The sequence below is a fragment of the Pseudomonas sp. MH9.2 genome, from assembly GCF_034353875.1.
In the GTDB taxonomy this organism is placed as follows: Bacteria; Pseudomonadota; Gammaproteobacteria; order Pseudomonadales; family Pseudomonadaceae; genus Aquipseudomonas.
Window position 1 is genome coordinate 5,038,572 of sequence record NZ_CP133784.1, and the last position, 57,671, is coordinate 5,096,242.

Annotated in this window: 43 protein-coding genes, 2 tRNA genes, 3 rRNA genes and 1 pseudogene (1 of these 49 only partly in view); 13 read left to right on the plus strand and 36 right to left on the minus strand. The window is 56.9% G+C overall.

All coding sequences use genetic code 11. The features are described from left to right. Positions 1–138 precede the first annotated feature (138 nt). From tnpC to RHM55_RS23275, 5 genes are all read right to left on the minus strand, one after another. Entirely contained in the window at positions 139–1,680 is a 1,542-nt protein-coding gene (tnpC, locus tag RHM55_RS23255; RefSeq protein ID WP_322178513.1) for an IS66 family transposase, read from the minus strand. Between the two features lie 64 nt (positions 1,681–1,744). Further along, the gene (gene tnpB / locus RHM55_RS23260) at positions 1,745–2,080 is read right to left on the minus strand and encodes an IS66 family insertion sequence element accessory protein TnpB (RefSeq protein ID WP_322178514.1); all 336 of its coding nucleotides are present in this window, start codon (positions 2,078–2,080) and stop codon (positions 1,745–1,747) included. A gap of 2 nt (positions 2,081–2,082) precedes the next feature. After that, positions 2,083–2,379 carry an IS66 family insertion sequence element accessory protein TnpA gene (gene tnpA, locus RHM55_RS23265; RefSeq protein ID WP_322178515.1) on the minus strand — a complete coding sequence of 99 codons (297 nt, stop codon included), beginning with the start codon at positions 2,377–2,379 and terminating at the stop codon, positions 2,083–2,085. Between the two features lie 425 nt (positions 2,380–2,804). After that, complete coding sequence (locus tag RHM55_RS23270) at positions 2,805–3,059, minus strand: hypothetical protein (RefSeq protein WP_322178516.1); 255 nt, start codon at positions 3,057–3,059, stop codon at positions 2,805–2,807. Between the two features lie 105 nt (positions 3,060–3,164). Further along, positions 3,165–4,010: a hypothetical protein gene (locus tag RHM55_RS23275; protein ID WP_322178517.1), complete on the minus strand. Its 846-nt coding sequence runs from the start codon at positions 4,008–4,010 to the stop codon at positions 3,165–3,167. 350 nt (positions 4,011–4,360) lie between these two features. On the opposite strand from RHM55_RS23275, the gene RHM55_RS23280 reads away from it, so the two are divergent. Further along, positions 4,361–4,771 carry a hypothetical protein gene (locus RHM55_RS23280; RefSeq protein WP_322178518.1) on the plus strand — a complete coding sequence of 137 codons (411 nt, stop codon included), beginning with the start codon at positions 4,361–4,363 and terminating at the stop codon, positions 4,769–4,771. Positions 4,772–5,411: 640 nt separating this feature from the next. On the opposite strand, the gene RHM55_RS23285 is transcribed toward RHM55_RS23280, so the two are convergent. The 4 genes from RHM55_RS23285 to RHM55_RS23300 all read right to left on the minus strand — a co-directional run bounded on the left by RHM55_RS23285 (position 5,412) and on the right by RHM55_RS23300 (position 12,292). After that, the gene (locus tag RHM55_RS23285; protein ID WP_322178519.1) at positions 5,412–6,101 is read right to left on the minus strand and encodes a hypothetical protein; all 690 of its coding nucleotides are present in this window, start codon (positions 6,099–6,101) and stop codon (positions 5,412–5,414) included. A 17-nt stretch (positions 6,102–6,118) separates the two neighbouring features. Next, positions 6,119–9,502: a hypothetical protein gene (locus RHM55_RS23290; protein WP_322178520.1), complete on the minus strand. Its 3,384-nt coding sequence runs from the start codon at positions 9,500–9,502 to the stop codon at positions 6,119–6,121. Continuing rightward, positions 9,499–10,944, minus strand: coding sequence for a site-specific integrase (locus RHM55_RS23295; RefSeq protein WP_322178521.1), 1,446 nt, complete (start codon positions 10,942–10,944; stop codon positions 9,499–9,501). Before RHM55_RS23295 ends, RHM55_RS23290 begins: the two co-directional genes overlap by 4 nt. Before the next feature lie 658 nt (positions 10,945–11,602). Then, the gene (locus RHM55_RS23300) at positions 11,603–12,292 is read right to left on the minus strand and encodes a helix-turn-helix domain-containing protein (protein ID WP_322178522.1); all 690 of its coding nucleotides are present in this window, start codon (positions 12,290–12,292) and stop codon (positions 11,603–11,605) included. Positions 12,293–12,465: 173 nt separating this feature from the next. Between RHM55_RS23300 and RHM55_RS23305 the strand changes: the two are divergent. After that, positions 12,466–12,965: pseudogene (locus RHM55_RS23305) on the plus strand (IS3 family transposase); the annotation flags it as partial. A gap of 26 nt (positions 12,966–12,991) precedes the next feature. Here RHM55_RS23305 and RHM55_RS23310 read toward each other — a convergent pair. Next, entirely contained in the window at positions 12,992–17,335 is a 4,344-nt protein-coding gene (locus RHM55_RS23310) for a hypothetical protein (protein ID WP_322178523.1), read from the minus strand. An 856-nt stretch (positions 17,336–18,191) separates the two neighbouring features. Between RHM55_RS23310 and RHM55_RS23315 the strand changes: the two genes are divergently transcribed. The 6 genes from RHM55_RS23315 to rrf all read left to right on the plus strand — a co-directional run bounded on the left by RHM55_RS23315 (position 18,192) and on the right by rrf (position 24,397). Next, on the plus strand, positions 18,192–18,521 hold the full coding sequence (locus tag RHM55_RS23315; RefSeq protein ID WP_322178524.1) for a hypothetical protein: 330 nt from the start codon (positions 18,192–18,194) through the stop codon (positions 18,519–18,521). A gap of 682 nt (positions 18,522–19,203) precedes the next feature. Continuing rightward, positions 19,204–20,742 (plus strand): 16S ribosomal RNA (locus tag RHM55_RS23320). 83 nt (positions 20,743–20,825) lie between these two features. After that, positions 20,826–20,902, plus strand: a tRNA-Ile gene (locus tag RHM55_RS23325). 30 nt (positions 20,903–20,932) lie between these two features. Further along, positions 20,933–21,008: transfer RNA gene (locus RHM55_RS23330), tRNA-Ala, on the plus strand. Positions 21,009–21,244: 236 nt separating this feature from the next. Beyond that, a 23S ribosomal RNA gene (locus tag RHM55_RS23335) occupies positions 21,245–24,135 on the plus strand. 146 nt (positions 24,136–24,281) lie between these two features. Next, positions 24,282–24,397 (plus strand): 5S ribosomal RNA (gene rrf / locus RHM55_RS23340). The 16S, 23S and 5S rRNA genes sit together here with 2 tRNA genes alongside, the layout of an rRNA operon. 125 nt (positions 24,398–24,522) lie before the next feature. On the opposite strand, the gene RHM55_RS23345 is transcribed toward rrf, so the two are convergent. Both RHM55_RS23345 and RHM55_RS23350 read right to left on the minus strand, forming a co-directional pair. After that, on the minus strand, positions 24,523–25,155 hold the full coding sequence (locus RHM55_RS23345) for a hypothetical protein (RefSeq protein ID WP_322178525.1): 633 nt from the start codon (positions 25,153–25,155) through the stop codon (positions 24,523–24,525). After that, complete coding sequence (locus RHM55_RS23350) at positions 25,152–26,345, minus strand: methyl-accepting chemotaxis protein (protein WP_322178526.1); 1,194 nt, start codon at positions 26,343–26,345, stop codon at positions 25,152–25,154. Before RHM55_RS23350 ends, RHM55_RS23345 begins: the two co-directional genes overlap by 4 nt. 577 nt (positions 26,346–26,922) lie before the next feature. On the opposite strand from RHM55_RS23350, the gene RHM55_RS23355 reads away from it, so the two are divergent. From RHM55_RS23355 to RHM55_RS23370, 4 genes are all read left to right on the plus strand, one after another. Next, positions 26,923–27,918 carry an ABC transporter substrate-binding protein gene (locus RHM55_RS23355; protein ID WP_322178527.1) on the plus strand — a complete coding sequence of 332 codons (996 nt, stop codon included), beginning with the start codon at positions 26,923–26,925 and terminating at the stop codon, positions 27,916–27,918. Next, the gene (locus RHM55_RS23360) at positions 27,915–29,663 is read left to right on the plus strand and encodes a diguanylate cyclase domain-containing protein (RefSeq protein ID WP_322178528.1); all 1,749 of its coding nucleotides are present in this window, start codon (positions 27,915–27,917) and stop codon (positions 29,661–29,663) included. The genes RHM55_RS23355 and RHM55_RS23360 overlap by 4 nt, the downstream gene beginning before the upstream one ends. Positions 29,664–30,355: 692 nt before the next feature. Further along, the gene (locus RHM55_RS23365; RefSeq protein ID WP_322178529.1) at positions 30,356–31,960 is read left to right on the plus strand and encodes a response regulator; all 1,605 of its coding nucleotides are present in this window, start codon (positions 30,356–30,358) and stop codon (positions 31,958–31,960) included. Further along, a complete protein-coding gene (locus RHM55_RS23370; protein ID WP_322178530.1) occupies positions 31,957–32,649 on the plus strand; it encodes a HAMP domain-containing sensor histidine kinase in 693 nt (230 codons plus the stop codon). The genes RHM55_RS23365 and RHM55_RS23370 overlap by 4 nt, the downstream gene beginning before the upstream one ends. 37 nt (positions 32,650–32,686) lie before the next feature. Here the strand turns inward: RHM55_RS23370 and RHM55_RS23375 are convergent, their stop codons facing one another. Then, positions 32,687–33,802, minus strand: a complete 1,116-nt coding sequence (locus RHM55_RS23375) for a hypothetical protein (protein WP_322178531.1) — start codon at positions 33,800–33,802, stop codon at positions 32,687–32,689. Positions 33,803–34,281: 479 nt separating this feature from the next. On the opposite strand from RHM55_RS23375, the gene ppnN reads away from it, so the two are divergent. After that, positions 34,282–35,655 carry a nucleotide 5'-monophosphate nucleosidase PpnN gene (ppnN, locus tag RHM55_RS23380; RefSeq protein WP_322178532.1) on the plus strand — a complete coding sequence of 458 codons (1,374 nt, stop codon included), beginning with the start codon at positions 34,282–34,284 and terminating at the stop codon, positions 35,653–35,655. 138 nt (positions 35,656–35,793) lie between these two features. Here ppnN and RHM55_RS23385 read toward each other — a convergent pair whose 3' ends face one another. The 23 genes from RHM55_RS23385 to RHM55_RS23495 form a co-directional block, all read right to left on the minus strand. Next, a complete protein-coding gene (locus tag RHM55_RS23385) occupies positions 35,794–36,333 on the minus strand; it encodes a DUF3087 domain-containing protein (protein ID WP_322178533.1) in 540 nt (179 codons plus the stop codon). Positions 36,334–36,479: 146 nt separating this feature from the next. Beyond that, the gene (locus RHM55_RS23390; RefSeq protein ID WP_322178534.1) at positions 36,480–38,684 is read right to left on the minus strand and encodes a M66 family metalloprotease; all 2,205 of its coding nucleotides are present in this window, start codon (positions 38,682–38,684) and stop codon (positions 36,480–36,482) included. Between the two features lie 196 nt (positions 38,685–38,880). Then, on the minus strand, positions 38,881–39,960 hold the full coding sequence (locus RHM55_RS23395; protein ID WP_322178535.1) for an FUSC family protein: 1,080 nt from the start codon (positions 39,958–39,960) through the stop codon (positions 38,881–38,883). A 74-nt stretch (positions 39,961–40,034) separates the two neighbouring features. Beyond that, positions 40,035–41,102 carry a hydrogenase expression/formation protein HypE gene (gene hypE / locus RHM55_RS23400; protein WP_322178536.1) on the minus strand — a complete coding sequence of 356 codons (1,068 nt, stop codon included), beginning with the start codon at positions 41,100–41,102 and terminating at the stop codon, positions 40,035–40,037. Then, complete coding sequence (gene hypD / locus RHM55_RS23405) at positions 41,099–42,238, minus strand: hydrogenase formation protein HypD (RefSeq protein ID WP_322178537.1); 1,140 nt, start codon at positions 42,236–42,238, stop codon at positions 41,099–41,101. The genes hypE and hypD overlap by 4 nt, the downstream gene beginning before the upstream one ends. Continuing rightward, positions 42,235–42,468: a HypC/HybG/HupF family hydrogenase formation chaperone gene (locus RHM55_RS23410; protein ID WP_322178538.1), complete on the minus strand. Its 234-nt coding sequence runs from the start codon at positions 42,466–42,468 to the stop codon at positions 42,235–42,237. The genes hypD and RHM55_RS23410 overlap by 4 nt, the downstream gene beginning before the upstream one ends. Beyond that, a complete protein-coding gene (locus RHM55_RS23415; RefSeq protein WP_322178539.1) occupies positions 42,459–43,622 on the minus strand; it encodes a carbamoyltransferase HypF in 1,164 nt (387 codons plus the stop codon). Before RHM55_RS23415 ends, RHM55_RS23410 begins: the two co-directional genes overlap by 10 nt. A gap of 1 nt (position 43,623) precedes the next feature. After that, a complete protein-coding gene (hypB, locus tag RHM55_RS23420; RefSeq protein WP_322178540.1) occupies positions 43,624–44,622 on the minus strand; it encodes a hydrogenase nickel incorporation protein HypB in 999 nt (332 codons plus the stop codon). Between the two features lie 35 nt (positions 44,623–44,657). Further along, on the minus strand, positions 44,658–45,005 hold the full coding sequence (locus RHM55_RS23425) for a hydrogenase maturation nickel metallochaperone HypA (RefSeq protein WP_219063229.1): 348 nt from the start codon (positions 45,003–45,005) through the stop codon (positions 44,658–44,660). Further along, complete coding sequence (locus RHM55_RS23430; protein ID WP_322178541.1) at positions 44,998–46,083, minus strand: nickel-dependent hydrogenase large subunit; 1,086 nt, start codon at positions 46,081–46,083, stop codon at positions 44,998–45,000. Before RHM55_RS23430 ends, RHM55_RS23425 begins: the two co-directional genes overlap by 8 nt. Further along, positions 46,080–46,586, minus strand: a complete 507-nt coding sequence (gene hybE / locus RHM55_RS23435) for a [NiFe]-hydrogenase assembly chaperone HybE (protein WP_322178542.1) — start codon at positions 46,584–46,586, stop codon at positions 46,080–46,082. The genes RHM55_RS23430 and hybE overlap by 4 nt, the downstream gene beginning before the upstream one ends. Then, positions 46,573–46,803: a rubredoxin gene (locus RHM55_RS23440; protein WP_322178543.1), complete on the minus strand. Its 231-nt coding sequence runs from the start codon at positions 46,801–46,803 to the stop codon at positions 46,573–46,575. The genes hybE and RHM55_RS23440 overlap by 14 nt, the downstream gene beginning before the upstream one ends. 1 nt (position 46,804) lies before the next feature. Further along, entirely contained in the window at positions 46,805–47,647 is an 843-nt protein-coding gene (locus tag RHM55_RS23445) for a hydrogenase expression/formation protein (protein WP_322178544.1), read from the minus strand. A 14-nt stretch (positions 47,648–47,661) separates the two neighbouring features. Then, positions 47,662–48,144, minus strand: a complete 483-nt coding sequence (locus RHM55_RS23450; protein WP_322178545.1) for a hydrogenase — start codon at positions 48,142–48,144, stop codon at positions 47,662–47,664. Next, positions 48,141–48,500, minus strand: a complete 360-nt coding sequence (gene hypC, locus RHM55_RS23455) for a HypC/HybG/HupF family hydrogenase formation chaperone (protein ID WP_322178546.1) — start codon at positions 48,498–48,500, stop codon at positions 48,141–48,143. Before hypC ends, RHM55_RS23450 begins: the two co-directional genes overlap by 4 nt. Before the next feature lies 1 nt (position 48,501). Beyond that, on the minus strand, positions 48,502–49,137 hold the full coding sequence (locus RHM55_RS23460) for a HyaD/HybD family hydrogenase maturation endopeptidase (RefSeq protein ID WP_322178547.1): 636 nt from the start codon (positions 49,135–49,137) through the stop codon (positions 48,502–48,504). Between the two features lie 20 nt (positions 49,138–49,157). Beyond that, positions 49,158–49,841, minus strand: a complete 684-nt coding sequence (gene cybH, locus RHM55_RS23465; RefSeq protein ID WP_322178548.1) for a Ni/Fe-hydrogenase, b-type cytochrome subunit — start codon at positions 49,839–49,841, stop codon at positions 49,158–49,160. Between the two features lie 56 nt (positions 49,842–49,897). Then, positions 49,898–51,754 (minus strand): nickel-dependent hydrogenase large subunit, encoded by a 1,857-nt coding sequence (locus RHM55_RS23470; protein ID WP_219063220.1) that lies wholly within the window; start codon positions 51,752–51,754, stop codon positions 49,898–49,900. Between the two features lie 6 nt (positions 51,755–51,760). Next, a complete protein-coding gene (locus RHM55_RS23475) occupies positions 51,761–52,840 on the minus strand; it encodes a hydrogenase small subunit (protein WP_219063252.1) in 1,080 nt (359 codons plus the stop codon). A gap of 340 nt (positions 52,841–53,180) precedes the next feature. Continuing rightward, a complete protein-coding gene (locus RHM55_RS23480) occupies positions 53,181–54,251 on the minus strand; it encodes a HoxN/HupN/NixA family nickel/cobalt transporter (protein WP_322178549.1) in 1,071 nt (356 codons plus the stop codon). A gap of 179 nt (positions 54,252–54,430) precedes the next feature. Continuing rightward, positions 54,431–55,756: an ATP-binding protein gene (locus RHM55_RS23485; protein ID WP_322178550.1), complete on the minus strand. Its 1,326-nt coding sequence runs from the start codon at positions 55,754–55,756 to the stop codon at positions 54,431–54,433. A gap of 14 nt (positions 55,757–55,770) precedes the next feature. Next, complete coding sequence (locus RHM55_RS23490) at positions 55,771–57,228, minus strand: nickel-dependent hydrogenase large subunit (protein WP_322178551.1); 1,458 nt, start codon at positions 57,226–57,228, stop codon at positions 55,771–55,773. 9 nt (positions 57,229–57,237) lie between these two features. Beyond that, positions 57,238–57,671, minus strand: partial view of a HupU protein gene (locus RHM55_RS23495; protein WP_322178552.1) — the final stretch only. The gene runs 574 nt beyond the window's last position; the window shows 434 of its 1,008 coding nt (coding positions 575–1,008); its start codon lies off the right edge, out of view; the stop codon is at positions 57,238–57,240.

The window sequence follows — 57,671 nt, forward strand, 5'->3', positions numbered from 1 at the left end:
GTCAGACGCGGTCACCCGCATCCAACCCCCTAAGAACCGTGCATGCGAGTTTCCCTGCACACGGCTCAAGCCTCTGCGAAGGCGCTGTTAATAGAGGGCCTTACGCGGCCTCAAGGTAAGCCTCCAGCCCAGCCACCTTTACGCGGTGGCTGTTCTCAAAGGCAGCAGCTCATCCAGCCGGCTATTCGGCCAGGTCGGCAACTTCTCCAACGTATCTTTCAACCACGCACTCGGCTCGATACCGTTCAATTTGGCTGTCGCCAGCAAACTCTGGATCGCCGCCGCCCGCCGACCCGCGCGCTCTGACCCGGTAAACAACCAATTCTTCTTACCGACAGCGATCGGCCGAATGACGTTCTCGACGGGATTATTATCAATGGGCAAGTCACCGCTCAGCGCGTAGCGCGACAGCGCTGGCCAGCGCTTGAGGCTGTAATCCATGGCTTTGGCCAGGCTGCCACCATTGGCCACGCCTTGACGAGTCGATTGCAACCAGTCGTGCAGCGATTGCAACTTGGGGTCTGCTTCTTGAGCGCGCAGTTGTTGCCGCTGTTCTGTGTCGAGTTTGCTGCCGCGCCCTTCGATCTCGTAAAGCTCGGCGATCCTTCGCAGTGCCTCAGCGGCCACTGGGCTCTGATTGGCCGCATGCAGTTCGAAGAACTTGCGCCGTGCGTGGGCCATGCAGCCGACTTCGGTAACCCCCAAGCCAAACAACGCCTTGTAACCGGCATAGTCGTCGACCACCAGATGACCTTTCCAGCCATCCAGAAACGCGCGCGCATGCGCACCGCTGCGCCCGGTTTGATAGTCGAACACGGCGAGGCCCGGCCCTTCATCCAGGTCGTTGCTGCGGTAGGCCCACAGATAGGCCCGTTTGGTTTTCCCCTTGCCCGGATCAAGCTGCTGCACCGGTGTTTCGTCGGCATGCAGAATCAAACGCTGGCGCAACAGTTCGGCCAGTCGATCCGCCAGCGGTTGCAGGGCAAAACCATAGCGGCCAATCCACTCCGATAAGGTCGAACGCGCCAGAATGACGCCGTCACGACTGGCAATCTGTTCAAGCCGATACAGCGGCAAATGATCGAGATACTTGCTGATCAAGATCCAGGCAATCAAACCGGGGGCTGCCATACCACCGTCGATGACAGCCGGTGCAACGTCGGCGGAGACAATCCTTTCGCAAGGACGGCAGGCGTACTTGCTGCGAATATGGCGGTGGACGAAGAACTTCGCGGGTTCGACATCGAGCTGCTCGGTGATGTCCTCACCGATTTTCACCAAGGCACCACCACACTGGCCGCACACGCAGACTTCGGGTTCGTGATGATGTTCGATGCGCGGCAGATGTTCCGGCAGCGCCTGACGCCCGGCTCGCGGACGCTGAACCCGCAGTTCAGGCACTTGCACCTCGACTTCAGCCTCGATGGCGGCGCAGTCGGCGTCCATGGTTTCGTGAAACAGATCGCGCTGCTCGGGCGACAGGGCTTCGTTCTTGACGCCGAAACGGATGCGCTTGTATTGAGCGAGTTCGAAGGTCAGCGCCTGGATTTTCAGAGCGTCAAGCTCAACTTTGGCGCGCAACCTCTTCGCTTCTGCCTGGAGCGGCAAAAGCTCGGCGACGAGCTGTTCCCGCAGTGCGGGATCGAGGTTCAGGGCGGTGAGTTTGTCAGAAAAAGGCATGGGCGGATTTTACTGGAAACACCCCCGTCATGCCTGAGATCGAGCGGTTCTAACGCGTTTTTTTTTACACCTGCCACTGGTGGATCGGACGCGCTTCCAGGCGCTGCCAGTCCACTCCTGTGATCAGCCATTGCCACTGGGCCTGGGTCAGCGTGAAGGTTTTGTCACCCTTGCTCGGCCAAACGAAAGACCCTTGATGCAAGCGCCGCTGGCTCAGCCAGACGCCAGTGCCATCCCATTGTAAAAGCTTGAGCCGAGTGCCTCGGCGGTTGCGAAACGCATAGGCCGTGCCGTCACATGGCGAGCGCCCCAGCGTTTGTTGAAGGCGTGATGAAAGGCCATCTATACCCAGACGCATGTCCATGGGATCGAGCACCAGCCAGACTTGATCAGGCAACACCATCACACCATCTCTCGCAGCAATCGCGCCAGCCAAGCGGGTTCGACCGAAGGCGACAAAACCAACTGCCAACCGTTGGCATGGCGCAGCAGTACTTCAGTCGTGCCAATGGGTTTACTGACTTTGACGGGAACTAAGGTCAGGGTATCGCTGGCTCGCTCGTGGATTCTTACGCGATAGCCAAACGCTTTGGTTTTAAGGCTATGTAGCTGGCAGTAAGCGACTTGAGTGAGGCCGCTGACCTGCCACTGTTCAATGTGTTTTGCCCAGAAAACACGGCGTGACTGAAGTGATTTCATCAGAGTGTCCCTTGAAAACCACAACATCTCAGAACGCAGGATCAGATTACAGGTGGCTGGGCTGGAGGCTTACGCCTCAAGTATCAATGCAGGAGGAAATATCACAGGCGCTGAAACTGTGTTCTCGCTCCAAGGCAGCCGTTGTCGAGATGTTCAGTGATTTACGCATGGGGCGTGCAATTGAGCTGGAGGGCATCGGCGGACTGGTTGAGGACATATCCAATTCGTTACTGCGTAATTCCCATGCGCTGATCAGTGTGGCGCGCTTGAAGCAGTCCGACGTATAACCGATACCAACGCGAAGGTTTCGAGGTCGTCACCACGGTCGATGGGGGCGTATACGTCGTTGCTCACTGGCTTTTTGAAAATGTTGCTTTAGACAGGTTCGACAGGGTTCATTGATGTCGTCCAGGGGCGTTTGTGTATCAAAAAATCGAAGGTAAAGGGAAGTAGAAATGGCTATCCCGAGAAGCATTCTGGATGCCCAAAATATTGATTTTGGCGTCAACGTCACTGGGTACCTGTGCTGCACCGAATTCCAACCGCCGTGTTTGATAGGCATTGTTTTTACAGACGCACGGGGCCGCTTTGCGGATGGAAGAAGGATCCGTACGTCCAAGATCGAAAAAGTCTTTCAGCTCCAGGGCTATCTGCTCTGCGAGACGTTTAGCGGCAGGCATGGGACTCCCCTCGATGCGTCAAGCAAGTTCCGTTCCTCCCAATCGCGCCTGGAATAAAAAAGGCTCCTTCCGGAGCCTTCTCTTTCAAAAAATAGCTATAGCGAGTCAGTAAAAAATACCGAACAGATCACCATGGTCTACGAATTGACGCGAGTCGCATAGAACCTGCTCCAAAAGGAGGGGTCGCGCGCTGCTTTCTTGGCGTACCAAGGATCGGAGCAGTATGCATCTCTTAAACGTAGTGATCCCCGCGCTCGCCTTTCCGCCTCCTGCAAGGTAATGACTCCAGCTTCCAAAAACTGGTTCCAATAGCTGTCTTCCTTCAGAATCGCAGAAGGTTTTTGCGTGGAAGTCATAGTAGGCATGGGTTATCTCCGGCACAACGCTTACAAGGGATGCTATTACAGTCTCTATCATGTGCTGGATGTTGTCCAGCGTCTGCCCTCTCACCCATCTGAGTGGAGGTACTCCTAAGCGTTCACAACCAGTGATCTGGTCAGGATGGGGAGCGAGATGATCTGTACTCCCGTACTTGATTGCAGAGCATAACATGTTGTCAAGGCGTCGACGAAGCGCCAAGTCAGACAGCCCGTCGGGATCTCCGACGAACGTGAGACCATTATTGTTGGCAAAGGTCGCAACAGCTGCATAGATTGAAGATCCACCGAGACCGGGATTGCTCTCTGAGACGTCTAGCCAGGTTTCGATGGAATTTACGTAAACATTAAAGAAAATATCTCTTTGAGCTGTTTTGAAAGCGAAATCGTAGCGAAACGTCTCAGGTCGATCTTCCACTGCATGGATGCTGTCCAGGGTTGAACCCGGCATGAAGCGCTCCACGACTTGCATGAGGTTTTTTTCTCCGGATCGCGGGTTGAAAAAAAGATCCTCCTCTCTTGACAGCACCAAAAGCCACTCGACTGCAAAAGCCCCATTTTCTCTAGTAGCCATTCTCAACCTGCTCATGCGATCGGAGCAAAAGCCCAGTAATTTCATGCCGTGATACGGCGGAGGCTATGCTTCGCGCTCTAGGCTGATTTTTCTTCAGGTACGTTCATTCCATACGGCTCACGCTGGCTATCGCCTGTACAACTCCGTAGCCTCGGAAGCCTATATTATTCGATAGGTTCGGGCGATGCCGTACGAAATTGGAGCCGATAATTTTAAGACGAAGGGGATGATTACGGAACGGTGCCGTTGAGCCTGGCAGGAGCAAATTGCGTAGAGTCTTGAGCGATGCTCTTGGGGAATTTGCTGAGTTACATTCCCGAGCTTCGATAAATTCAAAAAACCGGTGATCAATGCGCAGTAGAAATGACGGAATTTCAATCGGGCTGGTAATTATTTTTGCTGCTGCGGCCTTTATTACTTATGAAGTCTGGCAGTTTTCAGAGGCATTGCATGTGTCCTTTGACGCCGGGTCAGCAATTTTCGGTTGGACGGTTGCTGCTGCCGTATTTTTATTAGTGATCCATTTCAGCGCTGGTTTTGGAGTTATACCTCTGGAGCTTACTTGGCCAATTGCGCTTGGAATGATCTTTCGAGGTTTCTGGCCAGCGATCAAGGAGTGGGGTGAGAAGATTCCTGTTCTCCATGGCAGTGAATTTGCTGGACTCGCATGGTGGGCAGAGTGGTACACGTTGTGGCCGATATTGATTGCTCTTGTTGTGGGCGGGTACGGGTTCAGCTCATCTTTCGATCGACGTTACTGATTCAGCATCATTCTTGGAGCAATGACGTTCATGCCATTAGTGAATGTCATCGTCTCCCCAAACGGCACGCTTACAAGCCGAGTTCGCCTCCCAGTTTGCTTTCCCATAGATACTCAGGAAGCCAGTCTGGAGGGCAGCGTCGCAGGGCCGCCAAGGTCAAAAGGTGCCAGACCTGTTGTTCGATGTATTGCGCGCCCTCACCAGAAAAACCGGGCATGAGTCGTAGCGGTCTCAATACCTGCCTGAGTACCTTCACCACTCCGCGAGGATAGCGACCTCGTCCGCTGCTATCGCTCAGCGGTACAAATAAAAATCCGTCGAATCGAGCAAGGCTCCCGCTCACGATGCTTTTCGCCCAGGCCCTAATCTCCTTTTTGCTCATTCGCGAGGCGAGCGTCCACCATATCAGCTCTACATCTTCGACCTCAAAATCGCCTGGCTGCGAGCATTGAGAGTCTTCATCCCCGGGTTCCTGTCCATGCGATCGGGGCCAGGGGCGAGAGGGTTGGCGGGGTGGATGCTCGTTCATATAGCCTTTTGGAGGTGAGTAGGTGAGGCATTCGTGAGAAGGGTGGCATGTTGAGCTCGACGTCATGAAAGACCTAGCAATCCGCGTTGTTGGAGGTCAATTGCTTATTGGTCAATCGACCGGCGCCACAGACTTTGATAAGTATTCCAGAAATTTTCGACCCTCATCAATCTTCTGTAGCGTTTCAATTTCTGTGACAAGTCCGTAGGAGCTATATAAACCCGTGATCGTGTATTTTTCAGTGGGTGTGGTGACAACCTTAGTTATGTCTTTAAAGTCTCCACGCAACTTGGTGTAGACCTGAAGGGTGATAGCCAGATATTCCCGGAGCTTGGCAATATTTTCATGCGCCCCAGCATCGGCCAGCGCATTGGAACCTGTCCCTGTCTTGGTGCCACTAAGCCTGTCTTTTAGGAGATTGAGCTGAGCATTGAGGCTGGCTATTTTGAGCATGGCGCTCTCGGAAACGGCCTCAGGCTGTTCAAGAGTCCCTCGGCTGTGCTCAAACATTGCGCTGACAAGACGCCTATAGCCCTCATTACGAAGCAGTGTGACATAGCTGAAAGGGCGCACGACCTTGTTGTAAAACGGTGTGGAGGGGTCTCCTGCTTTCGCAGCACGAATCTCGGAAATGATGGCCGCCAGTGCCTTACAGTAATCTGTAAGATTACTGTAATTCTTAGCATCGACTACACGTAACGTGTGCTCGATGATCTTTTCGATATGCGCAGATCGTTCGGCAACGTATCGATCAAACGTCGAAGGTTTCCTGGGGCGGGGCACATTGGATTTATTTTTCATTTATCTGCCAACCAGCCTCAGGCGACCATCTGGATCAGTTTGGGAGCATCGTTAGCGACTGTCGCCAGCCGCTTGATCGCTTCGTGTTCTCCAGTGCTTGCTGCATAGAGCTCGAATACATCGATAGCTCCAGATTTCACCATGCTGGAAATCTGCAGGGCGACTTTCGATGCCAAGGGTAATGAGTTGTCTTCACCAATGCCCAGCAGGGCTGAAAGATTTCCTTCTCTCATGAGTAACGCGTGGCGCAGGTGGGAAAGGCGAATGTTTAAATCTTCGCTACTGGTGTCGGGAAAGTTCTGGACATCAATCAGCCGCTTAAGCAATCGCTCTTCACCGGGCAAATCCAGCTTGTTGTAGTGCACGACAATTTCCTCCTTGTTTTTCACCATCAGCTCTTGATCCAGCCCGCTTTCGTACATCTGGACGAGCTGATGCTCAATTGCTTCCAGGAGACATGCTTCTCTGGCGAAACGATCATTTTCCTGCTCCAGTTGTTCAAGCTCGGTTCGTGTCCGGGCTTCAGGTTTGCGGGTCAAGTATCTTTCAATGACTTTCAAGCTGCCCACCATTAGCTCTTTGTACTTGTCTTTTCTGGCTGAAACGGCGGGGAGGTGAGCGACACCCCTTATGGCGTACGGACAAGCTGAGCAACAGTTGACCTCACCGAAAAGATCGATCACTTCCTTTGGACACGTGTTGTTGAACGGGCAAATGTGCGTGTGATTGAAAGCGAGCTCGCTAACTTCCTGAGCGATGATGCGATCCAGCCCTGTGTCCATCTCCCGCTTGGCGTTCGACAGACTCATCAAACGGTGCTTGGTGATTGCCGCTACCGGGTTTTGCGCAATGTCGTCGTGCAGCGTTCGATTGATCTTCGCAATCGCTTGCGCCAGTTCAGGAAAATCGCCTGCAGTGAGCTTGTCTTGGTTGCTCATAAGGGCACTGCAGAGCATCTGCTGGTGTGTCATACCTAAGTCATTTTCGTCGAACACCGAATAGTAAGAGACCAATGGCTCAGACTGCCCGGTCAACCACTGGCCGACGATGCTAGGCGGAAGAAATTTGATGGCTTCCGAGACAAACCCTGCGCGCAGACCATGAGGGGTATAATCACTCGTCAGCGTACTTGCAGTGACTGAAGTGAGTCCGGCAATCGAGTTGTCAGTGATGTAAACGGGTTCGTCCGGCTCGCCTGGCAGCGATTTTGTCCAGACAAGATCGGGCACATTTTGGTCACCCAGTTCAGACTTGATGAAGTACTGTAGGCACAGCAAGAGCAGACGATATGCGTCGTAGTTGGCCCAACTGCTTGGAGTGAGTGGGAGTCTGAAGAGTGGCCTATATTGGCCAAATTTTGATCCTTTATTTAAATTGTACCAAATCTTTTGTTTATAATCGGATGAAGTGCAGCGGCGATACCACGCATACTGCCTGTCTAAAAGAGCTATTACCCTACTTGATACGATAGCAGTCCATTCGCCATGAGCCTTATCGCTACTAATCAATAGAGGCGCAAGTGGTCTGCGTACCGGGCGCTCCACGTAGTTACCGTAGCGATCTACGTCCAGCCAAAGAAGGTGCTGCTGTCGAATGCCGGTTTCGCACATAAGCTGAGTCACGCGAACGTCATTCATGATGATACGCGGCTCTACCTTGCCGTTAATCTCAATGTCCGAGATTCGGTAGAATCGCGGGATATATTTGAATGGCCGTGGTTTTCCCTCGTAGTAGAAAATGGGAGAATAATTCAACGCCGAAAAATCCAGGCAAGCGCAGTTCATACCTTCAATGCCCCACAGGCCAGCCCAGTCAGAGCTGTGACTGAGCTCACTTATATTGGGACACTTCAAGACTCCCGCAACAACTCCATTCGTGGTGCCGTCTGCCATATCGTTCAAGTGCATCGTCAGGTACTCCAGAGAATCCAGCATACTCACGAAGGTAGAAAAGTAGGGTCGTGGTATCGGTTTTTTAATGGTGCCCCAGCGTTTCTGTAGTTTCGGATAAGAATCCGGAGAAAAGCTGTTGCGTACCCGATCGCAGTTGGGGATTAGCTCTGACTGAGAGATGATATAGTCGAAAAACCCCTCAATAGGATAGATTCGTTGGTAATGCGTATCAGATGTCCATTGATTTAAGTCCACCAAAGTCTCAATCAGATGAAGTAACGTTTCGGGAGGCTCTTTTTCAAATACAGCTAGATCCTTTAATAAATCATGATCTGCGGTGATATACAGTGCGCAAGTGAAATCATTGAACGTGGTGGGGTATTGTTCAAGATGTCCATCTCGATTCATGAAGAACTTATAAAGATATGGGCCGCAGTAGGCGATCAGAAAATAAAGAGATGATTTGTGGTTTTTGACGTTTTCAAGGCGCCTTGATCTCAGAAATGCTTGATAGGTAGAGGAAATCATTTTACAAAAGTTAATGACCTTGTCCGGCAAAAGCGTTAATCCGCCTGGTAGTGCATCATCGCCATCGATCTTGAATGCTTTGTTCATGTCACGTGCATCATTAAATATGTTCGCAAAGCTTGCGATGCTGTGAATGTCTCCCTCTAAGTATTCAAGAGTTTTGTAAGTCATCTTGTCGCGAGCCGTTGAGGATGTTTTACTCTTGAAAACTGGGTCGTTGAGTTTGCGGGCTTGCAAGAGCTGCGCACGGCTATCTTCAAGGATATTATGGACAGTATCCCGCATTAATGGATCGTTTGAAGTTTCTGCCACAAACAGTGAGAAGTCATCAGTATAGTATCGTGCTAGTTCAGACTTATAGCCAAAGCTTCTAAGCTTCAGGTCGCGCACCGTTTCTGCATTAAAGTTTTGAGTGTTATATAGATTTGATGCTAGGAGTATCCTGAGCCAGTAGGTGGCCCTTAGGTCACGATTTTTCTCAGTCATAGCGCCGGTATATCCAAGCGACGATACCGGGTTAATAGCACGGACTTGTACAAGGAGAGGGCATGTTTCGACCTGTTCCCGAATCATTTCATCTACAATCAAATCACAGTTGATCGGACTCGACCAACCAAGTGGCAGAATTATCTGTTTTTCTATCCAGAGACGCAGGAAAGCGATTTTCATTATGGAGCAGAGCTGGGGGATTCTTGCCTTCGGGAAGCTTGGAATAATCTCTTTTACAATAGCTTCCCTCTGATCATTTGCTGAAAAGCAACACGTCAGTAGCTTTTCTACTTGGAGTCTGTGCACTCCAAGGAAGGGCCGAGAGCCCAGGTCGTTGAGTGCAAGAAGGGCTTCCCGGTGCCGACCACCGCTAACGCTGTTATGAAGCCTCCAGAACCGGTGCCTGACATCGATCATAGCCAAGTCAAACGCAGGGCCGACTTTCTTCTTTGGAATGAGCCACATGGGGTCGGTGTGAGATGGATTGATCATGCGGCCTCCAAGGCGAGTTGCTGAAGTTGTTTGATTTCTTGTTGATGAAACGCGATGCGCGCTTCAAGAACGGATTTCGGCCCGCCTGTAAGGCGTGCAAGGTTTGCGGCTGCTAATGTTGCTTGGAGCAAGTGAGCGTCTTGGCGGGCGTAACGTTTAGTGGTTTTACTGAGCTTGTGTCCCATCAGTTTCTGGACGGTGTTCAGGTCGAGTCCGTATCGTCGGTTACTATGGGGATTAGGATTGGGGCAATGGTTAGTCAGGTAATAACCGTACATATGCCGCAGACTATGGAACCCATAGGCTTTTCCTGTCACCCGCAATGCAGCTTTGCGAAAACGCTCATAGAGAGCCTGGTAGCTATTATGCATGGGGTCGCCATTTTTCAAATTTCTGACGAGAAAGTCATGCGTAACGGGGGCAAGATAGTGCTGTTTGCGCAGCCCAGTTTTGTATTCCTCCAGTGCGATCCAAAACATGGACGCGAAGGGCTCTATCAAGAAAGTCTCAGGGTGGGCGCGGCCTTTATGCGGGAGTGAGTTGATTTCGCTCTCGGACAAGTATTTGATCAGCACGTTGCGTCGAGTGGTCGGATCAACGATCAGAACCCGGTTAAATTCTGACTCCACCTCAGGTTTGATATCCTTCCAAAGCATGGTGAGCGCTTCTGAAACACGCGCTCCGCAAGCAGCCAACAAGCTCCACAGCATTCTGTCCCGGCGGCACGTCGTGCTCTGGATAAGCTCCATGCACTTGTCGATTGGGAACGCAAACTCATCGCCCCCGTACATGTCCGTATTGGCGAGCGACGAAGGCTTGGATATCGAAGAGAGCCCCTTGCGTTTCACCCGGCGCGCACCACCCGCCAGACACCCTGCCAGCCAACTGTTCGCTTTGATCGCAGCGCGGACATTTTTTGGTGATTCGATACTGACGGTCTGGGCTAAGGAAAACCCTGATAACGACTTGGACGCGATGTACCCTTGAATTTCCAGCTCAATCAAACCCAGGCGCAAGCGTTCGCTGGCATCAATAAAATGATTGAGTGCTGCAAGTGCAACACCGACTGAACTTCCCGAAAGGTGTCGATCTCCCAGTACGTAGGCTGCTTTTTGAATCATTGGAATATCACTGTCGGTTCCGAACACCAGAAAGCTTTCGTAGCTATCAATGGTCTGCGCAAGAAGGATAGGAGTGAGCCCTTTCTCCTGATAGGTAATTTGTTGGAGAAGCTCTAGAAATACCTTGTTGTATTCAGAATAGATTTTCGTGGTTCGTTTAGATCTTTTTTTACTCAGCTGATGAGACCAGCTGTCAAAGAAATCGTCCTGTAACTGATCACTCGAAATAAGCCTGTAACTCTGCCGACCATTCCTCTCGGTGGGAATGAGTGTAATTGGCGGGGGCAGGCTCAGCGCCTTTTCAGGTGGATGAAGTTTCATATCTGGCTCCAGTACTGCAGGGATAGCCAAATAGTTACATGAGAGATTACAAACATGCAACTGCCCGCTGCTGCATGCTTTACTATGTATACTTGGTATACAAGTGTGTCAGGTATATATTCTTATCATTGATATATAACACTATATATCAATGATAATATTCTTTCCAAGTGGTACCTTTTGGAAAAGGGGCGTGTTTTGGGGCAAAGGATGCCCATCTTGGAGGCTTGTCCCTCTGCGTTAGCGATGGGCTGAGCCGAGAGCCGCATTGGGAAGTGCTGTTCTGTTAGCCGGAGATCGATGTAAGGTCGGCGTGTCAAGGGGGTGTAAAATAAATAAATATTTGTGTTTGGAGGGACTGGGAATACACCTTTCGAAGGTGGTTGGCTGCATGCTTAGGAAGAGGTAGCCCGAGGAAATGTGGTTTTAAGGTGTAGTGGCCAACTCGTTCTGTAATGACACTGGGGAATCAGGGGGACTTGAATCATCCATGCCTCTGATGATTGATGCTGAAACCCTACTGTCTCTGCTGTCTGACGTCGACACTGCCAAGATCGACGTCGTCACGTCGTTGCGCTTATCGCGCCAACGAACAGCCCCGCGACGCGCAAACTGAGCAGTTCTTGAAGGACTATCAAGCGGCATATCGCTTTTAACATCAGGCTGACGCGATACGTTCCAGCAGTTCTCTCAGTAACGCTGACTCTCCGAGGCTCAGTACATGCACCTCGCCGAGGCTTGCTTTAAGCCCGGATGCGAATGCAGGTGCTTTTCGAGCTTGACCCAATTCAGATATCTCAGGAAGCTCAGGTTGCAGGAGGGGGCTCACTGCCTTTAGAGCGAGCCAGCTGGTGTCAGTCGAGCGACTAGTTTTATGAAGGCAGGTGAAAATCATGCCGACACAGAAGGGATGAATAAACTCGATGGCTTGTTTTTCACCCACGCGCAAGCGGCCAGACTTGGCAACCTGCTGTACCCGTTCTCTCAGATAATCAATCTGGAGTTTCCAAAGGCCGGATACTTCACCGTTGCGGGGCATGCTGGTACGCAGATAGAGCTCTGGATGTCTTATTCCAAAAGCTATTAGAGCTTCAATCGCATCATAGAGGCCGTGGACGGGGTTAGCGGTTTTACCTTGTGCCGTTCGAAACGCGGCCCAGAGGTGAGTCGCCACTGAGTCCAGTAGCTCATCCATGTTCCCCACATGGTGATAGATCTGAGGGGCTTGAACACCGGCGCTTTTTGCAACGGCACGTACAGTGGCTGCACCAATACCTTCTTCCGAAATGATTTTCGCCGTGGTAGCGATGATGTGAGCGCCGAGGGCTGAATGTGGAGGGGTAGTCATGATCGTAGGAATTCAGGGCTTTCTGGCATGCTGGGGCTACGTGTTCGGGCTGCTTGAGAGGGCGAGGATGATACGTGCCGAGCGCTGGGTCGGCAATTGGCGCTTCTGCGTCGATGTCCGCGACGTAAGCAGAGGTTGGCTGAGTGGGATCTATTCAGTCTTTTATCGCTGTACCCAATCAGGTGTGGTGCGGCGACATCACTTACATGTGGGCTCAGGGGAAGTGACACTATCTGGCGGTCGTGCTGGATCTTTGCGCGCGCCGGGTGGTTGGCTGGGCGCTATCGGAAAAGCCGGACGCCGATCTGGTTATCAAGGCGCTGGATATGGCTTACGAGCAACGAGGAATGCCTCAGGGCCTGCTGTTTCACTCGGATCAAGGGTCGCCCAGTATGCGAGTCACTTATTTCGCCAGCGGCTGTGGCGTTATCGCATGCGCCAGAGCATGAGTCGCCGGGAAAATTGCTGGGACGCGCCGATGGAGCGCGTATTCCGCAGTTTGAAAACCGAATGGATACCGACTCTGGGTTACAGAACTGCCCAAGAAGCCCAGCGCGATATCAGCCACTTCTTGATACATCGGTACAACTGGGTTCGACCCCATCAATTCAACGGTGGGCTGGCGCCAGCTCGGGCCGAAGAAAAACTTAACGTCGTGTCCGGGATTAGTTGACCACTACAGTCAGCCACCGCATGTTCTCATTCATCATTGCTCTGGCTAGCCTCCGCCTGATTGGCTTGGATGGCTTTGGTCGCGGCCACTCCTCCTCGCTTGGTAAGGTCTATACCGATGACCTTGATGTCTTCAACGTTAGGAAACCTCGAAGCGATGGTCAACCAGTGTTCTTGCAATGCGGTTACTAGATCATTAAACCCGACCCGACCTTTGCTGGGCGACTCCCACGTGGCCTGACCTCCATGGTTCACCAGCAAAAAGATGCCACAGCTTGAGCTTACGTCGCGTAAGTAATCCCCGCAGAGCTGGTTCTCAAGCCGTTCGAAATGCCCGGAGCCGCTCCAGTTCTGCGAAAGCTTTAGTTCGACAGGTACGGGCGCGTAGGACAGGCTGTTCTGGAATCGATAATCAGGGCGCTTGTCATCGGCGAGCTGCTCTTCCTGTGGAACAACGTAGTGTCCTGCAGCGTGATCTCTCAACCACTTACCGATGAACTTCCGAATGGAGGTTTCCTGATTGGTCTGGAGCAGAATCTCTGCATAGCTCGAATCGCCATCTTCTAAATCGTGCTTTAAGTCCAGAAGACGATCAATCGCCAGGTTCCAGAGTTCACGATGGGTGGACGGCGTGCTTTCCAGCGACTCATGAAACTCGACGACCTTCGATGGTTTCCAAGGCGGCGTCTGCGAGTCGGCTGTAGCTTTCTGCTGAGCGTAGAATGCGTTCCAGGGACGTAATCGCTCGGCAGGGTGGGCCTGTGCGATTTCCTGCAATGCTAGGAATGATTCTTTCCCAGGCGTCTCCCGGATAAAAGCTAAAAGCCCATCACGAGCATTTTGGGCATCGTCCCTAAGTCCGGGGGAATAGACCCCTTTTCCTGCGCGGTCAATGTCTTCTGCAATTCGTATGTAGGTGTGCATCAGCAGATACAGCGCTTTTGCATGCTCAACCGTTTTGTAATTCTGCCGACAGCGTCTGGCAGTGCGGCTTCCAACAATGGCAATCAGGCAAAGCATGGCAAATTTGGCTTTTTCCTCATCTGAGGATAACGAGTCGATGCGAGCTGCTAGTGCCGGGATAGCAAGCACCGGCTCCACTCCAACCCACACGGCGTACCAGGTCGGCGCAATCTCCGGATTTACCTCTTCTAAGGCACGCTTGCTGGCGAGCTCAGCCAGAACCTCATCATAGACAGACGAGTTCTGCACGATGCTCAGCACGAGCTGGAGCGACTCAAGGTCGCTGATGTGCTGTGCCAGCCGGGCCATGAGCGGAGCAGCTAGCTCCCCGTACATCCAGTCCCCGCCCCAGCGCAGTCTTTGTAGCACACGATTGCCGCCTGATTCCAAACGTGGCGAATCCAGCTCGTATTCGATTTCACGCGTTACGATTTCTTGGATAAGACGCGGGTACAGCCCGAAAAGTTTGGGAAGCCACTCCGGAAAGCCGTTCAGCTCAAGCAGCCCATAGCGAGCTGCGTACTCAGCGTTATCAGCGGACATCTGCGAGAAGCGGGATGGCTCCTCTTTTGCCTCAATAGCGAGCCCCGTCAACCCAAAAATCACATGATATGGGGTCGAATTGGCAGCAGCCCCCTCCGATGGCAGCGTTGGGCAATAGCCCCGCCAGAAATTAATAGCGCCGGCACGAAACGCTTGAGCAACAGGCATGCCGAACTCACTTATGAGCGACTGCCAATTACCGCTGCTCCAAGTATTTGAAGAGGATGAGCCCTCACGCATCTGTTCCATTAGATAAGCTTGGCTTTGAGTCATCACGCCTGGCTCGGGGTTGTTTATAAGTGCCACTTCATAGGCGAGCCCCTCCTGCCAAGAGCGACGACGCTCTGTCTCTTCAGCTTTTCGTTGGGCTGCTTCCCCTTTCCACTGAGCCTGCTTGATCTCCCACTCCTCGACTTCTCGCTTCGGTGGATTTAAAAGAATTTCGAGGTTCGCGCGAAGCTCGGCGTGGGACTCGGTGGCTTGCCTGAGCTGAATCTCCCAAGAAGGAGATTTGTCATGATTCGTGTAGATGTTGAAAGCCATGCTGAGCGCCATCAGGCGATCATGCGGATCCATGAGACTCACGATTTGGTCGCAGGCGAGGCTAAAATTTTCTTTATTCAACGACCAGAATGGTTGGAAACCCAGCAACTGCCAGACTTGAGTTACGGGTTCCCCGCGATGCACCCGGCCGTTACGGGCCAATGCGACGTCATACCAGAACAGTTGGTAATCGAGTTCCGGCCAAGTAGGCACGATCTCCCGGAGTTTTTCTCCGAGTTCACGAGTATCTCGCTCATCATAAATGCGCGCCTGGGCCAGCTTGCTCAGAATCGCGAGGGCCGACTCCTCGAGCGCAAACGGGTGTCGTGCCTGGAGCAAACGAAGCACTGCTATGCCAGCTATCTCAGCAAGCCAGCTATACCTCTTGGAGATAGCGCTGAAACCATGCTCTTCAGTTGGAGGCTTGTCTAAAAGCACACCGAGCCCGCAAATGAGGGCTGGTAGGTTTTCTAGCGGACAATCCATTGCCAGGGAGGAAAGCTTCATCGCCAAGGTGTCCCTACCGCTATAGCGCTCCTTCTTCGCAGTTCTCTCGATCGCCTGTAGTAGCCAAGGTAGCCATTGGCTATCGAGCGCAAGTCCGTCAAGCAGCTCAGCTAACCATTCCCGGTTAACCTTGGAGTCTCCTGCCAGCAAAGCTAGGCGCACATCGGCTAAGTCTTGGGCCGTCCCCAGGTCGATAACTGCTCGGATTGCTGCCAAACGAGTATGTTTATGCTGAGCAGTGAGGGCAAATTGCTTAGTCTCTGCAAGTGCACCCACCACCTCGCCCTGCCATACCATTCTTAAAAGGAACCAGGCGATGTCATCGTTGGTACGGTAAAGCGTCAGAAGTTCTTTGATATCTTCAGTGAGATCGTGGTGCGCGAATCGTTGTACGGCTGAATAGTCAGTCATCGTCCAGCTGTGAGCCGGCTGTGCCAAGTGCTCGCACGCTTTGCGTAGCACGCTTCGGCGTGTACTCAGGGGGAGCTGCCCAGGATCGCCGCCTTCAAAAAATACCTCCGGAGCAACCTCCTCCAGCCGTGTACAAATGCGATCATCCAACAGCGCCAGCCAGGGTAGAACTGGACGCATCGAAGGATTGATAACCTCCAGCCCATATTGTGTACGGAAGAACAAGTTCTCAATTTTAACCCGCGAACCCGCACCACGGATCAGTTCGTGGAGCCATTCTGCTGTTAGGTATTCTCGGACAGTGCGATGGTGGAAACGAACCGTTCCATAGATGCCCGGCTCGAAAATTGGTCGATTCAGCAAGGCTGCTGATTCTGTGTCATTCCAATCCGTCAGCACGTCGCGAATGGGAATCCCACTTTTATTGGTCTCACCATCAGGGACGCGGATCGCAGACGTTTGCCCTAATGTTGTTGCTGCTGCAATTAAGCGCACGCCTTCTCTGAGCCTATCTGGAGCAATGGGCCTAGATTCGGCGCGATCTTGGTCACGCTCTTCAAGGCGGCGATTAATGCTGCTTTTCATCAGCTCTAAGCGCGAGCCTATTCGATGGTGCTCGAGCCAAAAGTCGACGAGTTCCAGGAAGTCCAGAGGGCGCGTGGTTAGCGACCATGCTTCCTTGCGCTCAACTGCGGCGCGAAACGCTTTGATGTCTTGGACGCCAGTGGCATTTAAGAAGCGATCAATCTGCTCGTCATGGATGTCGTCCAATGTCACCAAGAGGAACGACGTATCTGGCTCCGTTTTGTATGGAACCGTTTGCACAACGTCTTCAAAACCATCAGTTGCTGTGGAAGGTGCTTGCCGAGCTACGGGCCCAAACGCAAAAGCCTTCTCACAGATCGCAAGATCCGTCTTTGCGCGCCATGCTGTGCTTCGTCCAGTGATGAGTATGTGCGCCTGGGCCACAATGTTTTGGGTCAAGCGGCCAAGTTTTCGGATTGCGCGCTCGAAATCTTTCGGATCATTTAACCGAGCCTCGTCGACTGAATCCATGAGCAGCCAGCCCTCGGTGCCTGAAGCGAGCCAGCTCTCGAACTCATCAAGCGTCCCCACCTCTAAGGCGTCCTCCAAGTCTGAAGTGACGTTTTCAATACGAAGAAAGAATGAAGTTTTGCCTTGGCTCCGGAGCTGGCAAGCGACGTTTCGGATCTCAGCAGTTTTACCTGAACCCGCCTCGGACAGCAGTATTACCCGATGATGAGTGAGCAAGTCAGGCCAGCGGAGCTCTCCGTGCCGGCTATGCCTACCGCTCAGGTCTACATCGTCAGACGCGTCAGCATCGAGAGGGATTTTGGAGAAGGTGCGATCAAGGTCAATGAAGGCGTCCGAGTGCTTGGTCATAGCGAGTCTCAAAGCAGGTCAGGAGCAGTCCCGACGCGGGCTGCAGAAGCTCTGCCATCCTACTCGAAATGCCACCCCCACCGGTGCCCCCTGGCCTCTGCACCGTAGACATCTCCAGCTCATTCGCCAAAGCAGCCGTTGCGGCTTGAATTTCATCCAGAGCGAAGTCAGGGTCACCGCCGGTGTTGCATAGCTCGGTCATCGCTGCGGATAGCTCGACATAGACGCCATCTGGGGGAAGGGCGAGTAGCTCAGATGGCTCACCAGCTTGTAATGATAAGTGTTCACACGGGCTGGCCAGCTTACCGAAACTCGGGGCAGTGTCGGACTGCCGACATTCCGGGTCTAATCATCACATTCAGGTAGGTAATCACATGATTTTACAGATGTCGCTGAGCGTGCATTCAGCTGCGCACTTGGGGGCGTTTGGGGTGCTTGCATGGAGGGCCCGGTTTTGCTAATGTCTGGCGGATTAGACGCGTACGGAATAGTGGTCTAGAACTCCTATTAATAGGGGGTACCTTAGATAAGAGTTCGAATCCCATCGCCTCCGCCATATTTGTACCTAAAGGCCCCGTATTCCGGGGCCTTTTTGCATTCTGCGTTTTGTGTTTTTCCCGCGCGCTGCGTGAGTGCTAGCTCATCCGTGGTCTCTGATCCGTAGTGCAGTCTCCGATGAGATCGCTCGGAGCGCGCTCAACGTGCGTGAGATTTCCGAGCAGGCGTCTGCGGTCAGTGAGGTGCCCCGTCCTCTTTGTCGATGTATTAACTCGTGAATTAGCTTGCCCTCAAGCAGGCTGCAGACTGCCTGCCCAAACCTGCCCAGGTCCGGTAAGACATTACAAGGATTCGCGTTATGGAGTTGTCACTGGAAACGGTCGCCCTTTTCTCCCTCAAGCTGGCTTACGAGAAGGAAGGGGATAGTCCGATTTTGCGTCAAGACACGATAATGAGTGGGTATCAGAGGGACGAGTTCGGCTTGCTTGTGTGCAAAGGTGATATCGAAGCTATCCGGCTTAAAATCGATGAGTGTCTGGGGTTGGCATTGAAAGCTTTAGGCGGCACCGCCACGCCGCTAGGGCGCGAGCTTCAAAAGCTGACAGCTTGCTTTAGTTGCGCCGAGACGATGGGCGCGCTTGATGCCCCGTTGGCTGCGCTCAAGGACTACTTGAAAGACGTTCAGTAACGGGGCGTCCTCTAGTCATTCGTGTGGTGCGAGGAGCGGGGAGGACGCTCAGGCCTGTCATCTGTAGCGAGAGTCACTGGTACTCTTTATATGTACACGTTCTGGAGGCCGCCCCCGGTAATCGTTGAAAGGCCTTGTCATGCAGTTCTGCCGCATCGTCCGCCAGTTCAATCACCGCAGGATGTTGTCTGCGGCATGCAGACTGCCTTGATGCAGGTATGCGCTTCGTAATGATGCTTGTCAGGGAGGTACTGCTGGGTGTGCTTGATAGCGTGGGGAAGGGCTTCTGATAGCGTCATCCTAATATGTTGTATCTGTGTAGAAAAAAATGGGAAAGGTGGTTGACCGCTGATTTTAATCCTGTAGAATTCGCCTCCCGCTAACGAGAGACGTGAAGTTGATCGAAGCGCAAGTGGTTGAAGTTGCAAAGGAAACTTTGAAACTTGTTAAAATAACCGCTTGACAGCAACAAGGGCTGCTGTAGAATGCGCGCCTCGGCTGAGACGAAAGATCTCAACCACCCGCTCTTTAACAACTGAATCAAGCAATTCGTGTGGGTGCTTGTGTTGTAAGACTGAAGTCAACTGATTATCAGCATCACAAGTTACTCCGCGAGAAATCAAAGATGTAACCAACGATTGCTGAGCTAAGTTTAGGGTTTTGTCAAAACCCAAAGATGTTTGAACTGAAGAGTTTGATCATGGCTCAGATTGAACGCTGGCGGCAGGCCTAACACATGCAAGTCGAGCGGCAGCACGGGTACTTGTACCTGGTGGCGAGCGGCGGACGGGTGAGTAATACCTAGGAATCTGCCTGGTAGTGGGGGATAACGTTCGGAAACGGACGCTAATACCGCATACGTCCTACGGGAGAAAGCAGGGGACCTTCGGGCCTTGCGCTATCAGATGAGCCTAGGTCGGATTAGCTAGTTGGTGAGGTAATGGCTCACCAAGGCTACGATCCGTAACTGGTCTGAGAGGATGATCAGTCACACTGGAACTGAGACACGGTCCAGACTCCTACGGGAGGCAGCAGTGGGGAATATTGGACAATGGGCGAAAGCCTGATCCAGCCATGCCGCGTGTGTGAAGAAGGTCTTCGGATTGTAAAGCACTTTAAGTTGGGAGGAAGGGCATTAACCTAATACGTTAGTGTTTTGACGTTACCGACAGAATAAGCACCGGCTAACTCTGTGCCAGCAGCCGCGGTAATACAGAGGGTGCAAGCGTTAATCGGAATTACTGGGCGTAAAGCGCGCGTAGGTGGTTCGTTAAGTTGGATGTGAAATCCCCGGGCTCAACCTGGGAACTGCATTCAAAACTGTCGAGCTAGAGTATGGTAGAGGGTGGTGGAATTTCCTGTGTAGCGGTGAAATGCGTAGATATAGGAAGGAACACCAGTGGCGAAGGCGACCACCTGGACTGATACTGACACTGAGGTGCGAAAGCGTGGGGAGCAAACAGGATTAGATACCCTGGTAGTCCACGCCGTAAACGATGTCAACTAGCCGTTGGGAGCCTTGAGCTCTTAGTGGCGCAGCTAACGCATTAAGTTGACCGCCTGGGGAGTACGGCCGCAAGGTTAAAACTCAAATGAATTGACGGGGGCCCGCACAAGCGGTGGAGCATGTGGTTTAATTCGAAGCAACGCGAAGAACCTTACCAGGCCTTGACATCCAATGAATCTGCTAGAGATAGCGGAGTGCCTTCGGGAGCATTGAGACAGGTGCTGCATGGCTGTCGTCAGCTCGTGTCGTGAGATGTTGGGTTAAGTCCCGTAACGAGCGCAACCCTTGTCCTTAGTTACCAGCGCGTAATGGCGGGCACTCTAAGGAGACTGCCGGTGACAAACCGGAGGAAGGTGGGGATGACGTCAAGTCATCATGGCCCTTACGGCCTGGGCTACACACGTGCTACAATGGTCGGTACAGAGGGTCGCCAAGCCGCGAGGTGGAGCTAATCCCAGAAAACCGATCGTAGTCCGGATCGCAGTCTGCAACTCGACTGCGTGAAGTCGGAATCGCTAGTAATCGCGAATCAGAATGTCGCGGTGAATACGTTCCCGGGCCTTGTACACACCGCCCGTCACACCATGGGAGTGGGTTGCACCAGAAGTAGCTAGTCTAACCTTCGGGAGGACGGTTACCACGGTGTGATTCATGACTGGGGTGAAGTCGTAACAAGGTAGCCGTAGGGGAACCTGCGGCTGGATCACCTCCTTAATCGAAGACATCAGCTTCTTCATAAGTTCCCACACGAATTGCTTGATTCATTGAAAAAGACGATTTAGAAGCAGCCCGAAATTGGGTCTGTAGCTCAGTTGGTTAGAGCGCACCCCTGATAAGGGTGAGGTCGGCAGTTCGAATCTGCCCAGACCCACCAATTTTGTGTGGGAAACGCCTGTAGAGATACGGGGCCATAGCTCAGCTGGGAGAGCGCCTGCCTTGCACGCAGGAGGTCAACGGTTCGATCCCGTTTGGCTCCACCACTTACTGCTTCTGTATTGTAGAGTTTAGAAATGAGCATTCCATCGGTTCGATGGTGAATGTTGATTTCTAGTCTTTGATTAGATCGTTCTTTAAAAATTTGGGTATGTGATAGAAAGTTAGACCGGACAGCACTTTCACTGGTGGTGTCACGGGCTAAGGTAAAATTTGTGAGTTAAATTGCGAATTTTCGGCGAATGTCGTCTTCATAGTATAACCAGATTGCTTGGGGTTATATGGTCAAGTGAAGAAGCGCATACGGTGGATGCCTTGGCAGTCAGAGGCGATGAAAGACGTGGTAGCCTGCGAAAAGCTTCGGGGAGTCGGCAAACAGACTTTGATCCGGAGATGTCTGAATGGGGGAACCCAGCGGTCATAAGACCGTTACCTTACACTGAATACATAGGTGTATGGAGCGAACCAGGGGAACTGAAACATCTAAGTACCCTGAGGAAAAGAAATCAACCGAGATTCCCTTAGTAGTGGCGAGCGAACGGGGACCAGCCCTTAAGCTGTATTGAGATTAGCGGAACGTTCTGGAAAGGACGGCCATAGTGGGTGATAGCCCTGTACGCGAAAATCTCTTTGCAGTGAAATCGAGTAGGACGGAGCACGAGAAACTTTGTCTGAATATGGGGGGACCATCCTCCAAGGCTAAATACTACTGACTGACCGATAGTGAACTAGTACCGTGAGGGAAAGGCGAAAAGAACCCCGGAGAGGGGAGTGAAATAGATCCTGAAACCGTATGCGTACAAGCAGTGGGAGCCCACTTTGTTGGGTGACTGCGTACCTTTTGTATAATGGGTCAGCGACTTATTTTCAGTGGCGAGCTTAACCGAATAGGGGAGGCGTAGCGAAAGCGAGTCTTAATAGGGCGTCTAGTCGCTGGGAATAGACCCGAAACCGGGCGATCTATCCATGGGCAGGTTGAAGGTTGGGTAACACTAACTGGAGGACCGAACCGACTACCGTTGAAAAGTTAGCGGATGACCTGTGGATCGGAGTGAAAGGCTAATCAAGCTCGGAGATAGCTGGTTCTCCTCGAAAGCTATTTAGGTAGCGCCTCATGTATCACTGTAGGGGGTAGAGCACTGTTTCGGCTAGGGGATCATCCCGATTTACCAACCCGATGCAAACTCCGAATACCTACAAGTGCCGAGCATGGGAGACACACGGCGGGTGCTAACGTCCGTCGTGAAAAGGGAAACAACCCAGACCGTCAGCTAAGGTCCCAAAGTTATGGTTAAGTGGGAAACGATGTGGGAAGGCTTAGACAGCTAGGAGGTTGGCTTAGAAGCAGCCACCCTTTAAAGAAAGCGTAATAGCTCACTAGTCGAGTCGGCCTGCGCGGAAGATGTAACGGGGCTCAAACCATACACCGAAGCTACGGGTATCACTTAGGTGATGCGGTAGAGGAGCGTTCTGTAAGCCTGTGAAGGTGAGTTGAGAAGCTTGCTGGAGGTATCAGAAGTGCGAATGCTGACATGAGTAACGATAATGGGTGTGAAAAACACCCACGCCGAAAGACCAAGGTTTCCTGCGCAACGTTAATCGACGCAGGGTTAGTCGGTCCCTAAGGCGAGGCTGAAAAGCGTAGTCGATGGAAAACAGGTTAATATTCCTGTACTTCTGGTTATTGCGATGGAGGGACGGAGAAGGCTAGGCCAGCTTGGCGTTGGTTGTCCAAGTTTAAGGTGGTAGGCTGAGATCTTAGGTAAATCCGGGATCTTAAGGCCGAGAGCTGATGACGAGTGTGCTTAGGCACACGAAGTGGTTGATGCCATGCTTCCAAGAAAAGCTTCTAAGCTTCAGGTAACCAGGAACCGTACCCCAAACCGACACAGGTGGTTGGGTAGAGAATACCAAGGCGCTTGAGAGAACTCGGGTGAAGGAACTAGGCAAAATGGCACCGTAACTTCGGGAGAAGGTGCGCCGGTGAGGGTGAAGCATTTACTGCGTAAGCCCATGCCGGTCGAAGATACCAGGCCGCTGCGACTGTTTATTAAAAACACAGCACTCTGCAAACACGAAAGTGGACGTATAGGGTGTGACGCCTGCCCGGTGCCGGAAGGTTAATTGATGGGGTTAGCTAACGCGAAGCTCTTGATCGAAGCCCCGGTAAACGGCGGCCGTAACTATAACGGTCCTAAGGTAGCGAAATTCCTTGTCGGGTAAGTTCCGACCTGCACGAATGGCGTAACGATGGCGGCGCTGTCTCCACCCGAGACTCAGTGAAATTGAAATCGCTGTGAAGATGCAGTGTATCCGCGGCTAGACGGAAAGACCCCGTGAACCTTTACTATAGCTTTGCACTGGACTTTGAATTTGCTTGTGTAGGATAGGTGGGAGGCTTTGAAGCGTGGACGCCAGTCTGCGTGGAGCCAACCTTGAAATACCACCCTGGCAACTTTGAGGTTCTAACTCAGGTCCGTTATCCGGATCGAGGACAGTGTATGGTGGGTAGTTTGACTGGGGCGGTCTCCTCCTAAAGAGTAACGGAGGAGTACGAAGGTGCGCTCAGACCGGTCGGAAATCGGTCGTAGAGTATAAAGGCAAAAGCGCGCTTGACTGCGAGACAGACACGTCGAGCAGGTACGAAAGTAGGTCTTAGTGATCCGGTGGTTCTGTATGGAAGGGCCATCGCTCAACGGATAAAAGGTACTCCGGGGATAACAGGCTGATACCGCCCAAGAGTTCATATCGACGGCGGTGTTTGGCACCTCGATGTCGGCTCATCACATCCTGGGGCTGAAGCCGGTCCCAAGGGTATGGCTGTTCGCCATTTAAAGTGGTACGCGAGCTGGGTTTAGAACGTCGTGAGACAGTTCGGTCCCTATCTGCCGTGGACGTTTGAGATTTGAGAGGGGCTGCTCCTAGTACGAGAGGACCGGAGTGGACGAACCTCTGGTGTTCCGGTTGTCACGCCAGTGGCATTGCCGGGTAGCTACGTTCGGAATAGATAACCGCTGAAAGCATCTAAGCGGGAAACTAGCCTCAAGATGAGATCTCACTGGGACCTTGAGTCCCCTGAAGGGCCGTCGAAGACTACGACGTTGATAGGTTGGGTGTGTAAGCGCTGTGAGGCGTTGAGCTAACCAATACTAATTGCCCGTGAGGCTTGACCATATAACACCCAAGCAATTTGCGTCGAAAGAGCAGATTGCGGTGTGTGAAGACGACACAAACCGAAAATTGGCAACAACCCACAGATCTATCACATCCCCATTAGTTGGCCCGTTGCGCGCAAGCACGACGATCCGGCAGCCGAATTTCTTGACGACCATAGAGCATTGGAACCACCTGATCCCATCCCGAACTCAGCAGTGAAACGATGCATCGCCGATGGTAGTGTGGGGTTTCCCCATGTGAGAGTAGGTCATCGTCAAGATTGAATTCCGAAACCCCTGTTTGCTTACGCAAACAGGGGTTTTGTTTGTGTGCGAGGAAAATAGGGCTCAAGAGTTGCGTGCGACGACTATAGCGCTCTGTTGCCAAGTTGAGCGGAGAGCCGCCTTAGTCCAGATCTCGGCGGATGGCGTCCAGGCGTTCGTCGAGTAATGGGGTGAGCAGGGCGTAGCACTCCGCAGGGGCGATGGACACGATTCGAGTATCAATAAGGCAGTGCTGCAACTGATCGAGAGCGCTATGCAGCGAGCGGGGGGCATGCCTGAGTAAGCGTTCGTGCAGGTATTGCAACTGGATAAGCATTTCCAAAGGGCAGGTTCGATGGGCGGCTGCGCGTACTGACAGACCCCGCAGCCGGCCAAGATCTTCCAGTTCCCAGCAGCGTTCGGCGATACTTGGGGGCTGCAGATTGAGCGCGCAACGGTGTAGCTCAAGGTGCTGGATAGTGGCCAGCAGGTCTTGCAGCAAACGGCAATGGCCATCGAAATCTGCGGGGGCACGGCGTAACGCTTGCCAGTTCTGCCGCTGTTCAGCATAGGGCCATTCCTTCCAGCGGTGGTCGAGCGAGGCGCCCAGCGTTTGGCAACGCTGCCGTGCTTCGCTGGTAGTTTGTCCGCCGAGACCGCGATGCTGCTGCAGGCCTTGCAGCAGGTCAATGCCCTGCAATAATGCCCGCCGCAGTGCTGGGTCGCCCTGCGGCGGCTGGATAGAATCGAATGCCACGGCGGCTTGTGGGTTCATGTTCGGTTTCCGGCGGTGAGCTGGTTGAGATAGCGGGTCAGGTCGTGCAGCGCATGAGTCTGTGTGCTCTGCACCTGCACGGCCCCATTGACCTGTTGCAGCTGTTCGCTGAGAGCATGATTGGCTTGTTGGTGTTCGCTGAGCGCCTGTTGCATGGCGCCGAGTTGTTGCAGATTGGTCTGGCTTCGTTGAGCGAGGTCTTCGAGGTTGGTGGCGAGGTGCTCACTCTGCCGGTTGCCGGCTTCCAACAAATGGCGGTGTTCTTTGACCTCGCCATCTACCTGGCGCACAGCCATGGCGATCGCTGTCGCGACCTTGGTGATTTCGTGGGTCGCTTGGTCGGTAGCCTGGGCCAGACTGCGGACTTCATCGGCTACTACGGCGAAACCACGGCCATGCTCGCCTGCGCGGGCGGCCTCTATGGATGCATTGAGTGCCAGCAACTGGGTCTGTTTGGCCAGCGCCTGGATGCTATTCACCGTTTTTTCGACTGCGGCCGTTCGCTGCAGCAAAGCTTCCACAGCCTGCGCGGTATTGCCCAGGCTGTGCTGGATGGCGAGCATGCTTCCGCCTACGGCGCGAGCCTCCAGACAGCCGGCGTCACTTCGGGCGTGGGCGTCGGCGAAGGCCGCCAATGCATCCTGGGCCAAGGCGTCGATGCTGTGCAGGGTCTGGTCGATCTGCTCGCTGGCAGCGGCGATCATGGCGATCCGTTGGCTCTGCTCCTCACCTTGGTCGCTGGTCTGCTGGGCCATCTGTTCCAAGGCGCGGCTGGCGAACTGTACTTCGCTACGCATGCGTTCGCTGTTGCGTAGCGAAGTGCTTGTGGTCACCAGCAGCGTCGCGAGGTCGGCATTCCGGGAGCTGCGCAGTAGTCGTGCCAGTTCGGTGTTCCAGAATGTCTGTAGATGGCGTTGATCGCGCTCGCGCAATTGCCAGGCACAGCCTAGGTAGAGAACTCCAGGGATGAGGGTCAGTGCGCTGGCAGGCTGTTCGGCTAGTGCGAGACCACAGGCGCCGAGGGCCAATCCGAGCGGTAACCAGAGGTTGATCCCGCTGCGTTCCAGTAGGGCTATGCCCGGTTTGAACAATGCTTTGCCGAATGACGTGCCAGTAGGACGGCACTTGCCTGCGCCCCTGTGCAGCGTTGCGGTGGCATGGCCCATTGGGAGGACTCCTTGAGCAGGCATGAGGATTTCCTTTTGAACCAGTGTGAACGCAAAAACGGCGCACGCTCACTTTCCGCAATGCGGAGGTGAGCGGACGCCGTTGCCCGTAATAGTTGTGAAACCATCGTCGTTGATGGCTCAAGTGTGATCAGATCAAGCAAGTTGCTTGCCAGTCTTTGCCGTCGGCCGCAAGGAAACGTGTCAACCACGCAGTGAGAAGGGTGACTCTGTTCGATTGATATCGATGAACGATTGGCCTAGCACGGAACACGCTTGTTGGAAAACGCTGGTTAAGGATAGGAACTGGCTGACCTGTTTTCTCCTCAGGCTTTATTTCGATGTTTACGGCGAAGGCGGAAGAGGCGATCAACGCACCAGTCGTGGGAATTGCTGAGCCACAATGCTCTGTGATGGTTCGAATGACACATGATCGGGTTTTGGTGAGCTGCTTTCCGGTTTAAACGCAGAGGGGGGTCTTGCCCTCATTGATCTCGCGAATAGACTGTTTCCGACCAACGGCGAAAGTTGGGCGTGGTATTAAAGACTAAGGCATATAGCCATCTATATACTCAAAATCTCGCTTTTTTTGGCCTTGTCGATGAAGCACTTCTACCCATTTCTGCTCGTCCTTCTCTCCATCCTGGTCCCGACCCTGGCACAGGCTGGCGTTCAAACGCTACGTCTGCTTGCTTGGCCCGGCTATGCCGACAGCGACCTGGTCGCGGAGTTTGAGGCGCGTTACAAAGTGAAGGTCGAAGTCACTCTGGTTGGCAGCGACGAAGTGCTGCGTAGCAAGCTGGCGGAAAATCAGGGTGGCAACTACGACTTGATCGCTGCCAACACTGCGGAAGTCGAGTACTACATAAGTCAGCAACTGCTACAGCCATTGCAACCTGCGCGTATAACTAACACCTCGCGCCAACTCTTGCGCTTTCGCGACTACCCCTACACCTATTCGGACATGGGGCTGATCTATGACCGACAGCAGTTCAGTCAGCCGCCGCAGTCGATCACCAGTATGTGGGACCCCAAATTCCAAGGCCGTGTATTGGCGTTCAACACCAGCAGCCATAACTTCTCTCTGGCTAACCTGGCGCGCGGTGGCGACCCGTTCCACATCGCCGCCGCTGACTTCCCTTTGGTCACTGATCAGTTGATCGCTCTGCGCCGCAACGTGCTGACCTTCTATTCTCTACCGGAGGAAGCTGCCGAACTGTTCCGTGAGCACTCGGTGGCTCTACTATTTGCCAACTATGGCCGGCAGCAGCTCAAGCAGTTGCAGGACGCTGGCGCCGATGTCGGTTACGTGATTCCGCGAGAAGGTGCTTTGGCTTGGCTCGACTGTTGGGCGATCAGTCGCAACGCGCGCGATCCAGTGTTGGCCGAAGCCTGGATCAACTTCACCCTCGAGCCCCATGTCAGTCGCGCCTTGAGCGAGCGTCAGGGCTTGTCCAATACCTTGGTGGAGCCGGTTGGTATGGACCCGTCGGCACAACTGATCTGGCTGCGTCCTGTCGAGGATGATGCACATCGTACTGCGCTATGGCAGCGCATCATGTCCGGCGACCGGCCGCCCCTGCAGGAGGCGCGATGAGGTTCAGTATCGCCCTCAAACTCGGGTGCCTGATGGCTCTGTTCGGCATCCTGCCCACCGGTCTGGCCGGATATTATTCCTACATCAGTAGTCGCGACATTCTGCTCAAGGCCGCAGAACGTGACCTGCTCACTTCCGCCCAGGTGCTCGGACGCAACTTGCACGGCAACCTAGACGACATCGGTCTCGATGCGCAACTGCTGGCCAACGGCCCCGAGGTACGCGAGCTTTCGGACGCCGGTAGCCAGAGTACGCGTTTACATGCGCAAGATAACCTTGCCGAGTTGTTCCGCGCGATGTTGCAAGTGCACCCAGACTATATGCAGGTTCGCCTGATCAGCGCTGTCGACCATGGCCTCGAACTGGTGCGGGTGGATCGCGACGGTGAGCGCTTGTTACGCGTCAGCGGTGCCGATCTGCAGGAGAAGGCCCATTACGCTTACGTGTTCGACACCTTGCGCTTGGCGCCCGGTGAAACACGCTTGTCCCCGATAGTGATCAATCATGAGCAGGGCGCTCACTCCGGGTTGGGCAAGCCGACCCTGCACGTGTCCACACCCGTGGCTGACGCCAGCGGTAAAGTATTCGCCCTGATGGTGATCAACGTCGACCTCGACCAGCTCTTTAGCCAATTGCAGGGAGATTTGCCCGCGCAATACCAAGTGTATCTGAGCAATCGCTGGGGCGACCTGCTGGTCCACCCAGACCACCAACGCACTTTCGGATTTGACCAGGGACGTCGTCTGTTCATCCAGGACGAGTTCCCGGAAGTCGCCAGACTGCTGGGTGAGAGGCATAAGGACCACGTAATCAGTCGTAGCGTCGCGCAGGAGCAGCAAGATGGGCTGGTTGCAGCGTTTGTACGAATCTCAAACAATGCGCAGACCTCAGAACCTTTCATCGTCCTCGGCCTCGGCCAGTCACAAAGCCTCGTACTCGCCGAGGCCTCGCGTGTAGGCCAGAAGATCGTCCAGATTGTTCTGCTGTTCAGTCTGCTGGCCCTGCTCACGGCGATCATCACCTCGCGTGCGGTCATCCGGCCGCTGAAAAGCATGACCCGAGCCGTGCAGCTATTTTCCCGTGAACGCAAGATCAGCGAGCTGCCCTCGCGTCAGGACGAATTGGGCCAGTTGGCCCAGAGTTTTCGCGAAATGGAGGAAGAAATCCTCAGCCAACTGGACGACCTCACGCACAGCCGCACGGCCTTCGAACACCTGTCTCGACATGATCCGCTGACCGGTCTGCCGAACCGTCGGGTGTTCTTTGATCGCCTTGAGTGTGCCTTGATCAATTCACAGAGTAGCGGCAAGCACTTGGCGGTGCTGTTTGTCGATCTCGATCACTTCAAGAGCATCAACGACCGGTACGGCCACAGCCTCGGTGACCATGTGCTCAAGGCGGTGGCCAACCTGCTACGTTCTGCCACCTGCGAAAACGATTCGGTGGCACGTTTGGGGGGGGATGAATTCGTCATCTTCTTCGAGGCGGTTGAGGATACCCAGCATATTGTCACCATCCTGGAGAAGCTGCATAACCGCTTCCAGCTTCCCCTGTTCATTGATGGTCATGAAGTGAGAATCAATGCAAGCATGGGTGTCAGCATGTTCCCACGTGATGGCAACGATATCGAAGCCTTGGTCCAGCACGCGGACCATGCGATGTACGCAGCCAAGAAGTCGGGTCGCAACACCTACTCATTCGACCTCTCGGACGCGGGGGAAAACCGCTGCGAGTCGCCCTCCTGATTAAGCATCGCTGATCACTGCGGCAGGAACAATTTTGCCATTATCAATGTCCTTGGGCGATCAAACAAATGCCTCGGCCATTGACCGTGGATACTATTTAATCCAACTCTTTAAGCACTCTCCAGAGGGGCAGGTCAGAGAAAACTTCTCACGGTAAAGAGTGTTCGTTGCGTTTAGTGTATTAAGACAAAAAATTCCTATAAGTCACTCACTGTAATCAGGTGACAAACATGCATAATTTTTTCTGCCCTATTTGTCGTCTGATTACGGTCCTTGTCCACGCATGACTCTGAGTTCTGCTTGACTGTCTTGCACAGAAAGAGCGACATGGCTCTTGGGCAATTTATGGCGTTATGGGTATCGTGTTCATAGTCTTCTTCTTGCCGATTTCTACCAGTATTGATTTCCTGTTTTGGGTCGATAGGAGACTATCTTTCTGCTGTCCGAATTGACCAAAAATCCGGTTGCCGCTGAAGCTCTTATAGCGTTCGCCCGAGCGTCTGGAAACGCTTGGATCAAGGCCATTGCGATGCGGCAAGCAAGAAGGATAGCATTGCTATGTAAAGTCGCTTGATGACCTATTACGCTTAGCTATTATGTGCGCGCCGAAATGGGCAGCGAAGCTCAATCCGTCCTTGCATTGGTATTTGCTTTTGGGCTCCTACTCTTTACTTCCCATGACAGGAATCTCGATGCTGGCGTACAACCAAAAAAAGTTTCTTATCGTCGATGATTTCTCCGATTTTCGCAGTTCGGTCAGGTCCATGTTGCGCGAACTGGGCGTTGTGGAAGTAGACACCGCCGATACGGGTGAGCAGGCGCTACTCATGTGCGCGCAGAAACGCTACGACTTTATCCTGCATGATTTCAATTTCGGTGACGGTAAGAAAAATGGTCAGCAGGTGCTTGAAGACCTGATGACCGATAAGCTGATAAGCCATGAAGGTGTTTTCGTCATGGTCACCGCCGAGAACAGCCAGGCCATGGTGATGAGCGCCCTGGAATGGGAGCCGGATGCTTATCTGACCAAGCCGTTCAACCGAGCGGGCCTGGCCCAGCGCCTTGAAAAGCTTGACCAGCGCAAGACGTTGCTCAAACCGATTCTCCAGGCGCTTGATCGCGGCAAGCCTGCCGATGTGTTGGCCGCCTGCACCAGCCTCACCGAGAAGGACCAGCGCTTTGCCCCCCTCTGCCAGCGCTACAAGGCTGATGCCCTGCGCGATCTGAATCAGCATGATGCGCTGGAAAGCTTTCTCAAGATGATCCTGGCCGACCGCGCTACGCCTTGGGCTTACGCGGCGCTTGGCAAATTATTGTTCAAGCGCGGCAAGGCCAGCGAGGCTCAGGCTATTTACGAGCGGGCAATGATTGCCTTTCCGATGATCCCGACGCTCTACGATGGCCTGGCTGATGTGTTAGTTGCCCGTGGTGACGCGCGACGCGCCCAAAGCGTACTCGAGGATGCGGTACGTTTGTCGCCATTGGCGGTGCGTCGGCAAAGGTTGCTGGGCAAGCTGGCGATGGGTAACGAAGATTTTGAAAGCGCCTCCAAGGCTTATCGTCATGCCGTGTCCCAAGGGCAGTACTCGCGCTTCAAGGATCCAGAGAGCAACCTCGGCCTGGCACAAGCACTGATCAGCAAGAATGGTGATAAGGGCCTGGATGCCCGGGCCCGGGTGGAGATCAACCAGACGCTGGGCGAGGTCGCTAAGGAGTACGGCAACGATCAGGGGCTGCAATTGCGCACTCGTCTGATGAAGGCGACCAGTCTGCAACAGTCGGACCCTGAGACCGCCGCGAAGCTGACCGCGCAGGCGTTGGCAGTTCTTCAGGGCATGGAGAGCTTTCTCGGCGCCGACGCGGCACTGGCGGTTGCCGCCCAGCTTCAGCGCTTGGGTCAAGAGGAAGCTGGAGCAGGGGTATTGAAAAACTGCGCAGAAATCTACGGCGATGACCCCGCAGTCATGCAGGGCATCTCTCGCCTGACCGATGATCCTGCGATCCTTGGTGCGGGCAAGGCCGCCGCTGACCTCAACCTTCAAGGCGTACGCAGTTACAAGGCTGGCAATCTCGCCGAAGCGCAGGATTTTTTCCGCCGCGCGTTGGCGTTGCAATCGAAGAACATCAGTATCGCCCTGAACATGGTGCAATCGTTGTTGCCTGCGAAGGGCGTGACTCCAGATGCTGCACGGCTTGAAGAATGTCGGGTGTGCCTGAACATGATCGGCATGATGCCTGACACGGATCCCCGTTATGAGCGTTATCAGAAGTTGCAGAGTCGGGCGTTTGGCGCATGAATACTAACGATGAGGGCCTCGACTTCTCGATGGTGATCGCCTCCATCGTGCATGACATGAAGAACTCCCTGGCGACATTGATGCACGCTCATAGCCAGTGGCTGATGCGGCTGCCCGACGTGCAGCAAGGCACCCCCGAGCATGGGGCCATCGAATACGAATTCGCCCATCTCAACGGGATGTTGGTGCAGTTGCTCGGTTTGTATAAGTTGGGCGTCAACCAGTTGCCGCTGCGGCCTGACTATCATGAGCTCGATGATTTCATCGAAGCACAACTGGCGTGCCATCAGGATGTCTTGAACAGTCACGGGATCGTCGCGAGTTACGAACTCCAGGGCATTAATGTGCTCGGCTTTTTTGACCGTGAACTGATAGGTTCGGTGGTGGCGAACATTATTATCAATGCCATCCGTTATGCGCGCCATGCTGTGTTGATCAGCGCCCATGAGGAGGGAGACCAACTTGTGTTGACGATCAATGACGACGGACCCGGGTATCCAGCGCAGATGATCGAGCGTCAGTCAGACTATGTGCAGGGCATCAATCAAAGCAGCGGCAGTACCGGTCTAGGCCTCTATTTCGCAGCGCACATCGCCAAACGGCACGAGCGCAATGGCGTGCATGGACATATCGAACTGGCCAACGGCGGCAAGTTGGGGGGCGGTCAATTCATTATTTATCTTCCTTGAGTGCCGTCGCGATAAAAATGCCCCGACCCTTGTGGCGTTATTCAGTCGCCTTCCCGTCGTCGCTCGGCGCTTGCTCATCACTTTTGTTGTCCTGGAGAGGTTGCTCACCGGGCGGAGGAAGGTCTTGAGGTATCGGTTCTAATTCGACCGACGGGGTAAAGGTTTTGATGAGGCTTCCCTCGATGTGTCCTGACAAGTGATAGACCCCTGCCATTACCCCGGCGGTGGGATTGTCCATCAGGTTACGCCGCTCATCGTCCAGGGCGGCGCTCAGGATTACCCGAAGCTGCTCCACCATTTCTGACCGTTCTTTCTCGTGCGCAATGGCGCCGAAACCCGACACAGCAAGGGAAATCATCGTGCCTGCTACTCGGCCAACCGCCGCGGCGACAGCGCCTGCGACACCTCGGGTGGGGAGCGTGGCCTCCAGTTTTTCGCTGGTCCGTTGTGCCACTGACGATATGCTTGCGTCCGATGGACCGGCGCCCGCACCACTTGGCGTATTGCGGATCTGATTGACCAGAGCCACATACGCCGGCAGCTTGACGACAGGATCGATGTGGATGATCTGGTAGAGCGAAGCGTTACGATTGGGTGGTGGCGCCAGCTCGATTGCTGGAATGTCTTTGAATCGTCGGTCTAATTGGTCTAGAGGCACACCGTAGCGTGGCGCAATGCCCTGAAGTTGCGTGCCGAGAAGCTGGATGTACAGTTTCGTCGTCTGCTCCATGACCGCGCCGGGATCAATCTGCTTGGCAACAGGGTCCAGCACGCGATTGTGGTATTGCTCCTGCAGATAGTTAGCCATTCGTTTGGCCGGATCGGTCTCTTTCCCTGTGCTCACCTTGTACCAGGCCACCTTGAGCGTCAGCCATTGCTGAGTCCAGTAGCCGGTAAACCACGGAATGAAGTCTGCCTCGGTGCGCTGGTAGGCGAGGTCCCTCCAGTTTGCCATGGAGCTGCGCGCATAGTCCTTGGCCGATCCTTTCGCGGTCAGCGACGCGGTGACAATATCCCAGTCGACCTGTCGCCAGGTATCCTCCGAAACCAGAACCGGCGGAGTCTGATCGGGGGCGTGATTTTTGGAGGCGCACCCTACCAACGCCATCATCAAGGCGACGATAAGGGCGAGGATCAGGGAACGCAGATTCAAGATCGCAGTCCTCTAAATAGACTCGACCGCGTTAACCCATCCGGCATTGGATGAGCTTCAAACAAACACTCCACGCCTTTTTTGATTCGCAAGCCTCAGTGCGCGGCTATCCTTCTGATACCCGGCATGGAGTGCTTTTGCCGCTTTGCGCCTTCCCCATTGGAAGGGGCGTTCAGCGTCTCGGGTCATGGCCTTTTGAGTATAGGTGGTGAAAGGGGGGGCAAGAAAACCCAGCGATCTTATGAGTTAGCGCCGTTCCATGCGTGGCCGGGTAAGATGACGAAACTGCTCATTGGCCTTTAGCTGCCGCTTTCTCTGCTGTGGTGAAGGCGCTCGACCCCGGAGGATCTCACCGCAACGTTTGCTTTTCAGCCCGGTCGCCGGAGAAAATACCCGTCACGCGCGACTGCATTTGGCACTCACCCTCCTGATGCAACTGACCCTACCGGGCTCGGTGGCATCGATCTCAGGAACCTAGAATGGCCCCAAGACATGTAATTAACGCTTCGGTAAGCCCAAGGGGCAGCCTGGAGACTCTGTCCCAACGTGAAGTTCAGCAACTGAGCGAAGCCGGGGCTGGCAGCATCTACAAGCTGTTCCGCCAATGCGCCTTGGCAATCCTCAACACAGGCGCCCACATAGATAACGCCAAGACTATTCTTGAGGCCTACGAGAGCTTCGAGGTTCGCATCCACCAGCAGGATCGTGGCGTGCGCCTCGAACTGCTCAACGCGCCTGCGGACGCCTTCGTCGACGGTGAGATGATCGCCAGTACCCGCGAGATGCTGTTCAGCGCGCTACGTGACATCGTCTATACCGAGAGTGAGCTGGACAGCCAGCGCATCGACCTGAGCAGCTCGCAGGGGATCACTGACTACGTCTTCCACCTGCTGCGCAATGCCCGCACCCTGCGTCCCGGTCTGGAGCCGAAGATGGTGGTGTGTTGGGGCGGCCATTCGATCAACACCGAGGAATACAAGTACACCAAAAAGGTCGGCCACGAACTGGGCCTGCGCAGCCTGGACATCTGCACCGGTTGTGGGCCTGGCGTAATGAAAGGGCCGATGAAGGGTGCCACCATTGCTCACGCCAAGCAGCGAATCATCGGCGGCCGCTACTTGGGCCTGACCGAACCGGGAATCATCGCTGCCGAGGCGCCTAACCCGATCGTCAATGAGCTGGTGATCCTTCCTGACATAGAAAAACGCCTCGAGGCCTTCGTGCGCGTCGGCCACGGTGTAATCATTTTTCCAGGCGGCGCGGGCACAGCCGAGGAGTTCCTCTACCTGCTCGGGATCCTGATGCACCCTGACAACAAGGACCTGCCGCTCCCTGTCATCCTGACCGGGCCAAAGAGTGCCGCGCCCTACTTGCATCAGTTGCACGCGTTCGTCGGCGCTACGCTGGGGGAGGCCGCACAGACTCGTTACGAAATTATCATCGATGATCCTGTTCAAGTAGCAAGGCAAATGACCGTGGGACTAAAAGCGGTCAAGCAGTTCCGTCGAGACCGAAATGACGCTTTCCATTTCAACTGGATGCTAAGGATCGAGGAAGGCTTTCAGCGCCCGTTCGACCCCACCCACGCCAACATGGCCAGTCTCCAACTGAGCCTGGACCTGCCTCCTCACGAATTGGCGGCCAATCTGCGGCGTGCCTTTTCCGGCATCGTTGCCGGTAATGTGAAAGACAAGGGCATTCGCCTGATCGAGCAGCATGGCCCTTACCAGATCCGTGGCGACGCGGCGGTGATGCAGCCTCTGGACCGCTTATTGAAATCGTTCGTCGAGCAGCACCGCATGAAGCTGCCAGGCGGCGCGGCCTATGTGCCTTGTTATCAGGTGGTCACGTAAAAACCGGATGTGACCTGTCCGTAGTGATTGTCTGGGCGTCAAAAACAGCCTGAAAGGCTCGGGCGGTCATCGTTCCGGGCCTGGCCCCAACGCTCAGGTATCAACGTGTCGTTGGGGCGATACTGTATCGCGAGGGTGTTACTTCGCCTTCGCCGCACTGGCTTTCTTCGCCGCCGCAAGCCAGGCGGGATCCAGTCGATGCTGGTCGGTATCAATGCCGAGAGCTTCCATGCGCGCCTTGTGCAGGTCGGCCTCTCGCACTGTCTGGCTTGCTGCGCCGGAGTTGCCATCCAACTGGTGCATCTGCGTGAGCCCCAAGTGATAAAAGCGCAGCAGTTTCATGGCCGTCGGGTCACTGGCCTGCACGCCCTCGGTGACGTAATGCATGACGTTGGTAATGCTCATTAGGCTGCGTTTCAGCTGCCAGCCGTAGACGGCCGGTGCCATCCATGCCTGCGACCAGAACTGGAACCGCACCACGGTCACGGTCACTGCCAACGCGGCAATGACGCCCGCCGCATTCAAGCGGAAATTATCGCCACCGGGTTCGCCAAACAGCTTCACGGCAACGCTGGACAGCACCATGGCCAGCAGCGCGAAGATCACGATAATGATCAGCGTACTGCGTCGCGTTTGCCGTCGATAGGTTTCAGGATTGAATTGCTTGATCTCAAACATCACTGCTGCAGCGCCCCTTTGTTGAGTGGATAACACTATTGCGGGGCATTATCGCCTGTAAGAGGTGGGCACAGGCACGCTTAATGAGTCGGCTCACGTGTGTAGGTGCTTTTCGGTCGAAATCCAGCCCTGAGCAGGTGCCTTTCTCACCGGGCGTGAGGACCCGTTCGGCCCTGATCTTTTGCCGTATTAAAAACCACAACCGTTTGAACTCGGCCTTGGCTCCAGTCGACGTCGAGTACCAATTCATGGCGACCGGCAGCAGGGGAGAGCCATACTTCGCGCCCCCGTCCTACAACCTTGTCGTCGAGCATCCAGGTGAGTCGCTCCGCTGACAGTGGATACCCTGCGGAGTCAGTTGCATTGCCTGACGCCTGTATCGGTTGATCGGCTCGCAGCGTCTGCCCGTTCTGCGGGTAAAGAATCGCCACCTCAGGCGCACGTTCGGGCAAGTCGACGACCAACGCTGGCGATTCGGCGGTGAAAAATCCGTCATGTCCGAGTAAGCGCAACTGGACCTGTCCTGCGGGTAAACCGGTCAGCGGCAACTCCGCTTCGCCACCCCGCAGGCCAACGGCCAAGCCGTGCCATCGCTCGCCTTTATCGACAGTCCATTGCACCCAGACGTCGACATCGCTCTCGGCGTCGACCTGCCACCTCAGCGCCAGTTGTTGTGTCGACGTCACGTCGGCTGTGGCGCTGACGAACTGCGCAGGACGTGCAGGCGCCTGGCGTGTCCAGACTTGCTCTGCCGGACCTGCGATGCGCAGCGATGAGCCGGGCGCTCTGTCAGGCAGGTAGACTTTGAACATGAACGGTGGGCGGTCGGGGTCTTGGTTCGGGTGTCCGTGGCCCTGGCAACAGCCGCATCCACCCTGGAAGTCGGAGCGCACCAGCGATCCACTTGCAATCACGTGGCCCTGCTCGTTCATGAGTTGCGCAACCCAGTGTGTCTGCACGCCCGTGGGCAATGCTGTCACAGGGACACGTGCGACAGATTGAACCTGAATCTCCCCGTTTTCCTCGACATGACCCACGATGGAAATGACCGGATTCATCGTTCGCCCCTGCAGTTCGTCCTGTAGCCATGGTGGATCGGGCCACCAGAGGTGTTCGATGTCAAAAGCCCTTTCCAGAGGGTAATCATCGAAAATCGAACGCTCTCTCAACCACCGGGGCTCAAGTCGCGGGTGCTGAAGCAAGCGGTCGTGTTGATACAGAGACATCCAGCGTGGATTGCAATAGGACATGTAGTCCCGCGCCGTCGTCGGGTCGTACACCGCGCCGTTGCGAATATCGAGCCCGAATTCACCAATGGACGCGGAGGCATAGGGTTCGTAAGTCGGGTAGTTTGGATCGGTCGCCCCTGCGGCACCGCATGGGGTGTGCTGGAAGCCATAGCCATGGCCGATTTCATGCAGGAACGTCAGTTGATTACCCACGGCTCCAGCGCCCAGGCCATCCTGTCCACAGCCTGGCACGTTGAGCGGGATGCCAGCGGGGAGCAAACCGTAATACACAACGTCCGTGCGGTTGCCGTCGTTGTCCCGGAGTAGTGCAAGCCAGTTGAGCAGGGTGCCCCAATTGGTTGAACAGGCTCCTGGTCCAGAGCGTACGTCGTCCAGTGGGGTTGCCCAGTTCAAGGTGCCGCAACTGGCGAACGATCCGGTGGCCTGCACGGGCATGGCAGCGAACGCCATCGATGCATTGGTTTGCAAATCCGCGAGTGTCGGCGCGGGAAGCGTGAGTTGGGTAATGGCCGGTTGACCGGGTGCGGGTGTATTGGCGGAACTGGGACCGTTGTATGCGACGAGAATGGCACGCACGCGCAGGGTCTGAACCAGGTTCGTATTGATGATAATGCTGCTGTCTGAACTTTCAATGCCTTGCAGGCGCGCCGTCAGCCGTAACGTGCCATGACACTCCTGGGCAGGAATCAAAAAGTTCAAGGTACGGTTTATGTTGTTGCGCTCGGTTGCGTAATCAACGGTTTGCTCAGCCGTAACAGTCGCCGCACCTTGAGCGGCGTAAGTCGCGACGGCGTCATAGTTCAAGGCGTGGTTACGGCGCGCGAGGTCCAGCGAACCAGTGACATTGGCAACGGAGCTTAATAACCCGGAACGTACATAAACCCGAACCCAGGCCGCTTTGTACGCCACCAACTGGACCGAGTTATCCGGTCCACGGTCGGCGCTATCGGTTAAGTGTTCGGCAGCTCGGTAATACTGGATCGACTGTGTCACTTCAATGCCGTTAACGCGGGCGCGCCAAAGGCGATAGCGATCAATAAAGGACTCTTGCCACCAGCGCAAGGCCCCTGCGCGGATCTGATCAAGGAGAGTGGGTCGCACAGTCTGCTCCCTTCGTTATTCAATAGATGAAAAACAAGGCATGCATGGTGTTGCTGTTAGACGGCGTGCGCAGTGGAGTATAGGAGGGCCCCTGAAAAATACGGTTCATTCTGTCGGATTAGTGCGGGCACCTTTTTTGTGACGCAGGTGTATTGAATCATCGTGGAGGGCGTTTTCGCGGTCCAATGAGTAACAGTCAGATCTTCCATTTCCTTGCAGTGTTCGCCAGTTGCTGGCGCAGATCGTCGACGGTGGCGGCAAGTTGCAGGGTCAACAGTCGGTAGCCGTCCAGTGCCGAGTAGACCGGGGCACTCAACGCGGCCGTATTGTCTGCCCCGCCGACAGGGCGCTCGATCCGCTCCGAGACACCGGTTTGCAGTGCGCGCGCCATTGCAATCAGCTGTACGCGTATCTGTTTGTGTTCGGCGTTGAGGGACAGCTGCAACACGGCCATGGCCTGTTCGTCGTTGGCGGTGGGCCGGGTGTTGGCGAGGATCTCCAGGGTGCTGATGCACAGCCGCAGATTGCGCTGGATGGCGTCGAGTTTATTGAGTGATATCCGCACCTCCTTGGACACGGAGGGCATCAACGAACGCAGTTGCACCATGGCGCCGGTCAGTCGGTTCATCAGCTTGAGGTACTCGTCGTCGCTGACCGATTGGCCACTGATGATGCGGCTGTGGATCGCGGCACAGTCACGCAGTGCGCTCGCCAGGTTGTAGCGCCAGGAAAAGACCGCGTACAGGGGCAGCGCGAAAGAGAACGCCAGGGCCAGGACGATGCCAATGAGGATATCGACAGTGCGCCAAAGGCCATCGGATATCGGGTTATCGCCATGACCGGCGACGATGAACACGGTGATTGCCGACAGCAGCGCCGTGTAGCCGCCTTTGCCGATCGCGTGATAAGCAAAAAAGCCGCATACCGCAGACATGCCCAGGTACGTGAGCAACGGTATGCCCAAGTACGCTTGCTGGGCGACCAGCAACAGGCCAACGGCGGCGCCTATCAGCGTTCCATACGCCCGCTCGGCCGCTTTTTTGCCGATATTACCATGGTGCTGAAGTCCGCCGATTACCACCAGCATGGTGACCGAGGCCCATTCCCCGTGGGGCAGGTTGATGCCGGTGGTCAACAAGATCGACGCGAGCAACCCCAGCGATACGCGCACGGCGTGGATAAGCCTGGCGTTACGGTAGCGTCGATAGGGATCCAGCAGCGGTCGCAGGAATTTGCGTAGAAGCGGGGGGAGTCGCGATGATCGAAGGTCATACATCGGTTCAATGAGACTCTTGGTCTGTGGGTCGAGGCCGTTCAGTCACGGGCTGTCCGGCAGCTCGAACCCTATGATCAACAGATTCTAGGCAACTGCTCTCCGGTCAGCCAGTCTACTATCCTGCGCCCACCGAAACGGGTCTGCATTTGCACGAAGCCGTGCGAGTCATCCAATACGGTGCCGATGCGCACCGCGTCTTTCCCCTGCGGGTGTTGGCGCATGGCGTGCAGCAACGGTTCAGCGTCGGCCTCGGAACAGATGGCGATCAACTTGCCTTCGTTGGCGATGTACAGCGGGTCGAGGCCGAGCAGTTCGCACGCGGCTTCGACCTGTGGTAGCACCGGGATCATGGCTTCGTCGAGGAGCATGCCAACTCCGGATTGACCGGCAATCTCGTTCAGCGTTGTCGCCAAGCCACCACGTGTCGGGTCGCGGAGCACGCGCAAACCGGGGGCGGTCGCGAGCATATGGGCAACCAGTTCGTGCAGGGCGATGCTGTCGGAGATGATCTCGGTGTCGAATTCCAGCGCCTCACGCTTGGACATGATTGCCACGCCGTGTTCGCCAATGCTCCCGGACAGCAAAATGGCATCGCCAGGGCGAGCACGATGGCCGCTGGTATTCACCCCGGCGGCGACCACGCCAATCCCGGTGGTACTGATGAATACGCCGTCGCCCTTGCCGCGCTCGACCACCTTGGTGTCGCCGGTGACGATGGGGACGCCCGCCTGACGGGAGGCACGGGCCATGGAGTCGACAATGCGTTTCAGGTCTGCGAGTGGGAAACCTTCCTCAATGATGAAGCTGGCGGCGAGGTACAGCGGTCGCGCACCGGTCATGGCGACGTCGTTGACGGTGCCATGCACGGACAGGCTGCCGATGTCGCCGCCGGGGAAGAATAGCGGCGAAACCACATGCGCGTCCGTCGCCATAACCATGCGCTCGCCGGGGGCGAGTTCGGGTGTGAAGACCGCGCCGTCGTTGCCCTCACGCAGCCAGGTGTTATCGAAGGCGGCGACGAACAGTTCTTCGATCAATTGCGCCGAAGCACGGCCGCCAGCGCCGTGACTCATGTCGATGCGTCCTTCTCGCAGGTTCAGGGGGCGGACATAGCCGCGCTTGACGGGGGAACCAGCGTTCATAAAGCCACTACCTCAATGTCTTTGTAGCGCCCGTAGGCGTAATGCGCGGCGCAGGCGCCTTCGTTGGACACCATGCACGAGCCCATTGGATTTTCGGGTGTGCACACGGTGCCGAACAGGCGGCAATCCGTGGGTTTTTTCTGCCCGCGGAGGATGGCGCCACATTCGCAGGCCTTGTGATCCGGCACCGCCTGGTACTCCAAGTCGAAGCGCACTTCGGCGTCGTAGCGGGCGAAGGCCGGACGAATGCGCAGGGCGCTGAGGGGGACTTCACCGAGCCCGCGCCATTCGAAGCTGGGGCGCAACTCGAAGACCTCATCCATCAGCGCCTGGGCGCCCGTATTGCCATAGCGTCCGACAGCGCGGATGAACTCGTTCTCGACTTCAGCCCGACCTTCATTGACCTGGCGCACCAGCATCAAGATCGCCTGCATCACGTCCAGCGGCTCGAAACCGGCGATGACCACTGGCTTGTGGTATTGGCGGGCGAAGGCTTCGTAAGGCGCCGAGCCGATGACGATGCTGACATGCGCCGGGCCGACAAAACCATCCAGTTCCACCGCCGACGCGGCGTCCTTTTCCGGCGCGGCGAGGATGTGCGAAATCGCAGCCGGAGTCAGGACATGGCAGCAGAGCACGCTGAAATTATCCAGGCCACGTGCCGCCGCTTCGCGAATGATCAGTGCCGTGGGCGGTGTGGTGGTTTCGAAACCGATGGCGAAGAACACCACCTGCCGTTCCGGGTTCGCTTCGGCGATTTTCAGTGCATCCAGCGGCGAATAAATCATGCGGATATCGGCGCCGTGGGCCTTGGCGCGGAGCAAGGAAAGCCCTTCAGCCGCGGGCACACGCAAGGTGTCGCCGTAGCTGCAAAGGATTGCTCCGTGTTCCAGGGCCAGCTTCACCGCCAGGTCGATACGTCCAATCGGCAGCACGCAGACCGGGCAGCCGGGGCCGTGGATCATGCGCACGTTGTCGGGCAGTAGCTCGCTGACGCCGTAGCGGGAAATCGCGTGGGTGTGGCCGCCGCAGAACTCCATAAACCGATAGGATCGGTCGGGATGGGCTTCTCCGCGGATGCGTGCGGCGATGCGTTGAGCCAGCTCGCCGTCGCGGTATTCGTCGATGTACTTCATGAGGCTTCCCGTTGCGTGCGGTTCAACTCGTCGAACATGTCCAGCGTGCGCTGGGCTTCTTCTGGATCAATCAGGCCCAGGGCATAGCCGACGTGGATAATCACGTAATCGCCGACCTGTGCCTCGGGCACCAGCGCTATAGAGATTTCTTTGCGGATGCCGCCGAGATCGACCAGTGCGGTGTCGCCACTGCGCAGTTCGACCACACGGGCGGGAATAGCTAGGCACATGACAGAGGTTCCTCCAGCGGCAACGCCGCTTGGCTTTCAAGTTCGGGCCAGTGGGCGGCGATCCAGCCTTGGCCGAGGGCCAGTCCGGCATCGCCGCAGGACACGCTCTGTGCGCTGAAGACCGGCACGCCGTGGGTGCCGAGCAGATGGCTGAGGCGCGTACTGAGCAGACGGTTGGCGAAGCAGCCACCGCCGAGCAGTACCGGCAGTTTTGCAGGCTGTTGCAGCACCCAGTCAGTCAGGGCCGCCGCGAGTGTCAGGTGGAACAGTGCGGCACCTTCGGCGCTACGGCCATGATCGGCCAAGTCGAATAGACGTGTGAGCAGCGGCCGTAGATCAAGCACGCCGTCAGCGCGGATGCGCCATAGGCCTTCGACCGTTGGCTCGGCATTCGCTGCCAGATAGTCGCTGGCCAGACGTTCCAGGGCGATGGCGGCTTCTGCCTCGGCTTGCTGGCGCACACTGATCCCGAGAATACCGGCGGCGGCATCGAACCAGCGTCCCGCGCCACTGCTGGGTGGGCAGTTGAGGTTACGGCGGAGCATGCCTGCAACGGTGCCAGCGCTTTGCTCGCCGACCAGCGCGCCGAGGCGAGTAATGATTTCTTCATTGCGGCCCAGTAGATGCAGCGCGGCTGCGGCCAGACGCCAAGGCTCACGGGCGGCGATGTCGCCGCCCGGCAGTGGCAGTGGCAGCAGATGCCCGAGTCGGCGCCAGGCGTGGGGCGCGACCCATAGCAACTCACCCCCCCAGGCGGCGCCGTCACTGCCGAGGCCGACGCCGTCCAGCGCCAGACCCAGCACCGGGCCGTCGAGCCCATGTTCGGCCATGAGTGCGCCGATATGCGCATGGTGGTGCTGGACCGCCAGCGCGGGCACGTCCAGCCGAGCGGCCAGGCTCACGGCCAGTTGGGAACTGTAGAAGTCCGGGTGCAGGTCATGGACGATTGCCTGCGGGGTAGCGTCGGCATGCGCGAGCAAACGCTCCAGCGAGGCTTCGAGGTCCAGACAACTTTGTGGATCGCCCAAATCGCCATGCACTGGGGACCACAGCACTTGATCGCGTTGCAGCAGACAGGCTGCGTTTTTCAGCCAGGCACCGCAGGCCAATACGGGCGGCCAGACGTTCGCGTTGGGGAGTTTTTGGCTATGCACGTCAGGCCCCCTTGGCCGGCGCTTTCAGCGCTGCCAGTTCGGCTTCGAGTGCGGCGATGCGTGCAGCCTTGCGGTCACTCTCCGGCGCACCCGCCAGTAGCCAGTCGAGCCAGGCGTCCAGGCCGGTGCCGTCACGGGCACTGAGCTGAATGATCTGCAACTGCGGATTGACCTGATGGGCATAGTCCAGGCAGCGCTGCACGTCGAAGTCCAGATGAGGCAGCAGGTCGATCTTGTTGAGGATCATCAGCTTTGCAGCGGCGAACATGTCCGGGTATTTGAGCGGCTTGTCCTCGCCCTCGGTGACTGACAGGATCGCCACTTTACCGGCCTCGCCGAGGTCCCAAAGTGCCGGGCACACCAGGTTGCCGACGTTCTCGATAAACAGAATGCCCGCCGGTTCGCCTGCGCCGTGTGCATGATGATCGTGGGCGGCGTGGTGATGATGGTGGTTGGAGAGCAGCGGGGCCTTTGGGTGGTGATGCTCATGCCCTGCGGCATGCAATGCGTCGTGCAGCGGCAGGCGCGCGTAAGCTTCGGTGATCATCCGTGCGTCCAGGTGGCAACCCTTGCCGGTGTTTATCTGGATCGCCGGCACCCCTGTTGCGCGGATGCGCTCGGCGTCGTTGCGGGTCTGCTGGTCGCCTTCAATCACCGCGATTGGCAACCCGGCTCGGCGCTCGCGCAGGGCGAGGAGGGTGGCACACAGCAGGGTGGTTTTGCCGGAGCCGGGGCTGGACACCAGATTGAGGGCCAGCACGCCGTGGGCGATGAAATTCTCTCGGTTGCGTGCGGCGTGGCGGTCGTTCTCGCCGAGCACATCTTGCTCGATGCGGATCGTCCTTGCCTGGCTCAGGCCGGGCACCGAGACCCGCGCTTCGCCCGCGCCGTAATGCAGATCGCCCGTGGCGTCGACCCGCGCTTCGCTATCGGTGGTTGACTCGTTGCTTGGGTGTTGCTCGTGTGAATGGCCGGTACCGCAGCCGCAAACGACGCACATGGCGTTCCTCCAGATTTCAAATCAGAAATCAACTATCAGTGATCCTCGACCTGCAGGTCGAGGATGCGTAATTCGGTGCCGCCGGTAGGTTGCAGCCAGAAACCGCCGCAGGTCGGGCACGGTGCGCCGCGCTCGACTAATGGCACAGTGGCGGCGCAGTCCAGGCACCAGGCCTGTCCGTGCGGTTCTTCGATGTCGATCTGCGCACCGGCCAGCAAGGTGCCCGGTGCCAGCGCTTCCAAGGCGAAACGCAGCGCGTGTACCTCGACCCCTGCCAACTTTCCGGCTTCCAGGCGCAAACGGCTGACGCGCACGAACGGATCAGCGGCAGCCGCTGCTTCCACGGCGCTGAGAATTCCGCCCGCCAGACTCAGTTCATGCATGGCTTGATTGTCCTTGGTGGTTGTCTTTGTCTGTTTCCAGCGTAAAAGCGATGCAGGGATCGAAGGCTGCCATCAACAGTTCAGCCTGGCGCTGGCTGCGTGGATCGGCGCTCGGCAGCGATGACAGCGCCAGGGCCAGAGCACCCTGCGGATGAAGGTTCCACTCGGTGGGGGCGACGATCTGATAGTCGGCTATCTGCACGGTGCCGCCGCTGCGTTCCAGACATACCCGATGCAGCAACAGACCGCGAGCGGTTTCGCTCCAGGCCAGGGCTTCGTTCTGACCCAACGCTATCACCCCAAGCGCCGGTGGGCGGGCATCGGGCAGTGACAGTCGTGCCAATTCGGCGACCCGCGCCCCCAACCTCAGCCAGGCGCTGGTGTAGCGTTCCGGATGTGTTTCGCCGAACCGGGTCCAACTGCCGGTTTCGCACGGCTGTCCATTCAGCTCAGGGCGCAGGGCAAAGTCGGTGGAACGGCGCAGGTGATCTGCCACGGCGTGCAGCGCCGGGGTATCGGTGATCAGTTGCAGTGCATGCACCGGCAATTGCAGGGCGTCTGCGTCTCTGCGGCAGTTGGCAAGTATGCGGCTCAGCCAGTGTTCGTTGCGCTGGGTCCATTCCAGCAACGCGTGATGAGGGTCGTCTTCCCACTGCTGTAGCCAGACGCGTACCGGGCCGCCAAGCCAGAAAGTCATGGCCGCTTCGGGTGCCTGATCCCACGCGCGCATTTCCCCTGGAGAGGGGCGCGGAGCGCCTGGGTCGAGTAGCGGCGGCCAGTCCAGCAAGACGCGTCGCAAGTGTTCACGGCGAGTTTCGGCCAGCAACGCCTGGCTGGCGGCCACGAGGGTGTTCGTCTGGCCCTGCAGTGCTGCGCGGATGGCCAGTTGTGCAGTCAAACGATGGGCCTGACCGCACAGGCTGTAGAGCAGGGGCAGTCGTTGCGCGGCGGCCTCGGGTGGCTGGCCTCGCAATAGCCGAGCCGCCAGTAATGGCCGACCGCCAATGATCGCCGGTTGCTGACCGGGACGCACTCTCAGCGATCCACCGAGTGGCGACAAACTGCTTGAGGCATTCATTCCGAGGCACCAGGCCGACGCCCGAACAGCAGGGCGCGACGACTGAGCGCCGGGTATTGCGGCTCTTCCTCTTTGGGGGTGTCGCGCAACAGGCTGAGCACCTGTTCGGCGGTAGCGCGGGCCGCCGCTTGATCGGCGAACTCGAACATCGGGGAAAACAACGAACAGCTTTGGTAAACGCCGAACGCCTCGTCGACTGCGCCTATGAATGTCAGACGCTGGCCACCGAAAAAATGCTCTCGGGAGGCACCTTGGGCCAGCGGTGCACTCAAGGCGGGCGCGAGCCACATCAGGTTCATGAACCAGGGCGTGATCAGAATGCCGAGTACGCCAGAGGTCGCATCTTCACCCGCAATCTGCACGGCGAAGCCTACCGCCTCGACGTCCAGCCTTGGGTTGAGAAAGGGCAGGCCGCGCATGCGGGTGTCGGCGATGTCTCTGAAGTGGGCAGCCAGCGCCTCACCCCGCAGGGTCGGGGAGGGTGGCGATTCAGACTGTGTCATTGATCACCATGAACTGCTCGGCGGCACCATCGCAGTTCGGGCAGCACCAATGGTCCGGCAGCGCTGAAAACGGCGTGCCGGGCTCGATTTGCCAGACCGGGTCGCCCTCGCTCGGGTCGTACACCCACCAGCAGATTTTGCACTCCAGACGGGTGGTATCGCTGATGCGCGCGGAGTCGCCCCTGTAGCTGCCTTCGAAGCTGGGTCTGTCGGTCATGTTACTGCCCTTCGAACCATTGGATGACATCCTCGAAGCGTTCCAGCGAATCGCTGAGGTCTTCCGGCGCAGCACAAATCACTTCTGGCAAGTCGGTGATCTCGATGGTGTCGAGGATTTGCGCGTCCTGGGAATTGAAGTAGGTGACGCGCCAGCAATTGTGCACCAGTGTGCTGCTGATCCGGCAATTGCCGTAACCGCGAGCCAGTGCCCGCACCGGGCCGACCGGCAAATAAGCGTCGAGGAAGGCAATGTCTTGTTCGGACAGCGGCAGCAGTGTCAGGTTGATCACGTGCGCGGGGCTACCGGTTTGCCAGTGCCGGGTCTGGTCTTCCACCTCGGTGAGAATCGCCGGAGCGTTCATCACGCCAGGCGGTAGTTGTGACGGCAGGTCAAACGCGGCTGGTCGGGCCGCGGCATGGGCGGTAGTGCGCAGTTGCACAGGTGCGGCGCCGACTTCGACATAGTCGTGGCCCTCACCGTAAATTCGCCAGACCCCGGCGAAGATCGATTCCTGGATGCGCAACGGGGTTTGCACGACAACGCGTACGCTGACTTCGCCCTCACCGAGCAGTTGATCGAGCAGCGTGCGGTCGCCGGCTTCAAGTCCGCTGAGGTCGAGGCTCCGGGTCACTTCACCGCGATTGCAGGTGTGGAGCATTTGCAGCAGGTCCTGCAAGGCTTGGCGGGCGCCTGGCAGCGTGTCCAATTCTTCCGGTTCGGGCAGTATCGGGGCGCTGTGGGTGTACATACCTTGCGGCATGCTGATGTATTCGAGGACCTCGTCTTCCACTTGAGAGCCTGGGCCTAGATCGACCACCGGGATGTACATTTGCGGGGCCATGGGCGTTCCTCTGTTCACTGGCAGCCGCCGGTAGCGCCGCTGGGCGTTTCGGCGAACAAGGGGATGCGGGCGTTGCTCAGGTTCAAGGCCTTGTCGGCCAGGCTGAGGTATTCGTCCCAGTCATGCATGCCGTCGATGGTGGTGACGTAGCCACCGTCGCGCAGCCAGACTAGGGTTGGCCAGCGACGCAGGGCAAAGCGTGCCGCGATGGCTTCTTCCTCGGCGCGATGAACCACGCCCAACCGCAGGGTGCAGCCATGGCGCCTGGCAACTTCCTGGCGCAGTTCGGGCAACACCACCGCCACATCCAGGGATTCAGGGTGGCGCACCGGGTCACCGCACAGCAGTAACAGACAGTCACCGCTTTCAGCGAGCCAGGCGTCGAGGTTGTCGCTGCCAATCCAGGTGGCATCGAATTGCTCTACCAGACGGGTGATCAGTGGCGGGATAGCAGGGGTGGCGGGAATGGGCGCCATGAAGGCGGCGGATTCACTCATATGGGTTCCTTGAGGTTAGGCCGCGTACGCGCAGCAACGGGTGGCATCTGGCCCAGCAGGGCGGCGAGCTGTTCGGTGTTCATCGCGGAGGGCAGACTGAAACCGGGCGCGCTGTCGGGTGTTGGCGGGGTGCCGTACAGCGCGGCTTCGAGCATGGCGAGGGTCGAGTCGATCTCCGCTGCCCGTCGTGCATCGAGGTGTTCGCGCGCTGCGTCGAGGAAGATCAGCAACCAGTCACCGACGGTGCAGGTATCGACCAGCGCCGTATCGATGAGCCGTTCCTCGCCGTGGCGGTTACGGCACAGCGCTGAACCAGGGTTTACGGCAACCACTTGCATGGGCAGTCCGATGCACATATCAGGTGCGCCTGGCGAGGATGCGTTCGTCACCGATCCGGCAGGCGGTCTGCGCGGATGGACGCTCGCCTTCGTAGCGTTGCAATTCCAGGTGCGGCAGGGTCACAGCGTCGTCCCCGTTAAGCGGCGAAGCACGTTTGCGCGGCTCGGCACCCCAGGTTTCAAGCACCCGAACGGCTTCGTCCAGCGCGCCTTCCATGGCTGCCTTGACGCTGGGTCGTAAGCTGCCGCCATAGTCCATCATCTGCTCTGGCTGGCAACCAATCAGCAGGACTCGTTGAGGATAGTGAGCAGTCAGTTGGGCCAGCATCAGCACTTCCTGAAAGCCGGTCTGGTGCAGACTGAGCTTTTTGATCCCGAGAAACTTGGGCACTTCGTCATCGGCGATGAATTTCAATTCACCGGGGGCGAGGTTGTAGTCGACGGCGTCGAAAATCAGCAGGTAATCGGCTTCCTGTACATGCTGGATAAGGTACAGACCCTGGGTGCCGCCATCGATCAGCGCGACGTTGTCGGCGAACTCATAGCGTTGCTGCAATGCCTCGACACAGCGCACGCCGAAGCCTTCGTCGGCCCACAGCAGGTTGCCGATTCCCAATACGGTGATGCGCGGACGGGGCGATTCTGAGGTGTTCATGTGCGACTCTGTCGGTGTGTTCATTTTTTGAAGGTCTTGTAGCCGGAGATCATCCCGCCGATCAGGCTGAGGCGACCGTTGATTTCTTCGCGCACAGCGGCGTACACATGCAGGATGATGAACACCACGATGACCCACATGCCCACGTGATGCAGGGTGTGGACTTGTTGGGATTGCCCTAGCAGTGGCAGTACCCAGCCGAACATTCGTTCCTGCCATGAGCCCATTTGCGAGCCTTCGCCGTAGAGGGCGAAACCGGTCAGCACCATGAACAGCGAGCTCAGCAGGAAGACGAAAAACATCGCGAAGCGCGACAGTGGGTTGTGCCCGAATGTGGGCTCCGGCGTAGGGCCAATGAACAGGTAATAGCGCAGCCAACTGAGGAAATCGGTCCAGTAGGCTTTGCTCAACACCGGAACCGAGAACAGCTCGCGGGCGTGATGGTTGCCCACCAGCGCCCAATAGGCGCGGCCCAGGATACCGATGGCAAACACATACCCTGCGCTGAAGTGCGCAAAACGGATGTAGCCCATCAGGAAGTGTGCGCTGGCCTCGCCTGGCTGGGTGGCCAATGGGGAGCCGATCAAGTACCCGGTTACCGCCAGTACCAGAATGCAGGCGGCGTTGATCCAATGCCACAGGCGCACAGGTGCCTCGTAAACGTACTCCGGCAGGCCCATGGGTGTTTCGGTCTGGAGGGTCATATCTTCACCTTTGGAAGGGCAGGTGCCTTTTCGCACCTGCCGGATGCCTTGATTACTCAGCTCACCTTGACGGTGCTCAGCTCTGCGCCGTCCTCGCTCATCACGTGGGTCGCGCAGGCCATGCAAGGGTCGAAGGAGTGCAGGGTGCGCAGGATTTCCACTGGCTGATCGGGAATGGCCACGGGGGTGTTCATCAAGGCGGCTTCGAAAGCCCCGATCTGTCCCTTGGCGTCACGCGGGCTGCCGTTCCAGGTGCTCGGCACGACGCACTGGTAGTTTTCGATGCGACCGTCCTTGATGCGTATCCAGTGGCCCAGCGCGCCACGCGGTGCGGCGACGATGCCGACACCTTTGGCTTCGGACGGCCAGGTGGCAGGGTCCCATTTCTCGACGTTGGCGGTGGAACGGTCGCCGTTGCGGATGTTGGTCATCAGCTCGTTCCAGTCGTCGACCATCATCTCCGCGCAGTATTCGGCCTCCAGCGCGCGGGTCAGGGTGCGGCCGATGGTACTCGGCAACAATATCTTGGCGCTGTAGTCGGTCTCAGGCATGCCGAGGGTCTTGGGCAGGCTGTGGTTGACCGCCTGCAACGCGCCCTCAAGTTGCTCTTTGACTCGCTGACAGTGCGGGTTGCCTTTGAGTGCGTGGGCATACCCAAGGATGTAGCGAGCCAGTGGCCCGACCTCCATGGCATGCCCACGCCAGCGAGGCGATTTGACCCAAGAGTACTTCGCGCTTTCGTCGACTTCTTCGATGGCGGTGCGAGTGCCCTTGGTCTTCGCACCCAACTCGTAATTGGCCTCGGTGATGCCGTCCCACGGGTGCAGGCCTTTATCGTTGTCCGGGTAGTTGTACCAAGAGTGGGTGACGAACTCCTGCACTTGCTCCGGATCGCGAGGATCAACCGGAAGGATCTCGTCCCAGTTGCCATTGAGAATCGCGCCGCCCGGCAACTGGTTGGTACTGTCGTCGTAATTGACCTTGGCGTAAGTGCCATAGTCCATCACGTTGGTCGCGGCCAGACCGCCGCCATGCAGCCAGCCTTTCTGTTTGTAGATGGTGCCGATGGCCAGCACGTCCGGTACATAAACGTTGCGGCAGAAGGTCAGCGCTTCATCGATGCGGGCGCGGACGAAGTTCAGCCGTTCCATGTTCAGCGGGGCACCGGCGGCTAGATCGCCGTCGATATTGATCGCGCAGGGCACGCCGCCCACCAGGTAGTTCGGGTGCGGGTTCTTGCCACCGAAAATGGTGTGGATCTTCACCCATTCTTTTTGCAGGTCGAGGGCTTCGAGGTAATGGGTGACCGCCATCAGGTTGGCTTCCGGCGGCAATTGGTAGGCAGGGTTGCCCCAATAGCCATTCATGAACGGCCCGAGTTGGCCGCTTTCGAAAAACTTCTTCAGCCGATTCTGTACGTCGCGGAAATAGCCGGGCGACGACAACGGGTGAGACGGCGAGACCTGTTGCTGCAATTCCGAAGTACGCTTGGGGTCCGCCTTGAGTGCGGACACCACGTCAACCCAATCCAGCGCATGCAGGTGATAGAAGTGCACTGCGTGGTCGTGGATCTGCAGGGTCTTGGCCATCATTTCGCGTATCAGGTGCGCGTTCGGCGGAATGCGGATGCCCAGTGCATCTTCGACTGAACGTACCGAGGCCAGCGCGTGGCAGCCGGTGCACACGCCGCAGATGCGCTCGACGAACGCCCAGGCGTCACGCGGGTCGCGGCCCTTGAGAATGACTTCGAGGCCGCGCCACATGGTGCCGGTGGAGACCGCGTTGCGAATGATGTTGTTGGCGTCGAGGTTGACCTCTACGCGCATATGGCCTTCGATGCGAGTGACAGGGTCAACGACGATGCGTCGGCCAGTGTTGTTCAGGTCGAAACCCTGGGTCGAATAGTTGCTCATCGATGGTTATTCCTGTCTTGTCGCTGGGGCGTCATGCGGTGCAGTGGGCGTTTTGCCGTTGCTGGCGCGTTTGAGGGCGGTCACTGCGGCATGGGCAGTGACCGCAGCGCCGACCGTGACACCTGCGGCAAGACCGATTTGATCGGCATTGGCCTCCACACCAAAGGCGTTGACGTCAGTCAGGTGTTGGTAGAACGAACCTTTGTCCCAGAACCCTTCCTCGGAACAGCCAATACAGCCGTGCCCGGATTGAATCGGGAAGCTGGTGCCGCCATTCCAGCGCACGGTCGAGCAGGCGTTGTAGGTGGTCGGGCCCTTGCAGCCTACTTTGTAAAGGCAGTAGCCCTTGCGTGCGGCATCATCGTCCCAGGCCTCGACGAACTGGCCGGCGTCGAAGTTCGGACGGCGATAGCACTTGTCGTGGATACGCTGGCTGTAAAACATTTTCGGCCGACCCTGACGGTCCAGTTCAGGCAAACGGTCGAAGGTCAGCATGTAGGTGATCACCCCGGTCATGACTTCGGCGATCGGCGGGCAACCCGGCACTTTGATAATCGGTTTGTCGGTGATGACCTTGTGGATCGGCACCGCTTGGGTCGGGTTGGGTTTGGCCGCTTGCACGCAGCCCCAACTGGCGCAGGAGCCCCAGGAAATGATCGCCTTGGCATCGCGGGAAACGCGCTTCAATTGTTCGATGAACGGCTTGCCACCGATGATGCAGCTCATGCCGTCCTGATTCAGCGGCGGGTTGCCCTCAACGGCGAGGATGTAGTTGCCTTTGTATTTGGTCATGACCTCGTCGAGGATGGCTTCGGCCTGGTGCCCGGCCGCAGCCATCAGGGTGTCGTCGTAATCCAGGGAGATCATCGACAGCACCACGTCCTTGGCCAGCGGGTGCGCGGAGCGGATGAACGACTCGGAACAACAGGTGCATTCCAGGCCATGCAGCCAGAGCACCGGCGTGCGCGGCTTGTTCTCCATCGCCCAGGCGATTTTGGGCATGAACGCCGGGCCGAGCCCCAGTGACGTCGCGGTTAGGGAGCAGAACTTGAGAAAGCTCCGACGTGAGATGCCCTGTCTGCGCATCACTTCATAAAATGTTTCGGTCACCTGTTTTCTCCTCCCCAGGAATATTCTTCGAGTGGGGTTGCACGCCACGTACTGAAAGTAATGCCTGGTAACTACAAGACCTGTGCCATTTCGTCGCGGTCTTGCCGGGTAGCGCTTAATTTCATGTATGCGGTTGTTTTTTAAGGAGTTTTTAATCGTATTCGAGCGTTGCGCTTTAGGGTCGAACGCGCAGTAGTGGATACTTGGTTTCCACTGGTCTTCTTTACTGGTAACGGGCTGATCGGTGAGGGCAGCGCTGTCGCTCAGCCAACGCTGCCCCGAAGGCTCCGACCTGTTTGTCAGGCGGGGACCCGCTTTAAGCCGCAGGGTAGTCGAGGTCCAGCCGGTCGTAGCCTTTAAGACGGTAGAACAGCAGGGAGAGGGTCCACGTGAGGATGAAGAGCCCGATGATCAGGTAGCCGATCAAGCCGAAGTCGTCGTTCAGGGACGCGATAACGTCCCATGCGCCACCTTCCAGACCCAGGCGCGAGGCAATCAGGTGCAGCACTTCCAGGCCACCCACCAGCAGCGCCACCAACACCGAGACCGAGGTGATGGTCAGGTTGTAGTAGAGCTTGCGCGCAGGTTTGATCAGCGCCCAGTGGTAGGCGCCGGTCATCATCACGCTGTCGGCGGTATCGACCAGCGCCATGCCAGCGGTGAACAGCGCGGGGAAGACCAGGATCGACCAGATGGGCAAGTCCTGCGAAGCCTGTGCCGCTGAAATGCCCAGCAAACCTATTTCCGTGGCGGTATCGAAGCCCAGGCCAAACAGAAAGCCTAGTGGGTAAAGGTGCCAGCTGCGGCTGATCAGGCCGAACAGTGGGCGTACCAGTCGCGCAATCAGGCCGCCGCCCGCCAGCATTGCATTCATCTCTTGTTCGCCGACCCGCTCGCCGCGCCGAACCCGGCGAAAAGCCAGGTACACCGAGCGCAGGATGATCAGGTTTATCAGCGCCACCAATAGAAGGAAGACGGCGGAAACCGAGGTGCCAATCAGGCCACCGATACCGTGGAACGCCTCAATGTCCGCCTTGAACGTCGAGGCGGTCAAGGCGATGACCAAGGTCGCGAGGATCACGATGGTGCTGTGTCCCAAGGAAAAGAACAGGCCCACGGTGGCGGTCTGTTGACCCTCTTGAATCAGCTTGCGAGTGACATTATCGATGGCGGCGATATGGTCCGCATCGACGGCATGACGCAGGCCGAAGCTGTAGGCGAGGAACGCGGTGCCGAGCAGCAACGGGTAGTCGCGGAAGGCAATGAAGGCCCAGAGCCAGGCCATAAGATTGACGGCGAGCAGGCCACCGAAAATCATCACCACGTGGCGCTTGAAGATCAAAGGTGCCGCGCTTTTGGCGGTTCCGGCGGCGTTGGATACAGGCATGGGTACTCCGCAAGGAAGGGGGGCTGGCTGGAAATCAAAGAGAATGTCATACAAACCCTGTGCCAGCCCTGTTCGAAAGCGCTGCAGCCGTGTTTGTGTGCCGTGCGCTGGACACTGTTCTTGCACTGTTCGTGGGTAAACGGATACTCGCTTTGCAGTGGCGCTAGGCGCGTCTGCGCTTAGTCAGCGGACTGGCTGGGGATGATCAGGGTGAACTCGGCCCCGCCTTTAGGATGATTGCCTGCGATCAGACGGCCACCGCAGCGTTCGACAATGCTGTAGCTGATCGACAGCCCCAGGCCTGTGCCCTTGCCAACCGGTTTGGTGCTGAAGAAGGGGTCGAACACTTGGGTCAGATGTTCTGCGGCAATGCCGCTGCCGTTGTCGCGCAGGCGCAGGGTGACCCAGCCGGGTTCCTGTTCGACGCTTATCCACACTTCCGGTGTTTCGCGCTCGGCAGCCTGGGCGGCGTCGTAGGCGTTTTGCATCAGGTTCATCAGCACTTGCAGCAACTGCCCGCTGTTGCCGTGCACACAAGGTGCACCTTCGGGGTGCCAGTGCACGCGCAGATCTGGTGCGATGCCGCGGGTGATCCAGTGAATGGCCCGCTCGATTACTTCGTTCAGCGCAACCTCGCCCAGCGTCTCGCGATCCACCGCCGAAAAGCGCTTCAGCGCGCTGACAATGTCGGCGGTCCGTTGCGCGCCTTCCAGCGTACCTTCGATCAGCGACGGCAGGTCGGCCAGCAGTGGGTCAATGCGCAACTGTCGGCGCAGGGCTTCACGTATTTCCCGTGGTTCGTCGGCGTTGACCGCCTCCAGATACTGCTCAAGACGCTCTCGGTAACCCCCCAGAACATGGGCATTGGCGAGTACGAAGCTGATCGGGTTGTTCAGTTCGTGGGCGACCCCGGCGACCAACCGACCGAGGGAGGCCATTTTCTCCGCATGCAGCAGTTGTTGCTGGGTGCGCTTAAGGGCTTCGTGGGCTTCGTGCAACTGGCGGTAGGCGTGTTTCAGCTCACCCAGCGGGCGCCCCACCAGCACGTGACCGATGCAGCGTCCGTTGCCAGTACTGCGCACGGTGCAACTGATATCCACTGGCACCGGCGCGCCGAGGCCGTCTTTGAAATTCAGTTCGAGGCTGGCGCTGGCATTGGGTCTGCGCAGGCCGGCCAATGTCTTGCGCAGCTGTTCGTCACTTCGCGCGTCGGCCAGCAAGGCGTAGACCGGGCTGCCGAGGAGTGTCTGTTCGTCGCGTCCTACCAGCGTGCGCAGGGCATTGTTGGATTCTTCGATGCGTCCGTCCGGGTCGCAGGCCAGTAGCACGTCGGACATGGACGACAGCAGCCCGGCGATGAATTGCTGCGACTGCTCCAGCTCGGCATTTTTTTCTTCCAGGGCGATTTCGTCCTGCACCAGCTGTGAATAGACTTCATCCATCTTGCCGATCACTTCCAGCCAGGCGTCCTCGTCGAGGTTGCCGGGCGCTGCTTTGCGCGCCATGACGTTCTCCAGGTTCAATGCACCGTGCAAACCATGCACGGGTCGAAAGAACGAACGATATGCTGCACCGCAACCGGCGTTTTCTCGCCGGGCAGCACGGGTGCGCCCTCCAGGGCTTGCTCCAGTGCACCGGGTCGACCCTGAGCGTCACGCGGGGAAAAATTCCAGGTGGTCGGCGCGATGATCTGGTAGCTGGCGATGCGTCCGTGCTCGACCCGAAGCCAATGGCCGAGGGCGCCGCGCGCCGCTTCAGTGAGGCCCACGGCGCTGCCGTTGTCGGGCAGTTCTGCGGCGCGATAATAGGGTTCGCCGGGGCGCAGGGCCATCAGCCACTGCTCCATCAGCGGCACTACACGGGCCAGTTCCACCAGCCGAGCCAGTACACGGGTGTAGACGGTTGCCCCGCAGCGGGCGACAGCGTCGCGCAGCAACGGTTGACCCGCGATCAGTTGACGGGCCAAGGCGCCGGTTTCGAGCACGGCGCCTGCCAGTCGTGGGGCCTTGTTCCAGGTATAGGCGGCAAGTTTTTCTGCCAGCGGCTCGGTTTGGCCTTGGGCCGGATGCAGCGGGCCGCCGCTGTCATCCAGCCAGGCGTGGGCGGCGTCCTCGCTGATATCCGCCAGCTCCAGGCTTTCTACCCGCTGCTTAGCAGCGTTCCACAGGCCTTGTGGGAACACCATATGTCCGTCGGGCTGCGGATAGGCGCCATAGGACAGGTAGAGCCCCGGTCCCGGACCGAGATGCTCCAGACCGCTGTCCAGCGTGATATCGAGGAACTGGCGCAGATCGCCTTGGCCTGGCGCTTCTGCCTGCCAGGCCCAAAGTTCGTTTTCGCTGCCAAGCCCGACGATGCGCTCCAGTGGGGTGGCGAACAGCTCGGTTTCGAGAAATTGGCGGAACTCGCGCACCCGTGTCAGCAAACGCAGGCGTTCGGCCGCATCAATGGCACGGGTCGAGCCGCCGGGCTGGATGGAGCCAGTGTGCGGCCACTTTCCGCCCAGGGTGCCGATCAGATCCAGCCAGCGTTTGCGGGCGGACACCGCCAGACGTTGCTGGCTGCCCTGGCCCGGCGTAAAGCGCGCCTGAGCCGCCGCGTACCACGGTCGTTCTGCATACGCCGGGCGCACGAAGTCGGGCATGAAAAATAAATAGAAATGAGTCAGGTGGTCAGCGAGGTTCTCTGTCGCCGCCATGAGATTAATCGTCAGCAGACCGTTGTCAGGCGGTTGCACGCCAGCCAGTGAGGCCAGTGCACGGGCGGCGGCAATCGACTGCGATACCGAGCAAATCCCACAGATACGTGGGGCATAGACCAGCGCATCAAGCGGGGCGTGTTGTAGCAGTATTTGCTCGAAGCCGCGAAACATGGTGGCGTTGACCTGCGCCGAACGCACGCGGCCGTCTTCCACCTCAAGCTGCACTTCGAGGTCACCTTCGACACGATTGAAAGGACCCACCACCAGACGTGACATAAGGCTTTCCTAACGCCGTGGGATAAGCACAACGGGCGCGATGAGTTGATGGTCGGACGTGGCGTTCTGCTTGACCCGCTTGGGCGTTGCCGATTTGGACAGCGCTGACAGGGCGACAAACCAGGCTTTGGGCATGTCGGTTGGCAGGCCGATGGGAATGCCTGCCACCTTGGGCGTGAGGTTGAACGCATGCCCCGGTTCTTCGAAACCAGGGGCGGTGCAGTTGATGCAGGCATAGCCGCCACGGGTGCAGGAGCCTTCGCCGTTCCACAAGCGCGTATTGCAATCAGCGTGGGCCTGGGTGCCCTTGCAGCCGAGGTTTTCCATCATGCAGCCGAGGTCCGAAGGTTTCTCGGCGCTGGCCTTGTATTCGTAGAACTCGTTACGCGTGCAGCCGTGGTGAACCAACTGATCGGCGTAGAAGCGCGGCCGCCCCAGGATGT

Excerpts from the sequence above, each read along its gene's own strand:
- tnpC (WP_322178513.1), bottom strand. The coding sequence starts at position 1,680 with ATGCCTTTTTCTGACAAACTCACCGCCCTGAACCTCGATCCCGCACTG.
- tnpA (WP_322178515.1), bottom strand. The coding sequence starts at position 2,379 with ATGAAATCACTTCAGTCACGCCGTGTTTTCTGGGCAAAACACATTGAA.
- RHM55_RS23270 (WP_322178516.1), bottom strand. The coding sequence starts at position 3,059 with ATGCCTGCCGCTAAACGTCTCGCAGAGCAGATAGCCCTGGAGCTGAAA.
- RHM55_RS23275 (WP_322178517.1), bottom strand. The coding sequence starts at position 4,010 with ATGGCTACTAGAGAAAATGGGGCTTTTGCAGTCGAGTGGCTTTTGGTG.
- RHM55_RS23280 (WP_322178518.1), top strand. The coding sequence starts at position 4,361 with ATGCGCAGTAGAAATGACGGAATTTCAATCGGGCTGGTAATTATTTTT.
- RHM55_RS23285 (WP_322178519.1), bottom strand. The coding sequence starts at position 6,101 with ATGAAAAATAAATCCAATGTGCCCCGCCCCAGGAAACCTTCGACGTTT.
- RHM55_RS23290 (WP_322178520.1), bottom strand. The coding sequence starts at position 9,502 with ATGATCAATCCATCTCACACCGACCCCATGTGGCTCATTCCAAAGAAG.
- RHM55_RS23295 (WP_322178521.1), bottom strand. The coding sequence starts at position 10,944 with ATGAAACTTCATCCACCTGAAAAGGCGCTGAGCCTGCCCCCGCCAATT.
- RHM55_RS23300 (WP_322178522.1), bottom strand. The coding sequence starts at position 12,292 with ATGACTACCCCTCCACATTCAGCCCTCGGCGCTCACATCATCGCTACC.
- RHM55_RS23310 (WP_322178523.1), bottom strand. The coding sequence starts at position 17,335 with ATGACCAAGCACTCGGACGCCTTCATTGACCTTGATCGCACCTTCTCC.
- RHM55_RS23315 (WP_322178524.1), top strand. The coding sequence starts at position 18,192 with ATGGAGTTGTCACTGGAAACGGTCGCCCTTTTCTCCCTCAAGCTGGCT.
- RHM55_RS23345 (WP_322178525.1), bottom strand. The coding sequence starts at position 25,155 with ATGAACCCACAAGCCGCCGTGGCATTCGATTCTATCCAGCCGCCGCAG.
- RHM55_RS23350 (WP_322178526.1), bottom strand. The coding sequence starts at position 26,345 with ATGCCTGCTCAAGGAGTCCTCCCAATGGGCCATGCCACCGCAACGCTG.
- RHM55_RS23355 (WP_322178527.1), top strand. The coding sequence starts at position 26,923 with ATGAAGCACTTCTACCCATTTCTGCTCGTCCTTCTCTCCATCCTGGTC.
- RHM55_RS23360 (WP_322178528.1), top strand. The coding sequence starts at position 27,915 with ATGAGGTTCAGTATCGCCCTCAAACTCGGGTGCCTGATGGCTCTGTTC.
- RHM55_RS23365 (WP_322178529.1), top strand. The coding sequence starts at position 30,356 with ATGCTGGCGTACAACCAAAAAAAGTTTCTTATCGTCGATGATTTCTCC.
- RHM55_RS23370 (WP_322178530.1), top strand. The coding sequence starts at position 31,957 with ATGAATACTAACGATGAGGGCCTCGACTTCTCGATGGTGATCGCCTCC.
- ppnN (WP_322178532.1), top strand. The coding sequence starts at position 34,282 with ATGGCCCCAAGACATGTAATTAACGCTTCGGTAAGCCCAAGGGGCAGC.
- RHM55_RS23385 (WP_322178533.1), bottom strand. The coding sequence starts at position 36,333 with ATGTTTGAGATCAAGCAATTCAATCCTGAAACCTATCGACGGCAAACG.
- RHM55_RS23395 (WP_322178535.1), bottom strand. The coding sequence starts at position 39,960 with ATGTATGACCTTCGATCATCGCGACTCCCCCCGCTTCTACGCAAATTC.
- hypE (WP_322178536.1), bottom strand. The coding sequence starts at position 41,102 with ATGAACGCTGGTTCCCCCGTCAAGCGCGGCTATGTCCGCCCCCTGAAC.
- hypD (WP_322178537.1), bottom strand. The coding sequence starts at position 42,238 with ATGAAGTACATCGACGAATACCGCGACGGCGAGCTGGCTCAACGCATC.
- RHM55_RS23410 (WP_322178538.1), bottom strand. The coding sequence starts at position 42,468 with ATGTGCCTAGCTATTCCCGCCCGTGTGGTCGAACTGCGCAGTGGCGAC.
- hypB (WP_322178540.1), bottom strand. The coding sequence starts at position 44,622 with ATGTGCGTCGTTTGCGGCTGCGGTACCGGCCATTCACACGAGCAACAC.
- RHM55_RS23425 (WP_219063229.1), bottom strand. The coding sequence starts at position 45,005 with ATGCATGAACTGAGTCTGGCGGGCGGAATTCTCAGCGCCGTGGAAGCA.
- RHM55_RS23430 (WP_322178541.1), bottom strand. The coding sequence starts at position 46,083 with ATGAATGCCTCAAGCAGTTTGTCGCCACTCGGTGGATCGCTGAGAGTG.
- hybE (WP_322178542.1), bottom strand. The coding sequence starts at position 46,586 with ATGACACAGTCTGAATCGCCACCCTCCCCGACCCTGCGGGGTGAGGCG.
- RHM55_RS23440 (WP_322178543.1), bottom strand. The coding sequence starts at position 46,803 with ATGACCGACAGACCCAGCTTCGAAGGCAGCTACAGGGGCGACTCCGCG.
- RHM55_RS23445 (WP_322178544.1), bottom strand. The coding sequence starts at position 47,647 with ATGGCCCCGCAAATGTACATCCCGGTGGTCGATCTAGGCCCAGGCTCT.
- RHM55_RS23450 (WP_322178545.1), bottom strand. The coding sequence starts at position 48,144 with ATGAGTGAATCCGCCGCCTTCATGGCGCCCATTCCCGCCACCCCTGCT.
- hypC (WP_322178546.1), bottom strand. The coding sequence starts at position 48,500 with ATGTGCATCGGACTGCCCATGCAAGTGGTTGCCGTAAACCCTGGTTCA.
- RHM55_RS23460 (WP_322178547.1), bottom strand. The coding sequence starts at position 49,137 with ATGAACACCTCAGAATCGCCCCGTCCGCGCATCACCGTATTGGGAATC.
- cybH (WP_322178548.1), bottom strand. The coding sequence starts at position 49,841 with ATGACCCTCCAGACCGAAACACCCATGGGCCTGCCGGAGTACGTTTAC.
- RHM55_RS23470 (WP_219063220.1), bottom strand. The coding sequence starts at position 51,754 with ATGAGCAACTATTCGACCCAGGGTTTCGACCTGAACAACACTGGCCGA.
- RHM55_RS23475 (WP_219063252.1), bottom strand. The coding sequence starts at position 52,840 with ATGCGCAGACAGGGCATCTCACGTCGGAGCTTTCTCAAGTTCTGCTCC.
- RHM55_RS23480 (WP_322178549.1), bottom strand. The coding sequence starts at position 54,251 with ATGCCTGTATCCAACGCCGCCGGAACCGCCAAAAGCGCGGCACCTTTG.
- RHM55_RS23485 (WP_322178550.1), bottom strand. The coding sequence starts at position 55,756 with ATGGCGCGCAAAGCAGCGCCCGGCAACCTCGACGAGGACGCCTGGCTG.
- RHM55_RS23490 (WP_322178551.1), bottom strand. The coding sequence starts at position 57,228 with ATGTCACGTCTGGTGGTGGGTCCTTTCAATCGTGTCGAAGGTGACCTC.